Source organism: Thiobacillus thiophilus, assembly GCF_055378705.1.
The window spans coordinates 743170-799142 of the sequence record NZ_AP042404.1; the positions used below are offsets into that span (position 1 = coordinate 743170).

The window sequence follows — 55973 nt, forward strand, 5'->3', positions numbered from 1 at the left end:
GCAATGCAAACGATCCAGCAGGAAATTGACGAACGAACCAATCTGACCAGCTCCAACAAGCTGGAGTTGTTGCTGTTTCGCCTGGGCGAGGATGCCAATCTCGATCGTAACGAACTGTTCGGGATCAACGTGTTCAAGATACGCGAAATCATCCCGATGCCGACCATTACCGCCATGGCCGGATCGCATCCCCACATGATGGGCGTGGTCGACCTGCGCGGCCAGATCATCCCCGTCATCGATTTGCCGGCGGTCACAGGATGCACCCCGAAAACCGGGCTGAATATCCTGCTGATCACCGAATATGCCCGCAGCACCCAGGCCTTTGCCGTCGAGTCGGTGGAGGACATCGTGCGCCTCGACTGGCGTCAGGTGCTGTCGGCCGAGGGCAATGCCGCGGGCGGGATGGTGACCAGCCTCGCCCGCCTGGACGGAGACAATAGCGACCGTCTGGCGCAGGTGCTGGATGTGGAAACGATCCTGCGCAAGGTCATGCCGCCGATCGAACCGGACGTCGATTCCGCCACCATTGGACCTCAGGTCGAAATCAAGCCCGGCGCAGTCATCCTGGCAGCGGACGACTCGCTGATCGCACGCACCATGATCGAACAGGGGCTGGAAGCCATGGGCCTGCCCTTCATCATGTGCAAGACCGGCAAGGAAGCCTGGGACCACTTGCAGGCCATCTCCGACAAGGCGGAAGCCGAAGGCAAGACCGTGCACGACAGGATTGCCCTAGTGCTGACCGACCTGGAAATGCCCGAAATGGACGGCTTCACCCTGACCCGCAATATCAAGCAGGATCCGCGCTTCAGCGCCATTCCCGTGGTGATCCATTCCTCGCTGACCGGTTCGACCAACGAAGCGCATGTCAAAAAAGTGGGCGCGGATGCCTATGTGGCGAAGTTTGTCGCCGAGGATCTGGCGAATGCGTTACGCGAGGCGCTAGGGAGTGAGTGAGGGGTGAGGGGTGAAGCTACGGACTGCAGCCATCCTAACCCCTAACCCAGTACTTACACGCCCATCGCCATGATTTCCTGATAGGCGGACACCAGTTTGTTGCGCACCTGTACGGTCTGTTGCAGGGCGATACTGGATTTCTGCAATGAGATCATGGCGTCGGAGAGGCTGACCGTGCTGTCGCCCATCTCGAAGCGCTGGGCGAGTTGCTGCGACTGCAACTGGACCTGGTTGACCTGGTCCAGCGAGGTCTTGAGAACCGACTGAAAGCCGACCGAGCCTGCGGCCTGTTGGGTCTGAAGGGTGCTATCGCTTACAGGGTTGGCGTTCGCAGGGGACGTGCGTTCCGCCGCAGCTTTTAGCTGCGCCATCATCGCTTCTATCCTGCCGGTGTCGATCGCTCCTATGCTCATGGTGCCCTCCTCTGCTCATCCAGCCGCCGTTCCAGCCAGGCTGGTTTTTCACGTGCCCACCTTATCAGCCCGGTTGCAAGTCATAAGTTCGATAAACGCGGAAAACCGGCTTCTATTCCCCTGATTGAAAACCCTGGCAGTGCCGATAATTCGATCACATAGGGCGTACCTCATGGGGAAACACGACGTGAAAACGGCAATCGGAAACAAGGCGATCCATGACGCCGGCACGAAGGGGGCAGAATAATATGGCAGCAGGAAGCGAGATTGTGGTGCGGGGCAACGTCATGGACTTCACCCGGACGGCCGGCGGGCAAAAAATCATACTGGCACTGGGCGTGGCGATAGCCGTAGCGGTCATGGGCGCGGTCTGGATGTGGGGACAACAACCCGACTATCGCGTGCTGTTCTCGAATTTCAGCGATCGCGACGGCGGCGCAATTGTCGCCGAGCTGGAAAAAATGAACATCCCCTACAAATACGCGGAAGGCGGCGGCGCCGTGCTGGTGCCCGCCGACCGGGTGCACGATGCGCGCCTGAAGTTGGCCTCGCAAGGCCTGCCCAAGGGCGGCAATGTCGGCTTCGAGCTGATGGAAAACCAGAAACTCGGGTCTTCCCAGTTCGTCGAGCGGGTCAATTTCCAGCGCGCCATGGAAGGCGAGCTGGCACGCTCGATCGAATCGGTCTCCGCGGTGCAGGCCGCGCGCGTTCACCTGGCCATGCCCAAGGATTCGGTCTTCGTTTCCGAGCAGAAAGCGCCCACCGCGTCGGTGCTGCTCAACCTGCATCCCGGCCGCGTGCTGGATCTGCAGCAGATCAGCGCCATCGTGCACCTGGTGGCCAGCAGCGTGCCCGAGCTGCCGATCAAGAACGTGACCGTGGTCGACCAGAACGGCAACCTGCTCTCCGAAACCGGCAAGATGGCCAGCGCCAACGGCATGGACCCCAGCCAGATCAAGTATGTGCAGGAACTGCAGCAGAACGTGGTCAGGCGGATCGAATCGATCATCACCCCGATCGTCGGCCCCGACAACGTACGCGCCGAGGCGACAGCCGACGTCGACTTTTCGCGCAGCCAGCAGGCGGTTGAATCCTACAAGCCGAACCAGACGCCCGAGGCGATGGTCATTCGCAGCCAGCAGACCAGCGAATCGCTGAACGGCTCTGCCAACCCGGGCGGCGTGCCGGGCGCGCTCACCAACCAGCCGCCGGCGCCGGCCACGGCTCCTATTAATGCGGCGCCGATCAATGCACCGGGACAGAATGCTGCCGTGCCGGCCGGCGCGGTACCTGCCACCAATACGCGCAAGGATGCCACCGTCAACTACGAAGTCGACAAAACCATCCAGTATGTGCAACAGGGCGTTGGCGGCCTCAAGCGGCTGTCGGTCGCCGTGGTCGTCAATTACAAGCACACCACCGACAAGGACGGCAAGGCGGTGATGACGCCGCTGACCGAGGCCGAGACGACCCAGATCACCAATCTGGTCAAGGAGGCCATGGGCTTCAATGCAGAACGCGGCGACTCGGTCAACGTGGTGAACACGCCCTTCGCCCGCGCGGAACAGGAGGTAATCCCCGAACTGCCTCTTTGGAAACAGCCCGGCGTTATCCAGATGGCCAAGGCCGCAGGCAAGTATCTGTTGATGGCTCTGGCCCTGCTCATCCTGTATCTGCGCGTACTCAAGCCGATTCTGAAGAAGCTCTCCGACGCGATGGCGCAGCCTCTGGCAGGCCATCTCCAACTGCAGGCCGATGCCGAAGTGATGGCGCTTCCCGGCCAGCGCAACTACCAGGAAAACCTGTCGCGCGCGCAAAAGATGGCCAACGAAGATCCACGCGTCGTCGCCAACATTGTAAAAACCTGGGTGGGCAGCAATGAGTGAACCAAGCGGCGTCACCAAAGGCGCGATCCTGATGCTTGCGCTGGGCGAGAATGGCGCATCGGAAGTGATGAAGTTTCTCGGCCCGCGCGAAGTGCAGAAGCTGGGAGAAGCCATGACCAGCATGAAGTCCATTCCGCAGGAAGATGTGGAGCACGTGCTGGAGAACTTCAACACAGTGGTGGACCTGAATTCCTCGCTGGGCCTCGATTCCAACGACTACATCCGCACCGTCCTCAGAAATGCGCTGGGCGACGACAAGGCCTCGTCGCTGCTGAACCGGATTCTCGGCGGCGGCGGCGATGCCAGCGGCATCGAAAGCCTGAAATGGATGGACGCCGAATCGGTGGCCGACCTCATCCACAACGAACATCCGCAGACCATCTCGACCATCCTGGTGCATCTGGAGCGCGACCAGGCCTGCGAAGTGATGAGCTGTTTTACGGAACGTCTGCGCAATGACGTGTTGCTGCGCATTGCCACACTCTCCGGCGTGCAGCCGACTGCGCTGCGCGAACTCAATGACGTGCTGACCAAGCTGCTGTCCGGCAACGACGTGCTGAAGAAACAGCCGATGGGCGGCACCCGTGCCGCGGCGGAAATCCTCAACTTCATGAGCGGTGAAAACGAAAGCACCGCCATGGAGCACCTGAAAAGCTACGACCCCGAAATGGCGCAGAAGATCATGGACGAGATGTTCGTGTTCGAGAACATCATGGACATCGAGGACCGTGGCATCCAGCTGCTGCTGCGCGAAGTGCAGTCCGATTCGCTCATCATCGCGCTCAAGGGCGCATCGGAAGAGATGCGCGAAAAAATCTTCAAGAATATGTCGCAGCGTGCCGCTGAAATGATGCGGGACGACCTGGATTCCAAGGGGCCGGTTCGCCTGTCAGAGGTGGAGGCGCAGCAGAAGGAAATCCTGTTGATCGTCCGCCGCCTGGCCGATGAAGGCCAGATCTCGCTGGGTGCAAATGGGGAAGAACAGTATGTCTAGCGTCATATCCACCCTGGATCGGTCGGATTGCAAGCCCTGGGAAATGGCCAGCTTCGAGGGGGACCCTCACTCGATGAAAGAATCGCACCGTGCGGGCATCACCCTGCCAACGATCGAACAGATCAGCGGCATCCAGGAGCAGGCGCGGCAGGAGGGCTACAACGCCGGACATGCCGAGGGCCTTGCCAAGGGCTATGGCGAGGGGCAGAAAAAAGCCGCGCTCGAAGCCGCCCGCCTGGGCAGCTTGGCCGATGCTTTCACGACGGCAGTCGGCAATGCCGATGAAACCATCGCGCAACACATCCTTGACCTGGCGCTCGATTTTTCCCATGCGTTGCTGAAATCGGCGCTGACGATACGTCCCGAACTGGTCATCCCCATCGTCAAGGAAGCGGTTCGCTATCTGCCGATGCTGCACCAGCCGGCCCTGCTGTTCCTGAATCCGGACGATGTGGTGCTGGTCGGGGACAGAATCGGCGATGAACTGACAAAAATGGGCTGGCAGCTGACGGCCGATGCCGAGCTCGAACCCGGCAGCTGCCGTGTTGAAACCGCCAACAATCAGATCGACGCCTCCTTGCCTACCCGCTGGAAACGTCTCGCTGCCGCGCTCGGCAAGGATTCCGACTGGCTGGCCGCCTGAGATACACGAATGAACCCGAAAACCGCATTTGAACCACAGAGGCACAGAGGCATAGAGAAAAAAACAAAGACTTTCATCGTGATGCCCTGTCACCTGTCGGGTGAGCGGCCAAGTGCGTGTAGCCTGTTGACCTCTTGTCTTTCTCTGTGCCTCCGTGTCCCAAGGGATACCGTCCCTGCAGGACATATCTCTGTGGTGAGGAATTCAGGATGAACACCCAATCCCACAGCGCCCGCTGGAAGGCCTATCTGCAGGATTGCAGCGAGCTGCTGGCGATCGCCGAGCCGATGCGGGTATCGGGGCGTGTCACCCGCGTGGCCGGACTGGTGATGGAGGCGGTCGGCCTGAAACTGGCGGTCGGCAGCGCCTGCACCGTCCCGCTGCCCAATGGTTCGCAGCTGGATGCCGAAGTGGTGGGGTTTGACGGCAACCGGCTTTTCCTGATGCCGCAAAGCGACGTCGAAGGCATCGTGCCCGGCTCCAGGGTGTTCCCGGTGGAGGTGATTCCCACTCTGCCCCGCCTCGGTCTGGTCAATCATCCCCGCCGCCGGCCGAGCGACCGCACCCGCCACCTGCCGGTCGGCGACGCCCTGCTGGGCCGCGTGCTCGACAGCGCCGGGCGACCGCTCGACGGCCTCGGTCCGGTGCACACCACGGCCACCGCACCGCTCAACAACCGCGCCGCCAACCCGCTGTCGCGCGCGCCGATCACCGACACCCTCGACGTCGGCGTGCGTGCGATCAACAGCATGCTGACGGTGGGCCGCGGCCAGCGCATGGGCCTGTTCGCCGGCTCCGGCGTCGGCAAAAGCGTGCTGCTGGGGATGATGGCGCGCTACACCGGCGCGGACGTGATCGTGGTCGGCCTGATCGGCGAACGCGGCCGCGAGGTCAAGGAATTCATCGAACAGATTCTCGGCGAGGAAGGCCTGGCGCGCGCTGTCGTGGTGGCCGCACCGGCCGACACGCCGCCGCTGGTGCGGATGCAGGGCGCAGCCTACGCCACCTCGATCGCCGAGTATTTTCGCGACCAGGGCAAGAACGTGCTGCTGATCATGGATTCGCTCACCCGCTACGCCATGGCGCAGCGCGAGATCGCCCTGGCGATCGGCGAGCCGCCGGCCACCAAGGGCTATCCGCCTTCGGTATTCGCCAAGCTGCCGGCGCTGGTCGAACGCGCCGGCAACGGCAATCCGGGCGGCGGCTCGATCACCGCCTTCTATACCGTGCTGACCGAGGGCGACGACCAGCAGGACCCGATTGCCGATGCCGCGCGCGCCATTCTCGACGGCCACATCGTGCTGGATCGCGCGCTGGCCGAAAGCGGTCATTACCCCGCCATCAACATCGAGCAGTCGATCAGCCGTGTCATGCAAAACATCACCACCCCGGAACACCAGCAACACGCACGCCGCCTGAAAAAGCTGGTTTCGCGCTACGAGCGCAGCCGCGACCTGATCAACGTCGGCGCCTATGCGGCAGGCACCGACCCGCTGCTGGACGAAGCCATCCGCTTGCAGGCGGGGATCGAGGCCTTCCTGCAGCAAGATATTTCCGCGCACTCGAACGTCCAGCAAAGCCTGAGCGCCCTCGAAGCCTTGTTCCAATAACCCTCACCGAACGACAGGCACACTGAATGGCCAATCCCTCCGCACTCGATACGCTGATCGACCTCGCCAACAAGGAAACCGACGAGGCCGCGAAACTTCTGGGCGCCACGCTGCGCGCCGGCGAGGAGGCGGAGCAGAAACTCGACCTGCTGATGCAATACCGCGACGACTATGCCGCGCGTTGCCAATCCAATCTGGCCACCGGAATCAGCACGACGCATTTCAACAACTTCCAGGTGTTCATGCAAAAGCTCGACCACGCCATCGCCGGCCAGCAGAAGGTCGTCAGCGACGCCAAACAGCGAATTGCCCAGGCACGTGCCGCCTGGCAGGCCTGCGAGCAGAAAAAAATGTCGTTCGTCACGCTGGCCGACCGGGCAAGTAAGGAAAGCGTACGCCGCGAGCTCTGGCTCGACCAGAAGCAGAACGATGAGCACGCCTCCCGGAGCGCGCTGTACAAACGGAATCCTTCCTGAAACCTGACGGGACACAAGACCATGAACGCGATCTCCATCAATATCAATCCGGCCAATACCGTCCAGCCGCCACCCGCCGCCGGCAAACAGCCGGATTCTGCGGCGCAGGACGTGCCATTCAGCCAGGTCCTGTCGAGCGAGATGGCACAGAGCCGGCGTAACAGCAGCGAGGCCAAACAAGACGCCAACGCCGATGCCGGTCCAGACAAGGCGTCGCCGGCGGGCTCTTCGACGGAATCCGACACAAGCGCCACGGCCAGGGAAACAGAAGCCAAGGAATCCGCGGACGGCCCGCTTGCCCTGCCGCTAACCAAGGACACCGTAACCGATCCGGCGACCTTGCTTGGGTTGGGAATCATCCCGGATCAGCTGAAGCCGGCCCCGGCCAAGACGGACAGTGTTGCCGAGGACGCCGCGACCGATCCGGCGACCTTGCTTGGGTTGGGAATCACCCCGGGGCAGCTGAAGCCGGCACCGGCCAAGACGGACAATGTTGACGCAGAGCAACCAGCCGCCAGGGACGCAAACACCCTGTTCTTCGAGAAGCCCGGTAAAGGCCGGGCGCCACGAACAGCGCCGGTCGGACAGCCTGCCGACCCTGTGCGCGACACGCAGAAAATCGACCCCGCCGCATCCGGTAAAGCCAGCCTGCAGGCGACCACGACAACCGTCCTGTCCACCGCATTTTCGGGCCAGCTGGCAGCGGCCCGGCAGCCCGATACCATGAAGGGAGAATTCCTGTCGGACCTCGCGAGCAATCCATCCATGCGCCCCGCCTCGCAGGCAATGTTTGAAACCCTGCACGCGTCGAATGACGTTGCCTCTCCCAAATTGGCCCCCACGGTGGGCACAACGGCCTGGAACCAGGCCCTGGGCGAGAAAGTCGTGTGGATGGCGGCAGGCGCCCAGCAATCGGCCACACTCACGCTCAACCCTCCCAATATGGGCCCTCTGCAAATTGTGCTGAACCTGACGAACGACCAGGCCACGGCCAGTTTCTTCTCGGCCCAGCCTGAAGTTCGCCAGGCGCTGGAGACTGCCTTTCCAAGGTTGAAGGAAATGATGAGCGAGGCCGGCATCCAGCTTGAGCAGGCGATGGTCAGCGCGGATACACCGCGGCAGGACGACACGCCCGGCCGCCAGGCGCAACGGGTCATACCTCCGATTACCGGAAGGGATGATGCTGTCAGTGCCGGCCTGCAGTCCATTCACGCGCCTGGCCAGCAATCCGGGCGGGGACTGGTCGACACCTTCGCTTGACGGCTTGCCTTTTGTGGATGCTTCCACAAGGCGGAGATTGTGTGGGCCTCCCGCAGGGGCGAGACCCCTCCCACAGGGGAGAGCTGTTGGGGGAGGCCACCCCGGGACGAGCCCGCCGACCGCATGAACCTGAAAACCTCACCACAGAGATATGTCCCACAGGGACGGTATCCCTTGGGACACAGAGGCACGGAGAACGGCAGGAAATCAATGGGGTGCCGATCAACCGGCCTTCACCCATCGGGTGGACGCACTGACCCATGCAAGGTGTTGTTTTTCCTCTGTACGCTCTGTGCCTCTGTGGTTCAACTGCGGCTTCAAGAATTAAACGATATGCGTCCCTTTTCCCCCTCTTTTCCCGGCATCGAACGCGCTTGTTTGTTTCAATAATGACAAACATCTACACCGCATAGCCCCTACCGAGGAACTGTATCGATGGCCAGACCCGCCGCACCTGCCGAACACGACGAGGCTGCCGAAGTCGTCCCCGCCGGCAAGTCGAAGAAGAAGCTGTTTATCATCATCGGCGCCCTTGTGGTTCTGTTGGGCGGCGGCGGCGCGGCCGCCTGGTTCTTCAGCCAGCCAGACGATTCGCCCAGGGAAGCCGAAGAGAAACTGCAAAAAGCACCGGTCTATCTGGCGCTCGAAACCTTCACCGTCAATCTTCAGGATAGCGAGCAGTACATGCAGGTCGACATCACGCTGCAGGTGCCCGATCAGGCTCAGGTGGACGCGATCAAGCTGCACATGCCGCGCGTCCGCAGCCGCTTGCTGACCCTGCTCTCCAGCAGGCATGCCGATGAGCTGGTCTCCGCCGCGGACAAACTCAAGCTTGCGCAGGAAATCCAGGCGCAGGTGGTGCAGCCGTTTGACCCCAAAGGCAAGCCCCAGCAGGTTGACGACGTCCTGTTCACCTCGTTCGTGATCCAGTAATCAAGCCCATGGCCGACAACTTTCTTTCGCAGGATGAAGTCGACGCGCTGCTGAAAGGCGTAGCCGGCGAAGCCGACGATGTCCCGATCGAAGAAGATCATGGAGAGGTCCGTTCGTACAATCTGGCCACGCAGGAACGCATCGTGCGCGGCCGCATGCCGACACTCGAAATCATCAACGAGCGTTTTGCGCGCCTGCTCCGCATCGGTCTCTACAACTTTCTGCGGCGCGGGGTGGAAGTCTCGGTCGGCCCGGTACGCGTCTCGAAATACAGCGAATTCATCCGCAACCTGGTGGTGCCTACCAACCTGAACCTGGTGCAGTTCAAGCCGCTGCGCGGCTCGGCGTTGATGATCTTCAATCCCGACCTGGTTTTCCTTATGGTCGACAACCTGTTCGGCGGCGACGGTCGTTTCCATACGCGCGTCGAAGGCCGCGACTTCACGCAGACCGAACACCGCATCATCCAGCGCATTCTCAATATCGTTTTCGAGGCCTACTCGAAATCCTGGGAACCGATTTACCCGATCGAATTCGAGTTTGTCCGCTCGGAAATGAACACCCAGTTCGCCAACATCGCCACGCCCAACGAAGTGGTGGTGGCGGTCACCTTTGCCATCGAGCTCGGCCAGATCAGCGGTGAAATGCATTTTTGCATGCCATATTCGATGATCGAACCCATCAAGGATCTGCTGACCAGCAGCCTGCAGGCCGAAAACCTGGAAGTGGACAAGCGCTGGATCCGCCTGATGCGGCAACAGATCCAGCTGGCAGAGGTCGAGATCGTCGCCGACCTGGGCACAGCCGAGATCAGCCTGCGCGACATCGTCGACATGAAAGTGGGCGACATCATTCCGCTTGACATCCCGCAAACCATCGAGGCCAAGGTCGATGGCGTGCCGGTGATGGAATGCGCCTACGGAAAATTCAACGGCCAATACACCTTGCGTGTCGAGAAATTGCTGTCAACCAGCTCGACCGAGCCGAAAACAGGAGAAAAACATGTCTGAAGAAGACTCTACCCAAGCCATCGCAGAAGACGACTGGGCGGCGGCCATGGCCGAGCAGGCCCCGCAGGCGGCTACCGCCCCGGCGGCCAGTCCGGAAATATTCAAGGAGCTGTCCGGGGCCACCGCATCCGGCGGAGTTGGCCAGGATATCGATTTCATTCTCGACATTCCGGTGCTGCTGACGGTGGAACTGGGCCGCACCAAGATCACCATCAAGAACCTGCTGCAGCTGGCACAGGGATCGGTGGTCGAGCTCGACGGTCTGGCGGGTGAGCCGATGGACGTGCTGGTCAACGGCTGCCTGATCGCGCAGGGCGAAGTGGTGGTGGTGAACGACAAATTCGGCGTGCGCCTGACCGACATCATCACCCCCGCCGAGCGGATCCGGAAACTCAACAAATGAAGCTGAAAACCGCATCTGAACCACAGAGGCACAGAGACACAGAGGGAAAAACAAAGTCTTATATCGCGATGTCCTCTTGCTTATCGGGTGAGTTGACAAGTACGGGTAGCCTTGTGGTGTCTTGCCTCTCTCTGTGTCTCTGTGCCTCTGTGGTGAGGAATTTAGGATGAAACCTGTTCTTCTTGCCGTCTGCTTGCTGAGCCTGCCGGCGCTGGCGCTGGCAACCGGCGCTCCGGCGGAACCCGCCATCTCCGCCGCAGGCAGCCTGCTGCAGGTCTTCATCGGCCTGGTGGCCGTGCTGCTGCTGATCGCCGGGACCGCCTGGGCGGCCAAACGCCTGGGCGTCACCCACGGCGGCTCGCCCGGCCTGCTGCATGTAGTCGGCAGCACGTCCGTCGGCACCCGCGAGCGGGTCGTGGTGGTCGAAGTGGGGGATTCCTGGCTGGTGGTGGGCGTGACCCCCGGCAGCGTCAATGCGCTGATGACCCTGCCGAAGGGCGAGCTCCAGTCAGCGGCCACGCCCGGCCTCAACGCCAGTTTTGCTGTGCGCCTGCAACAGATGATCGAGAAGCGCCGTGTCAAATAAGCGGTATCCGAACCTGGCGCAACTCTTCTTTATGGTGGTCGCGCTGACGCTGCCCTCGCTGGCGCTGGCTCAGGGCGCGGGTCTGCCTGCGTTCACCAGCACCCCGGTGAGCGGCGGCGGACAGTCCTACACCCTCAGTCTGCAAACCCTGCTGCTGCTGACCTCACTGTCGTTCCTGCCAGCCGCGCTGCTGATGATGACCAGCTTCACCCGCATTATCATCGTGCTGTCGCTGCTGCGGATGGCGCTCGGCACCCAATCGACTCCACCCAACCAGGTATTGGTCGGCCTGGCGCTGTTTCTGACGTTCTTTGTGATGGGGCCCACCTTCGACAAGATCTACGTCGAGGCCTACCAGCCGCTGTCTGAAAACCGCATCCAGATGCAGGAAGCGCTCGAAAAGGGCGTGATGCCCCTGCGTGCGTTCATGCTGAAACAGACGCGTGAGTCCGACCTTGCCCTGTTCGCAAAAATGTCCGGCAACGGCCCCATGAATTCAGCTGAAGATGTCCCGATACGCGTTCTGATTCCGGCCTACATCACCAGCGAACTCAAGACCGCCTTCCAGATCGGTTTTGCCGTGTTCATCCCCTTTCTTATCATCGACATGGTCGTCGCCAGTATCCTGATGGCGATGGGCATGATGATGGTATCGCCCGCCATCGTCGCGCTGCCCTTCAAGATCATCCTGTTCGTGCTGGTCGATGGCTGGAATCTGCTGCTGGGTTCGCTTGCTCAAAGCTTTTACTAGGGCGTGTTAATGCTAATTTCACGCCCGCGACGAGGCCGATTCGGGATGCAGGCCACGAAGCGAGATGCGCCGCAGTGTCGCTCACTGCAAGCAGCTCGCGACAAAGACATGCGCCCGAATCGGCCCGTCCCTCCGGGTTGCCGCGAGAAAGCGCGTCTGCGGCGTTGCGCCGCTTGGCAAGGAATGACCCTTGCCTGCGCGGCGCGCCTTGCATCCATCGCTTTCTCGCGGCAACGTGGACGCGAAATTAGCATTAACACGCCCTAGGGGATCACCATGACGCCGGAAAGTGTAATGACCATAGGCCGCACCGCACTGGAAATCACCATCCTGGTGGCCTCCCCTGTCCTGCTGGTCACGTTGATCGTCGGCCTCACCGTCAGCGTCTTCCAGGCCGCCACCCAGATCAACGATCCCAGCCTCTCCTTCATCCCCAAGGTGCTCGCGGTGCTCGTCACCTTTGCCCTCGCCGGGCCGTGGATGCTGACGGTGATGACCGATTACATGCGACGGGTGCTGACCGGCCTGCCGGGCATCATCGGGTAATCGCGCTGCGGGCACGCCACGATGCTTGAAAAGGCTAATCATTCACCACAGAGGCACAGAGACACAGAGAAAACGATGCAAGAACGATTTTTGCCAGCTCATCCAATACGGTTTGGGCTCGCAATGTTTCACTTCGCTGTTTTTCCTCTGTGTCTCTGTGCCTCTGTGGTTCAAAAGGTTTCCCCACCATGATCAGCCTCACCGACGCCCAACTCAATACGTGGCTGATCAATTTCATCTGGCCGCTCACCCGCATTCTCGGACTGATCATGGTGGCGCCGATATTCGGACACCGCTCCGTTCCCGGGCGCGTCAAGATCGGACTCGGTATTTTCATCACCCTGATCATTGCCCCCACCCTGCCGCCGATGCCCGATGTGGGACTGGGGTCATGGCATGGCCTGTTCATCCTGGTTCAGCAGTTGCTCATTGGCGTGGCGATTGGTTTCATCATGCGCATTGTTTTTGCTGCGGTCGATGCCGCGGGAGAAATCGTCGGATTGCAGATGGGCTTGGGGTTTGCGTCATTTTTCGACCCGCAAAGCGCCGGCCAGACGCTGGTCCTCGCACGATTTTTCAATCTGCTGGCACTGCTGGTTTTCCTGGCGGTGAACGCCCACCTGCTGCTGCTCGGCGTTCTGGTCGAAAGTTTTCAAAGCCTGCCCATCAGCCCGCAGCCGCTGTCAGCCGCCGGGTTCTACAACGTGGCCGCCTTCGGCTCCACCGTGTTTGCCGTCGGCCTGCAACTGGCGCTGCCGGTGATCGCCATCATGCTGATGACCAATCTGTCGCTCGGCATCCTCACCCGCTCCGCACCCCAGCTCAACATCTTTGCCATCGGTTTTCCCATTACCCTGGGCGTTGGACTGATTGTGCTGGACATGACCCTGCCCTACTTCGCCCCCCAGTTTGAACAGTCGGTCCAGAATGGACTCAAGGCCACGGTGATGGTGATCCAGACGTTGCGTCCGGAATGAGATTCAAATTACAAGGTTTTTCTTGTGGCTTGCAACTTGTAACTTTTCAGAAGCCGAGGCTATCGAGCAGATCGTCCACCTGGCCCTGGTCGGCTACCACGTCGCTCTTGTTCGCCGGGTTGATCTGCGGGCCGTTGAGCAGGCTGCTGCCGGCTTCGCGCCGCACTTCGACCGGCGAATAATCGATCAGCAACTGAACCAGCTGCTGCTCCATGCCATGCGCGAGTTCGGTCACCTTGCGGATCACCTGGCCGGTGAGATCCTGAAAATCCTGCGCCATCATGATATCCAGTAACTGCTGTTTGGTTGCACTGGTGTCATTGCGCATATCGGCCAGGCATTGCATGGTCATCGTGGCCATGTCGCGGTAATTGGCTTCCGAAAAGGGTGCTTTGAAAGCGGCCTGCCAACCATTCAGAATTTCGTCGGCACCTGCATCGATGCGTTCCTGCATGGGAATGGCGGCATCGGTGGCGTTGAGCACGCGCTGTGCCGCCTGTTCGGTCATGCGTGCGACATAGTTGAGACGTTCGCGGACATCGGGAATGTCATGCGTCGCTTTTTCCAGCACTTTGTCGAAACCCAGCTCACGCAGGCTGTCGTGCAGGGTACGGGTAATCTGGCCAACCCGCGCCAGCATCTCGTCGTGTTCATTTCTTTCGGCGCACACGACATCGCGTCCGGCATCGTGCCCGGTAGCAGCCACGGCGGAGCTGGCGAATTGCGTATCCACGTCAGGCTCCTGCTTTTTCAAGTTTTTCGAATATCTTCGCGAGTTTCTCGTCGAGCGTGGCGGCGGTAAAAGGCTTGACCACGTAGCCGCTGGCGCCGGCCTGCGCCGCGGCGATGATGTTTTCCTTCTTGGCTTCGGCCGTCACCATCAGCACCGGCAGCTTGGACAGCGCAGCATCGGCACGAATATTCTTCAGCATGTCGAGGCCATCCATGTTCGGCATGTTCCAGTCGGACACGACGAAGTCGAAGTTCCCCGCGCGCAGCTTGGCCAAACCGTCGACGCCGTCTTCCGCTTCTTCAACATTGGCATAACCCAGTTCTTTGAGCAGATTGCGCACGATGCGACGCATCGTGGAAAAGTCGTCAACAACCAGAAATTTCGTATTCGGATCGGCCATGCAGGACTCCATTGAAACGGTTCATTTTGTCAGGAAACCGCTGATTAATTTGTCATTGCGAGGAGCGTAGCAACGCGATAATCCAGAAATACCCGCTTGATCGATACGCTGGATTGCTTCGCTGCGCTCCCCATGACAGCCATATCGAATTAATCAGCGCTCCCTCAGGGGAAGAATCGGCAAAACGGCGTCAAACTTAAGCCGGCAAACCGTCAGAAAAATCGGTTCACGCGTAAGTTCAACCTGAATTCAAACCCGCATCGCACGGTTGCCGTGCGTCGCAAAGAATTGCATCACCCGCCCCGGCAATTCGTACAGGGGGCCGACATCGTGGGTGGCGCCGATGGCGATGGCTTCCTTGGGCATGCCGAATACCACGCACGAGGCTTCGTCCTGCGCCACGTTGTAGGCGCCGGCCTTTTTCATTTCCAGCATCCCGGCTGCGCCGTCGCGGCCCATGCCGGTGAGGATGACGCCGACCGCGTTCTTGCCTGCATTGGCCGCGGCCGAGTTGAACAGGACATCGACGGATGGGCGGTGACGATTGACCGGCGGCCCCTGGTCGAGTTTGGTCATGTAGTTGGCGCCGCTGCGCACCAGCAACAGGTGGGAGTGACCCGGTGCCAGATAGGCATGGCCCGGCAGCACGCGTTCCCCGCCTTCGGATTCCTTGACGGAAATCTTGCACAGCTTGTCGAGCCGGTCGGCGAACGAGCGGGTGAAGCCTTCCGGCATGTGCTGGGTGATCAGGATGCCGGGGCAATCCGACGGCAGCTGGATCAGGAAATCCTTGATTGCTTCGGTGCCGCCGGTGGAAGCGCCGATGATGATCAGCTTTTCGCTGCTGGTGAGCGGGTTGCGCACCGGCGCCAGTTCGAGTCTGGCCGCCTGCCCCGCCGCGCTGGAGGGATGCGGACGCGGCTTGATTCTGGCCCGCGCGGCAATGCGGATTTTTTCCACAATCAGGTCCGTGTATTCGAGCATGCCGCTCTGGATCGAAATTTTCGGCTTGGTGACGAAATCCACGGCGCCCAATTCCAGCGCGCGCATGGTGATTTCCGACCCCCGCTCGGTCAGCGACGACACCATCACCACCGGCATCGGGCGCAGCCGCATCAGCTTCTCGAGAAACTCCAGGCCATCCATTTTCGGCATTTCCACGTCCAGCGTGAGCACGTCGGGATTGGTTTGCTTGATCAGATCGCGCGCCGCCAGCGGGTCGGGCGCCACGCCCACCACCTCCATATCCGGCTGGCTATTAACGATCTCCTTCATCACGCCGCGAATCAGCGCCGAGTCATCCACGATCAGAACCTTGATTTTTGTCATGCTTGTTTTCTTTCGATCAGAATAGGTCGACGTCTCCGCTCACCGGATTGGCCTTCAGTCGGCTCGCATAATCCTGCTCGCGCTTCACCAGCGTGTAGTTGTTGAGCTGCTTGAGTTTTTTCACCAGGACCTTGCCGGTGGCCGGGAAAAAATACACCTTGCGCGGATGGACATCGTTCAGATCCTCGGCGACGATTCGGATATTCTCGGCGTGCAAATAATCGCGCACGAACCGGGCGTTGCGTTCGCCCACATTGATGCTGGTAAAGCCGCGCAGCACATTGCCGCCACCGAACACCTTGGCTTCCAGGTTCTCGCGCCGCGCGCCCGCCTTGAGAACCTGATTGATCAGCACTTCCATGGCGTAGGCGCCATAACGCATCGACGCCGAGGCCGGGCTGCCGGCATCGCCCCCGCCGTCCGGCAGCATGAAATGGTTCATGCCGCCGATGCCCGAGACGCGGTCGCGTATGCACGCCGCCACGCAGGAGCCGAGTACCGTGACGATGAGCATCGGCTTGCCGGTGAAGTAGTACTCGCCGGGCAATATCTTGGCGGTTTCACAGTCGAAGGTGCGGTCGTAATACAGGTTGGTCGCAAGCTGCTCTTCAATGGCAGGGTTCATGCAGGCTTCCTTGCACCCCCATGACGAGGATCCAGTTCGTAAACCGTCTTGCCGCGCAGCCTGAATGCATCGGATGCGTACATGAAATTTTCGGAATGACCGGCGAACAGCAGGCCGTCCGGCTTCATCAGCGGCACAAACCGCGCAAGAATCTGACCCTGCGTAGGTTTGTCGAAATAGATCATCACATTGCGGCAAAAGATCACATCGAACGCGCCGCTCAGCGCCCAGTTGCCGGCCAGCAGATTGAGCGGCTTGAATGTCACCAACTGGCGCAGTTCCGGGCGCACCCGCACCAGCCCGGAGCGCTCGCCACGACCCCGCTGGAAGAAGCGTTTGACGCGGTCCTGCGCCATCTTGTCGATCCGCTCGATCGGATACACCCCGTTGGCCGCTATTTCGAGCACATTGGTATCGATATCCGTGGCGATGATGCTGACCGGCGGCATGGGGCTGTCGAACGCCTCGCATGCCGCCATGGCGATCGAATAGGGCTCCTCCCCGGTTGAACTGGCCGAGCACCAGATCGACAGCGGCGCTTTCATTTTTCGCATGTGCTCGGCCAGGATCGGGAAATGGTGCGCCTCGCGAAAGAACGAAGTCAGGTTGGTGGTCAGGGCATTGGTGAACGCCACCCACTCATCGTCATCCCGTCCGCTTTCCAGCCCGTCGAGGTATTCCTGGAAGGAATTGATGCCCTTTGCCCGCAAACGACGCGCCAGACGGCTATAAACCATCTCCTGCTTGCTTTCGCCGAGCGATATGCCGGCTTGCCTGTAGATCAGGGCACGCACGCGCGCAAAATCACGCGGTGTAAATTCAAAAATCTTGGTATTGTCGGACTGCGTTTTCGGTGCGGGTTTCATTTCAGGATGCTTTATTTATGCCTTATTTAAAGGCCATGTCACTGTTGGCTGTTGAAGTCATGTCTTGCCCCCTCTGATGAAGCCCTATCCTACGGCGCTGGCCACTACCACTCAACGCCACGTTCACAAGATACCTGTGTACTGTGTACTGTATAGATCAAGCCCCTTTAAATCTGGAAGAGACTTGATCTGGTTGGGCCCGTCATAAAACCAGACCTACCTCAAAAGCGAAAACCAGCCACCCCGAACCATCGACAAACCCATTGTCTGGTCGACCCGCCTGGGTACGCTCAGGCCGCCGCCCGGACCGGCACCGCCGCCGGCAAGGACTTCACGCTACGGCCAGCAGGCTGCGCCGTCGGTCCACTCCGCACCAGCGTAAAGTAACCCACCAACTCCGAAAGCTTCGCCGCCTGCTCCTGCAGGCTTTCGGCCGCCGCCGAGGCCTGTTCAACCAGTGCGGCGTTCTGCTGGGTGATTTCGTCCATCTGCCCCACCGCCTGGTTGACCTGCTCGATGCCGGCGCTCTGTTCCTGGCTGGCGGCGGCAGTGCCGCTGATGATATCCGCCACCAGTTGCACCGACGTCACGATGTCGTCCATCGCCTCGCCTGCCTCGTCCACCAGCTTTCTGCCCACCTCGACCTGTTCCACCGAATCGCCGATCAGGGTCTTGATTTCCTTGGCCGCACTCGCGCTGCGCTGCGCCAGGTTGCGTACTTCGGAGGCGACGACGGCAAAGCCGCGGCCCTGCTCGCCGGCCCGCGCGGCTTCGACCGCTGCGTTCAGCGCGAGGATGTTGGTCTGGAAGGCGATGCCGTCGATGACGCCGATGATGTCGGCAATCTTGCGCGAGCTGTCCTTGATCGAGCCCATGGTGTCGATCACTTTTCCCACCACTTCGCCGCCATTGACTGCAATCTCCGCGGTAGACAGCACCAGCTTGCTGGCATGGTGGGTCTGCACGGCGTTCTCCTTGACGGTGCTGGTCAGTTCCTCCATCGAACTGGCGGTCTCCTCCAGCGAGGAGGCCTGCGATTCGGTGCGACCGGACAGGTCGGCGTTGCCGGAGGCAATCTCGCTGGCGCCCATACTCACAACCTCGGTGCTCTGCTTGATCTGCCCGACCAGCAGCTTGACGTTGATTTGCAGAACACGCAGCGACTGCATCAGATCGACCAGCTCATTCGCGCCTTCGGCCACGATCCGCCCGGTAAGATCGCCTGTGCCCATGCGCTGGATATCCTGCTTGGTGCGTTCAAGGGGCATGACGATCGTGCGGAACAGGAAAATGGCAAACACGCCGGCCAGAGGCACCCCCAGTGCGGCGATCGCCATCAGCCAACCGGTGAGCAGCTGATTGGCTTCGGTGGTGGCCAACCAGGCCAGAACGCCCATCGCCACGAACAGGGCGGCCATCGAAGCAGCGGCCATTCCCAGCATGGCTTTCAGCGAATAGGCCTTCAGAAAATTGCGTAGCTGATATGGGGGACATCTAACCGCATTGCCTTCTTCGACCTTGAGCCCCTTGTCGCCGGCCTTGATGGCGCGGTAAGCGCTGTCCGCGGACTGGACCTGCGCACGGCTGGGCTTGGTCCGAATCGACGCATAGCCAGCGACTTGCCCGTTTTCAATGATGGGCGCGGCATTGGCCTCAACCCAGTAGTAATCGCCGTTCTTGCAGCGGTTTTTCACCAGACCGGTCCAGGCCTTGCCGCTCTTGAGGGTGCGCCACAGATCGGCAAAGGCCTCGACCGGCATGTCGGGGTGGCGCACGATGTTATGCGGCTGCCCGATCAGTTCATCCTCGCTGAACCCGCTAATATTGACGAAGTCCTGATTGGCATAGGTGATTTTTCCGCGCAGGTCGGTCTTCGATACCACAACCTCGGTGTCCTTCAGGACATATTCGACGTTGGTCACCGGCATGTTGGAGCGCATTGTGTATCCCCGGACAAACTAATACGTCTTATATCGGCCCGTAACCAGAAATCTGGATAGTCAGCCTGTACATATCTACCGAAAGGCACATCTTGAGACGCTTTCCACTCGTCATTGCCAGCCGCCGGCCGCAGCCAGTTTCTTCGGCCGGATGGCCGGTGCCGGGATTGTCCTGAGCCCGGCCTTGCTCGATGAGGCCACGGCGGGCGCGGGAGTGCATGCCCCGCTCGCCAGCCTGAACACGCTCACCGCCTCGGCAAGCTTGTCAGCCTGATCCTGCAGGCTCTCGGCCGCAGCCGCCGCTTCTTCCACCAGGGCGGCGTTCTGCTGGGTCACTTGATCCATCTGGGCGATGGCCCGGTTGACCTGCTCGATCCCTGAACTTTGTTCCTGGCTGGCGGCGGCTGTACCGCTGATGATGTCCGCCACCAGTTGCACCGACGTCACGATGTCGTCCATCGCCTCGCCTGCCTCGTCCACCAGCTTTCGACCCGCCTCGACCTGTTCCACCGAATCGCCGATCAGGGTCTTGATTTCCTTGGCCGCACTCGCGCTGCGCTGCGCCAGGTTGCGAACCTCGGAGGCGACGACGGCAAAGCCGCGTCCCTGCTCGCCGGCACGCGCGGCTTCGACCGCTGCGTTCAGCGCGAGGATGTTGGTCTGGAAGGCGATGCCGTCGATGACGCCGATGATGTCGGCAATCTTGCGCGAGCTGTCCTTGATCGACGCCATGGTGTCGATCACCTTCCCCACCACTTCGCCGCCATTGACCGCAATCTCGGCAGTCGACAGCACCAGCTTGCTGGCATGATGGGTCTGCTCGGCGTTTTCCTTGACGGTGCTGGTCAGTTCTTCCGTCGTGCTGGCGGTTTCTTCCAGGCTCGCCGCCTGCTGTTCGGTACGCGACGACAGGTCGAGATTGCCGGCGGCAATCTGGGCGCTGCCAGCGGCAATCGAATCGCTGCTCTGGCGCACGTTGCTGACGATGCTCACCAGGCTCTCGTTCATATCCTTCAGCGCGGCGAGCAGATGACCGGCTTCGTCGGTGCTGGTGACTTCGATCTTCGAGGTCAGGTCGCCTGCAGCCACGTGTTGGGCCAGTTGTACCGCCTGCCCGATTGAGCGTGTCGTGGTACGCGCGGTCAGCACGATGATCCACAGCGCGATGGCACCCGGCAAAGCACCGCCCATCACCAGCCACAACGCGCGCTGTTCGGCTACGACGCGATCGGATAGGGCGCTATCCAGCACCTTGAACGCGGCGGCCGTCAGGTCGAACTGGGTGTCGATGGCCCGGGTCATCGTCGCGAAGTAGTCTGCACCCGGCAGGCCAAGCATCTCGGCGCGAACGATCTGCTCGTCGGTAAGCTTGAGCACCGCTTCGGCCGCAGCCACCGCGCTCGCCACGGGCTGGTCTAGCGTCCGCCGCAGCGAGGGCTCGGCATCCATGGCTTTATCGAAGGCACCACGCGCATTGCGAAGATGCTGCTGCGCCGTGGCGCCGATCACCGAGATGCGCACATGGTCTTCCGGCATGGCCTCGCCCCGGGTCAGCAGCACGGCGCCGACCGCGCGCATCTGGCCCAGGCTTTCTGTCAGCCGGGGCAAGTGGCCGAGCACCGACGAGACCATGTGGTGGGTGGCGGCATCGGAGTCGAAGGCTAGCGTCGAGCTGTCGACGATGTCATCGAGCAACGCGAGCTGCTCGGCGATCAGAGCAGTGTGCCGCGCAAAACTCTGCGGCCCGGCGATCGATTTCCCACTGATCGCGCCGGCCACGGCCTGCCATTCGCGCTGAATCGCGGCCAGGCGCTCGTCGAGCCCGTGCTCTGCCAGACCCGCCACCGACTGCTGCGCCCTGGACATGGCCAGCTCCACCTCGGCCTGTTTGGCCTGACGCGCTGCCCGGATACTGTCGTTGCCGGCCAGCACCATGGCCGACTGGCCACGGTGCTGCTGCGTGAGCTTGATCAGCGTAAGCATGTCGCCCGATGGCTCGATGCCGGCGACCTCGGCGCGGGCCACGGACAGCGTCGTGACTGCGGTCTTGATGACCAGCCATACGGGCATGGCCACCATCGCCAGGACGAGGACGCCGATCAGGGTAAATTTACGACTCAATTTCAGGTTGCTAATGAACTGTTTCACGATTTTTCCTTATATCGAATGCTGTGGCTTGTTGCGTTAATGTGAATTTTTTCTTGGTTCGGGACAAAACTTGTCGATGTTTGTCGATGCTTATTTCAAATCGAATGCCTCGTGCGATCAGCCCTCAGAATTCTTCCCACTCTTCGCCGCCGCCACCGGCTGCGGCCAGTTTCTTCGGGCTTGCCATGATCCTGGCCGGCGTGCCCTGCCGAGCCGGAGATACTGGCTGCACGCTGTACGCCCCACTCTCCAGCTTGAACACGCTCACCGCCTCGGCCAGCTTGCCGGCCTGATCCTGCAGACTCTCGGCCGCCGCAGCCGCTTCTTCGACCAGGGCGGCGTTCTGCTGGGTCACTTGATCCATCTGGGTGATGGCCTGGTTGACCTGTTCGATGCCGGAACTTTGTTCCTGGCTCGCGGCCGCGATCTCGCTCATGATGTCGGTGACGCGCTTGACCGAGCTGACGATCTCGCCCATGGTCTTGCCGGCTTCGTCGACCAGCTTGCCGCCGGCGTCGACCTTGCCGACGGAGTCCTCGATCAGGGTCTTGATCTCCTTGGCGGCGCTCGCGCTGCGCTGCGCCAGGTTGCGTACTTCGGAGGCGACGACGGCAAAGCCGCGACCCTGTTCGCCGGCCCGCGCGGCTTCGACCGCGGCGTTCAGCGCGAGGATGTTGGTCTGGAAGGCGATGCCGTCGATGACGCCGATGATGTCGGCAATCTTGCGCGAGCTGTCCTTGATCGACGCCATGGTGTCGACGACCTGGCCGACGACCGCCCCACCCTTGACCGCAATGTCGGCGGTGGACCCCACCAGCTGGTTGGCCTGGCGGGCGTTCTCGGCGTTCTGCTTGACGGTGCTGGTCAGTTCTTCCATCGAGCTGGCGGTCTCTTCCAGGCTGGACGCCTGCTGCTCGGTACGCGACGACAGGTCGAGGTTGCCGGCGGCAATCTGGCTCGACGCGGTGGCGACGGTGTCGGTGCCGGTGCGCACCTGGCCGACCACCCGCACCAGGCTGTCGTTCATGTCTTTCAGCGCCTGCATCAACTGGCCGATTTCGTCCGTCGAGTGGACGTCGATATTCTGCGTCAGATCGCCTTCGGCAACGCCGCGCACAAGCTTCACCGCAGCGTCCAGCGGACGGGTGATGGAACGCACAATCCATATTCCAGCAAGTGCCGCCAGCAACCCCACCGCCAGACTGCCCACAATCATTCCGGACAGCGTGGTATTTGCGGCTTTCCCGGCGCTGGCCGATATGCGTCCAGCCTCTTCCACCTGATGCTTGCGAAAGGCCTCCAGATGGCCCAACAGGGTTTCGCTGGCCTGATCAAAACCGGGGGCCGTATCAGTGCCTTTCATCAGCGCATTGCCGGCCTCCATTCCCTCATTGACATAGGCCTTCGCCATGACTTTTCCAAGGGCATACATTTCATTGAAGTTTGATTCGATGACCTCAATGTCTTTGACGGCCTCCGCGTTTCCTTCCTGTTGGTATGTGTGCCTGAATTTCTCGACACCCTTCAGAAATCGCTGGGCGGCCTCTTCGGCCGCATCGAATCCCTCGACATCGTGAGTGGCCGCTACGTCGGTCAGGAATTGTTGAACATCCGAACGGCTGAGGTTCATTTCAGCCGCCAGCAGCGCGTTGGGCATGGTTTTCTCATTGATGGTCTGCACATCCTGCGCCAATCCGGATATCCCCACCCCGGAAACCAGAAGAATCGACAAGAACAGCCCTGACACCACGGCGAATCCAAGTTGGAGTCGGGTTTTCACACTTAAATTTTTGAACATTTGATTATTTCTCTCCGGACATTTCAAAACGAACACCCAGCACTGTCGAATTCTTGATCTGTGCGTCGGCCCCCGGATTGATCACATACTGGATGTTCGGCTGCACGCTCAGCCATGGCGCCACGTGCGCACGGTAGGTCGCTTCCCAAACCGACTCATGAGACGTCGCCTCCGCGCCGGCAATGGACGCGGCCCGGCGGTGCTTGTCTCCGGTGCGGGCAGTACCGTAGGACACGGCAAACTGGTCTTCGCTGCGGCCGGCAACCATTCCGCTGAAGACCAGCCCAGTCTGAAAGTAGCTGGAAAACTGGTTGAAATCGGCATTGGCCCGGCCATAGCGGATGAAGCCATCGGCATGGCTGTCGGGATTGCGCGTTCCGCGATAAAGCGTCCGCTCGGCCAGCACATAAAAACCCTTATTGCCCTTTCGCATCAGCGGGTCGCCCACTTCGTCGACGTCCACCAAATCTGCAAACCGGCTGGTATAGGACCAGGCACCCACGGCATATTTGTCAACCTGGCCGGGACTGGCCGATTCCCCTCCTTGGACTTTTCCCGGGCTATAGCCCACCTCGACGACACGCAATGCGCCATCGCCATCGTTAAACTGAATGTGGGTGCCACGCGGGTTGTCGGGGTCGCCCGGAACGCCATCCAGAACGACCGCCTGCACATAGGTTTCGGGAGTGGGGAGATAGCCCACGCGCAAACCCACGGAGCTGGTGGGAAAGACCGAAGGTCCGTTCAGCCCGGTTTGAGCAAATTCGGAGCCGATGCCGGGAGACGGGTGGAGAAAAATCCCCGCGCTGTGGCTGACGTAAAACTCGGAATTGAGGTCGTACAGGCCGAACAGCGCAGACAGCTTCTCATTTAGGAACTGCTTCTGGATCCATGCCTGGAAAAGCTTCGCGGCATTGGTATCGACCTCGATGTTGTCGACGCCCTGGCTGCTCCCGACAAGGTTGGCGTTGGGTTTTCCGCCATGGCTCGCGATGCCGTGCAAACCCACCGAAACCCCATCCCAGCCAATCAGTTTGTCGAGGTCGAAACCGAGCTTGACGTCAAGGTTTCCCAACGCGGTCGTTCCCTGCTTCAAGCCGCCAGAGACGTTGGAAAGAACATCGGCCCTGTACAGAAATCCGAAAGCGATGCCGTTGTCGACAGCAGGCGTTTGCTGTGCCTCGATTGCGGCTTCGGCGCCCATCGCGCAAGCGGGAACCACGAGTAGTGTGCCGGCTATCAGCGTCGCAATACTTTTCCCCATCCCATGTTTCATCACAAGCGATCCCGAAGCAATGGTGCCGGCTATTTATTGAATCGGATGTTTATACCGAAAACGAATGGGGGCTTTGTACCTTGGACAAAGCTTGTTTCAAGCGGTCGCTCAAAACTCTTCCCACTCCTCATTGCTGCCGCCGGCAGCCGCCAGCTTCTTCGGGCTCGCGATCATTCTGGCCGGCGCGCCCTTTGGCTTCGGCAAGGCTGTCGTGGCGCCCTGCCGGACCGGAGACGCCGGCTGCACGCTGTACGCCCCACTCTCCAGCTTGAACACGCTCACCATCTCGGTGAGCTTGGCCGCCTGATCCTGCATGCTCTCGGCTGCCGCAGCCGCCTCTTCCACCAGGGCGGCGTTCTGCTGGGTCACGTCGTCCATCTGGGTAATGGCCTGGTTAACCTGCTCGATGCCGGAACTCTGTTCCTGGCTCGCCGCAGCAATCTCGCTCATGATGTCGGTGACGCGCTTGACCGAGCTGACGATCTCGCCCATGGTCTTGCCGGCTTCGTCGACCAGCTTGCCGCCGGCGTCGACCTTGCCGACGGAGTCCTCGATCAGGGTCTTGATCTCCTTGGCGGCGCTCGCGCTGCGCTGCGCCAGGTTGCGTACTTCGGAGGCGACGACGGCAAAGCCGCGACCCTGTTCGCCGGCCCGCGCGGCTTCGACCGCGGCGTTCAGCGCGAGGATGTTGGTCTGGAAGGCGATGCCGTCGATGACGCCGATGATGTCGGCAATCTTGCGCGAGCTACCCTTGATCGACGCCATGGTGTCGATCACCTGGCCGACGACCGCCCCTCCCTTGACCGCGATGTCGGCGGTGGACCCCACCAGCTGGTTGGCCTGACGGGCATTCTCGGCGTTCTGCTTGACGGTGCTGGTCAGTTCTTCCATTGAGCTGGCGGTCTCTTCCAGGCTCGACGCCTGCTGCTCGGTACGCGACGACAGGTCGAGGTTGCCGGCGGCAATCTGGCTCGATGCGTGGGCGACGATGTCGACACCGTTGCGCACCTGACCGACCACGCCGACCAGGCTGTCATTCATGTCTTTCAGTGCCTGCAACAGCTGACCGACCTCATTCGTCGAGCTGACCTCGATGCATTGCGTCAAATCGCCCGCGGCCACGCCGCGTGCCAGCTTCACCGCAGCGTTCAGCGGGCCGGTGATGGCGCGGATCAGCAAGAAGCCAATCAGGGTGGCCAGCAGCACGCCGAACACAATGATCGCCATGGAGATATTGCGCACCATGATATAACGGCTTTGCGCCGCCTCGAACTCGCTTTTGGCAACCGCGAGCTGCAATGCAATCAGCGCTTCCGCGCTTTCGCGTACTTTCGGGTAGGCCGTTTTCATCTCTCCCTGCAGGACTTCGCTGGCTTGCTGGAAATCATGACCAGACAAGGCGGCCAGCGCCGGGTTCAAGCCCGACAGGCCATAAGCAATGCGATTGGCATTGAAGACTTCGGCGAGTTTGGTTTCTTCGGCAGTCAGCCGGTTGGCCATGTAGGCCTTCCAGATGGTATTGATTTCCTCGATCACCGCCCGAGCCTTGATCACCTGCTCGTCGACCACCGCTACGTCTTCAGGGAACGCCGATAGCTGACCGACAACCGCTTCGCCAACGACGATCTGGTTTTCATTGATCATCGAAGTGATGCGTTCCAGCTGCCCCACCGCGACCACTCTGTCCTCGTAGACGCTCTTGAGCGCGCTGTTGGTGGAGCTCAGGCTGGCCAGACCCATGATCCCGATGCCTACCAGCAGCATGGAGAGAAAGCCGATCACAAAGACCAACCGCGATTTGATAGTCAGATTCGCCAACATTTTGTGTCCCTTGCATCTTGTTCAAACAATTGAACCGTCGGCGCCTCTACAGCTTCGGCCCGAGGGCGGGCCTCCTACAGGAAGCGCCTGACTGCGATTAGCACTACTCAGAACGCTTCCCACTCTTCGCTGCTGCCGCCGGCAACCGCCAGCTTCTTCGGGCTCGCGATCATTCTGGCCGGCGCGCCCTTTGGCTTCGGCAAGCCTGTCGTGGCGCCCTGCCGAACCGGAGATACTGGCTGCACGCTGTACGCCCCACTCTCCAGCTTGAACACGCTCACCGCCTCGGTGAGCTTGCCGGCCTGATCCTGCAGACTCTCGGCCGCCGCAGCCGCTTCTTCGACCAGGGCGGCGTTCTGCTGGGTCACTTGATCCATCTGGGTGATGGCCTGGTTGACCTGTTCGATGCCGGAACTCTGTTCCTGGCTCGCCGCAGCAATCTCGCTCATGATGTCGGTGACGCGCTTGACCGAGCTGACGATCTCGCCCATGGTCTTGCCGGCTTCGTCGACCAGCTTGCCGCCGGCGTCGACCTTGCCGACGGAGTCCTCGATCAGGGTCTTGATCTCCTTGGCGGCGCTCGCGCTGCGCTGCGCCAGGTTGCGTACTTCGGAGGCGACGACGGCAAAGCCGCGACCCTGTTCGCCGGCCCGCGCGGCTTCGACCGCGGCGTTCAGCGCGAGGATGTTGGTCTGGAAGGCGATGCCGTCGATGACGCCGATGATGTCGGCAATCTTGCGCGAGCTGTCCTTGATCGACGCCATGGTGTCGACGACCTGGCCGACGACCGCCCCACCCTTGACCGCAATGTCGGCGGTGGACCCCACCAGCTGGTTGGCCTGGCGGGCGTTCTCGGCGTTCTGCTTGACGGTGCTGGTCAGTTCTTCCATCGAGCTGGCGGTCTCTTCCAGGCTCGACGCCTGCTGCTCGGTACGCGACGACAGATCGAGGTTGCCGGCGGCAATCTGGCTCGACGCGGTGGCGACGGTGTCGGTGCCGGTGCGCACCTGGCCGACCACCCGCACCAGGCTGTCGTTCATGTCTTTCAGCGCCTGCATCAACTGGCCGATTTCGTCATTGGAATGCACGTCGATATGAGTAGTCAGATCGCCCTGCGCCACGTTGCTCGCCACTACCACCAGTTTTTCCAATGGCCGCGTGACAAGACGACTCACAAAAATGCTGAACATGACAGCGACAAGGAAGGAAGCAGCGATCAGGATCAAACTGATGGCCGTGGCGCGGCTGCCATCTTTTTCTGCTTGAATCGCCGCCGCCGCCGCATCAGCCGCGATTGCCTCACTGGCCTTCTCCAACAGTTGGGTGGGCTGGCGATCCATCCCTTTTACTGCGTCATCCCCCGCACTGGAATCAAAGCCTGCCGCCTTGAATGTTTCAACACCGCTGCGATAGCCAGTGGCCATCTGGGAGTGGGCCTCTATAAACTGCTTTATCAGTGATTTACTCTCCCCTTCGGGCAGGGTTTCATGCAGTTTCATTGCCCCTTCAACAACTTCGCGCTCCTGTTTGACGAATGCCGACCAGTATTTGTCGAGTTGTCCAGGATCCTGCCCACGCAACAGCGTGTTCTTCCATTCCTGTACCTGGATTTTGAACCCATTCAATATCACGTTGGCAGCACGCTCGTTAGCGTAGCTTCCTTGTACCGTTGTGCTGTAGGTGTTCAATGACTGATTGAGTTGATAAATCCCGAACAGTGCGGGTGCCGCAGTCAGGAGCATCACACTGATAAACGCCAATGGCAATTTGACGACCAGTTTCATGTTTTTAAACATTTTGAGCTCTCGGATTATGTTAAGTATTTAAGCAGATTTTCAGGCTGCGATTTTTTCGATCAGACCCATTTCGCTGCTGGACATGAGCTTGTCGATGTCCACCAGAATCAGCATGCGCTCACTGCGCGTACCAAGGCCGATGAGGTAATCGCTGTCGAAGATCGTCCCCATTTCCGGAGCGGGCTTTACCTGGCCGGGGGACAGCGTGGTGACGTCGGAGACGCTGTCCACCACCATGCCCATCACGCGGCCGGCAATGTTCAGAATGATCACCACGGTGAACTGGTCGTAGGTGGGGGTGCCCAGACTGAACTTGATGCGCATGTCGACGACCGGCACGATGATGCCGCGCAGATTGACCACGCCCTTGATGAAGTCGGGCGCGTTGGCAATCCGCGTGACCGGCTCGTAACCGCGAATCTCCTGCACCCGCAGGATGTCGATGCCGTATTCTTCCTGCCCCAGGGTGAAGGCCAGAAACTCTTTTCCGGCGACCTCTCCGGGTCCCTGCATGCTGTTCGATGTAGGTATGTTGCCTGACATGCTTTTTATATTCTTGATCGCCCCGAATTTCGGTGCCTCAGAACTCTTCCCACTCCTCGTCACCACCACCGCCGGCGACCGCCAGCTTCTTCGGGCTCGCGATCATTCTGGCCGGCGCGCCCTTTGGCTTCGGCAAGGCTGTCGTGGCGCCCTGCCGAACCGGAGACGCCGGCTGCACGCTGTACGCCCCACTCTCCAGCTTGAACACGCTCACCGCCTCGGTGAGCTTGCCGGCCTGATCCTGCAGACTCTCGGCCGCCGCAGCCGCTTCTTCGACCAGGGCGGCGTTCTGCTGGGTCACTTGATCCATCTGGGTGATGGCCTGGTTGACCTGTTCGATGCCGGAACTCTGTTCCTGGCTCGCCGCAGCAATCTCGCTCATGATGTCGGTGACGCGCTTGACCGAGCTGACGATCTCGCCCATGGTCTTGCCGGCTTCGTCGACCAGCTTGCCGCCGGCGTCGACCTTGCCGACGGAGTCCTCGATCAGGGTCTTGATCTCCTTGGCGGCGCTCGCGCTGCGCTGCGCCAGGTTGCGTACTTCGGAGGCGACGACGGCAAAGCCGCGACCCTGTTCGCCGGCCCGCGCGGCTTCGACCGCGGCGTTCAGCGCGAGGATGTTGGTCTGGAAGGCGATGCCGTCGATGACGCCGATGATGTCGGCAATCTTGCGCGAGCTGTCCTTGATCGACGCCATGGTGTCGACGACCTGGCCGACGACCGCCCCACCCTTGACCGCAATGTCGGCGGTGGACCCCACCAGCTGGTTGGCCTGGCGGGCGTTCTCGGCGTTCTGCTTGACGGTGCTGGTCAGTTCTTCCATCGAGCTGGCGGTCTCTTCCAGGCTCGACGCCTGCTGCTCGGTACGCGACGACAGGTCGAGGTTGCCGGCGGCAATCTGGCTCGACGCGGTGGCGACGGTGTCGGTGCCGGTGCGCACCTGGCCGACCACTCGCACCAGGCTGTCGTTCATGTCTTTCAGCGCCTGCATCAACTGGCCGATTTCGTCCGTCGAATGGACGTCGATATTCTGCGTCAGATCGCCTTCGGCAACGCCGCGCGCCAGTTTCACGGCGGCATCCAGCGGACGGGTGATGGCACGAATCAGGGAAAAACTCAGCCATGCCGCCAGGGCCAGGCCAACGGTGACCGCAACGATGGCAAAGTTGCGAATGCTTACGCTGCGGTCATGTGCCTGATTGAATTCCCGCTTGGCGACCGCGCCCTGCAACTCGATCAGCTTGAATAGGGTTTCACGCGCAGCGGCAAATTTCGGGCCGGCATCGCTGGCGGCGTTTTCCTGGGCTGCGGCAAGGTCTCCATCTTCCATTACCAGCTTCAGGGTGACGTTGCGCGATGTCTGATAGGATTTCCACTGGGGCGCGAACGCATCCGTCAGTTGCTTTTCCTCCGGGGTCAGCGTGGCGCTCATGTATTTTGCCCAGAGCTTGTCGATCTCCCCGTCCAGCATCAACGTTTCCGCATTAGCGGCTTCGGCCACGCCCGGCATGCCCGCATTGGCCGTAATTATTGTATTGGCGCGGGTACGGTTGACCATATCGATGATGCGCCCCAGATCCATCAGCGGAACCGTGCGGTCCTCGTAAATGGTTTTGATCCCCTTCCCGTTTTCACTGATCCCATACAAGCCGATGGCTGCGCCCCCCAGCAACATGACGGACATAAAGGACATGATGAAGATCAAACGTGCCTTGATACTCAGGTTTTTAAACATTTACAAAGCTCCCTGGTTATGGTGTGCGTATTGGTTTGAACGGATTTTCAGGCTGCGATTTTTTCGATCAGACCCATTTCGCTGCTGGACATGAGCTTGTCGATGTCCACCAGAATCAGCATGCGCTCACTGAGCGTACCAAGGCCGATGAGGTAATCGCTGTCGAAGGTCGTCCCCATTTCCGGAGCGGGCTTTACCTGGCCGGGGGACAGCGTGGTGACGTCGGAGACGCTGTCCACCACCATGCCCATCACGCGGCCGGCAATGTTCAGAATGATCACCACGGTGAACTGGTCGTAGGTGGGGGTGCCCAGACTGAACTTGATGCGCATGTCGACGACCGGCACGATGATGCCGCGCAGATTGACCACGCCCTTGATGAAGTCGGGCGCGTTGGCAATCCGCGTGACCGGCTCGTAACCGCGAATCTCCTGCACCCGCAGGATGTCGATGCCGTATTCTTCCTGCCCCAGGGTGAAGGCCAGAAACTCTTTTCCGGCAGCCTCCCCGGCTTCGGCTTTTGCTTGTGTCTGCGTGCTATACGACATGGCTTTGATCCTTATCTGGCCTCAGAAAAAAACGGGGTCGGCGTTGAGCTGGCGGCTGGAGCGCAAGAGTGCGGAAACATCGAGAATCAGGGAAACACCGCCATCCCCCAGAATGGTGGCGCCAGAAATGCCGGCCACCTTGCGGAAATTCGACTCGAGGTTTTTGACAACGACCTGCTGCTGCCCGACCAGGCTGTCGACCAGCAGGGCTGCCTTTTTGCCGTCGGCTTCGAGAATGACGACGATCCCTTGGGTCGGGTCGGTAAAGCCCGGCTCGATGTCAAAAATCCGGTACAGCGGAATCAGTGGTAAATACTCTTCGCGGATCTTGACCACCTTGCCCTGGCCGGCGATTTCCTTGACGTCTGCAGCTGCCGGCTGCAACGATTCGATGACGTAGCCGAGTGGCAGGATGTACACCTCTTCTCCCACCTTTACCGACATGCCGTCGAGAATCGCCAGGGTCAGCGGCAGCGAGATGGCAATGGTAGTGCCGGCGCCGGGGACGGAACGGATATCGACGGTGCCGCCCATTGCCGCGATGTTGCGCTTGACCACGTCCATGCCGACGCCACGGCCGGACACGTCGGTGACGACTTCCGCGGTGGAAAAACCGGGGGCAAAAATGAGCTGCCAGACATCGGCATTGGGCATCGTGTCCGATACATCCAGACCTTGCTGCTTCGCCTTGGCAAGAATCCGGTCGCGATTCAGGCCGCCGCCATCATCGCTTACCTCGATCACGATATTGCCGCCCTGATGCGCGGCCGACAGGGTCAGCCTGCCGGTTTCGCTCTTGCCACCGGCACGGCGCTTCTCGGGCATTTCGATGCCATGGTCGACGCTGTTGCGCACCAGGTGGGTGAGCGGATCGACAATGCGCTCGATCAATCCCTTATCGAGTTCGGTGGCGGCACCGCGCGTGACAAAATCGACCTTCTTGCCCAGCTTGCCGGCGAGGTCGCGCACCATGCGCGGAAAACGCGAGAACACGTAATCCATCGGCATCATGCGGATCGACATGACCGCTTCCTGCAGGTCGCGCGTATTCCGGGTAAGCTGGCCGACGCTGTTGAGAAGGCGTTCGTGATGGATGGGGTCGAGCACGCCGATACGCTGCTCGATCATGGCCTGGGTGATGACCAGTTCGCCGACCAGGTTGATCAGCTGGTCGACCTTTTCAATGCCGACCCGGATCGACGAGGATTCCTGGCTGGTGCCTTCCTTGTCTGAAGCCCGACGGCCAAAGTTCTTGGCCTCGGCCGCAGGCTCGGCTTTGGCCGCCTCGGCCGTAACGGCGGGCGCGCTGGCGGCGCCGGTATTCTCCGGCTCGAAAATCCCATAGCCGGGATCTTCGGCCGATGGTTTGGCATCGGCATGCTCCGGTTCGGCGCTGGTTTCCGCCGCTGCCTGCGGCGATCCTTCCGCACCGCCATGCGTAATCTTGAGGTCGTCCGGGTCGAGTACGAACGAGCAGATCGCCACGATGCTGTCCTGGCCCTCGCTGGTGATCAGGGTGAACACCACGCGCTTGTCGGCCAGACTCTCCTGGCTGATCGTTCCCAGCAAACCCAGTTCCGTCGCCAGCGCATCCACATCCCGCTGCGGCACTTCGGGCAGTTCGATACGGAAGTGAAAGTTGCCGTCCGCATCCGCAATCGGTGCGGCCTCGGCCCTGGCGGGTTCAGGTACGGATTCAGGTGCAGGCGCCGGACTCGCCACGGCATCCGTTGTCTCCGGAAGCATGCCCTGCGACAGCGCCTTCAGCCGCTGGCATACGCTGCCCACCGCATCCTGGTCGACGCTCGAACCATGATGATGACCATCCATTTGCATGACCAGGATATCCTTCGACACCAGGAAGGCTTCCACATGCTCGGACGTCAACGCCATCTCGCCCTTGCGGATGCGGTCGAGCAGCGACTCCAGCATGTGGGTGACTTCGGTGATGTCGTTGAAAGCGAACGTGGCGGCGCCGCCCTTGATGGAATGGGCGGCGCGGAAGATCGCATTGAGATCCTCGCTATCGGGTGTGGATACATCGAGAGCCAGCAACAGCTTCTCCATTTCGGCGAGCAGTTCATCCGCTTCGTCGAAAAAAACCTGGTAGAACTGGCTCATATCAATCGTCATGCTGAAACTCCGTTTTTGTTGTGCGGATTGTTACGTGTCGTCTGGCTGCGACTCAGCCAATCAGCTTTTTCACCACCTCGGTCAGCCGCGCCGGATCAAATGGCTTGACCAGCCAGCCATTGGCCCCCGCGGCACGACCCATGGCCTTCATGTCGTCGCCGGACTCCGTGGTCAGCATCAATATCGGCACATTCTGGTAATTCCTCATGGCGCGCAGCGCCCTGATCAGGCTCAAGCCGTCCATGCCCGGCATGTTCTGGTCGGTCAGCACCAGGTCGACTTTCTGCTGCTTCGCCTTGTCGAGGCCATCCTGGCCGTCCACCGCTTCGATCACGCCATAGCCCGCGGCTTTAAGACTGAAGGACAGCATCTGGCGCAATGAGCCCGAGTCGTCCACTGCAAGTATTGTTTTCATCTTTGTCGCTCCCGCTCTTTCCATGTTCGGACCGCTGCCCGCATATTCCATCATTTCAAAAAAGTTCGATGTCGCCACTGTTCATGTGGCGCTGGTTCACCGTGCTGCGCACGCCGCCTGCCCGTTCGGTGCAGCACGTCCCCACCCGGTTGCCGATCTGGCTCAGCATCGCCAGCAGGGCTTCATTGTTGCTTTCCGGCAGAACCGGGCCGCTCGCGTCGAGTGCGCCAAACACGCCGCGCAGCCCGGCCAGATGCTGCACCATGCGGCCGATCAGCTGGCTGGTCATGTCTTGAAACTGCAGGCCGGTCACCGCTGCGGCGACATGCCGGTTGATCTCGCCGCGCAGCATCTCGAAGCGCGCCGCATGCACGGGCGCCAGCCTGCCTTCGGCCAGCAGGCCGTCCAGGGCCTCCTGCTGCAGGTCGACAGCGCGATGGATCGCCATGAAGCTTGCACACAGTTTTTTGATGGCCTCGTCCAGCAACACGTCCATCTGTACCAGGTCGCGCTCCACCTCGGCCAGATGCTGGTCGCCGTGTTCCGACACCCCCGACAGCAGGTGCATCACCTGCGCGCGCAGGTGCTCGCTGGCCGAGATGTCGTTGGCAATCATGGCCGGGCTTACAGGAAGTTGAATAGCGACAGGCCGGAGGCTGTCACGAAGGAGCGCTGCGCGGCTTCGAGCGTGAACTGCTGCTGCGAGAGCCGTGTCAGCGCCTCGTTGTAATCGAGGTCCTGCAGGTCGGACAGGGTCTGGCTGTACTGGATATGGCGGTCCTCGCCCGCATAGTCGAGGGCATCGAGCTCCTGCAGGCGCGACCCGGCCGAGGTGCGAACCGTGAGCACGTTATCCAGCGCCTGGTCCATATTGGTATTGGCGGTTGCCAGCCCATTTGTTAGCGCTGTGGCGGCTGCGGCATCGACTACAGGTGTCTGTAGCAAGGCGATGAGATCGCTCAGGGTGGCGAATACGTCCTGCCCTCCGCCCTGGAACACGGTCGACCCGGGGGCAGTGGCCGACATCTGGCGCGTGGTATCGACCTGAATCAGACGTTGTCCCGCGTCGCCGTCATATGTCACCACACCGAGCGCGTCTTTGGAAAACGCGGGCGTTGCGGTCTGGAATCCGGAGAACATATAGTTGCCCATTCCATCGCGGCTGTTGGCCAGCCCCAGCAACTGATCCCGGCGCGCGCTCAATTCAGTCGCCAGGAAGCCACGTTCCGTATCGCTCAATGTGCCATTGCCGGCCGTGATGATGGTGGTTTTTACGTCCTGCATCAGCTCGGTCACGCCCGACAGCGTACCTTCCATTTCGCTTAACGCGCTTTTGGCATACTGGCGGTTGACACCGTACTGGGTATTGCGCGACTGCGACTGCGAAACTTCCAGCGCACGCGCGGCAGCGACCGGATCGTCCGCCGGGGTGAGGATGCGACGGCCGGAGGCGATCTGCTGGTCCGTCCTGACCAGGCTGGACTGCAGTTCACCGAGTTGAGCTGCGCCGGATTCAAACAGGGTTTGGGTGCTGATACGCATGATGTTCGTTTCCCTTCTTGTCAGCCGAGCGAAAGCAGTACGTCGAACATCTCGCTGGCAGCCTGCATGACCTTGCCGGCCGCCTGATAGGCCTGCTGGTAACGCAGCAGATTGGCCGCCTCTTCGTCGAGGTTGACGCCCGATTCGGACTGCAGCGAGAGGTTCGCCTCGGACAAGAGATTGCCTGCTGCACTGCTGGTCACCTCGAGTTCGCGGGTCTTGTTGCCGATCTGGCTAACGATCTGCGAATAGGCGCCCTGGTAAGTGGTGGTGCCCCCATTCATGGTATTGGCGGTTTGCAGCGCACCCAGCAGCAGGGCGTTGCGGTTGTCGCCCACGCCGCCGGTGTTGGGGCCCACGGTGAAGGTGTCGGTGTCGGCCGGTGCGCCGCTGATCGTGACGCTCCAGCCGTTATAGGTAATCGTTTCACCGGGCGTATACGAAACCCCGATCGGATCTCCCGTCCCGATTCCCGTCACGTTGTAGCTCGTGGGAGAGGTGAATGTGATCGTGACGGGTTCCTGCAAATTGGCATCGGGAGGCGATGGCGTGTTTACGCTGCCCGGGCTGATGGCCCCCGTCCCGCTATTGGTGCTTGCGGCCTCGGCAAGAATCGGCGCGGCTGCCGCGATCTGCCTGGGATCGGTGATCGCCACAGAAAAGTCGGATGCGCTCGTTGCAGAAAAGAAATTGCCGCCGAGGTTGCCGTCGATATCCTGCCCCAGGCGATGCTGGGCGTTGAACGTGGTGGCGAGGCCAATGGCGAGGTCGTCGAGTGACTGCTGCGCCGGTTCAAGCGTCTGGCTGCGGAATTCGAGCACGCCGCCAAGCTTGCCGCCGCCAAGGCTGGACTCGCCGATAATGACGGGGCCATTGGCGGTCTGGTAGGCTACCTCGATTCTTTCAGGGTCGGTGGGCGAGGCGACAGTGGTGAGCGAGAGGGTGCTCACCCCGACCACCAGCGGTTGACCATTGCCGATGAAAACGTTGTAGCCGCCGTCGCCCTGCTTGACGACCGTCGCCCTGGTTTCCTTGTTGAGGTCGAGAATCAGCTGGTCACGCTGGTCGAGAAGATCGTTGGCGGGCTGGCCGGTCGCGCCCTGGGCGCGGCCGATGGCATCGTTCAGTTGCGCGATCTGCTTCGCGTAGCCGTTGATGACGCTGACGCTCGACGTGATCTGGCTATTGACGCCCTGCTCGATCTCGTCGAGCCGTCCGGCCATGCTCTGAAAACCCGAGGCCAGCGATTCGGCCGATGACAGCGCCGCCTGGCGCGCCGGAATCGACGAGGGATTGGAGGACATCTCCTGCGTGCCGCTAAAAAAATCCTGCAAGGCGGGCGACAGACCGGAAGCGGGGTCGGCCAGCATGTTGTCGATCTGCTTGATCTGGGTGTAATAGCTGTCGAGTCCGCTTTTCGTGGTCTGCGCGGTGCGTACCTGGCTGCCGAGAAACTCGCTGTAAACACGCTTGACCGTGGAAACCTCGGTGCCCTGCCCCATGAAGCCAAAACCGTAACTCTGCGGCTGGGCTGCGCTCTGCACCACGACCTGGCGATTGAAGCCCGGCGTTGCGGCATTCGCGATGTTGTGGCCAGTCGTGTTGATGCCTGCCTGCGCGGCTGCAAGTGCGCTCTGACCGATGCTGAGTATGCTGGTTGCCATGTTTTGTCGATGCGCGCGAGTCGGGATTGGAGGGAACGAGTGCGATTGCTGGAGGAATCGGCAGGTTCGCCGGTTTCTTGAATCAGGTGGTTTCGACCAGGCGAATAACGCTCATCAGCTTCTGGGCGTATTTGGGGTCGGTAGCATAGCCGGCCTGCTGCAGGCCCTGGGCAAAGCCGGCGGCATCCTGTCCCTGCACGATCACGTTCTGGTAGCGTGCGTTGCCGCGCAGCAGGTTGGCGTAGTCGCGGAAGGAGTCGGCGTAGGAATCGTAGGCGCGGAAGGATTCCACCTGCTTCTGCGGCTGGCCGTTGACGTATTCCGTGGTAACGATATCGACCGTCTGGCCTTTCCAGTTGGCGCCAGCCTTGATGCCGAACAGGTTGTGACTGTTGTGGCCGTCGGCCCCGCGGATTTCAGCCTTGCCCCAGCCGGTTTCGAGTGCCGCCTGGCCCAGCATGAAGCGGGCGGGAATGCCGGTGCTGGCGCTCGCCGCCTGGGCGTGCGGCAGCAGCTGCTGCACAAAGGCCTCGACGTGCGCCGGTGTGTCCCCGCTGCTGCGAGCCGGCGTTGCCGGCAGCCCCGGCACATACGACTCCATCCCGCCTTGCGGGACTTTAGCGCGTAGTGGATCGGAGTTCCCTTGCGAGGCGTTCAAAGGAAAGCCCTGCGCAGCATCCTCGCCCGGCGGCACATCCAGCGCGCCGGAGAGCTGGCGCACCATCACCTCAGCCAGGCCGATACCGCGGCTGGCCATGCGCTGCGTCAGCTGCTGGTCGAGCATGGAGGTGTACATGCGGGTCTGTTCGCTATCGAACATGCCGTCCTGCGGGGTTGCCTCGCGCATGCTTTTCATCAGCATGTTCATGAACACCGCCTCGAACTGCTGCGCTGCCTGCTTCAGCGACTCGGGTGACGCGTTTTTAGCATCGAGCCGGAGCTGGTTGACGCCCTGGACATCGAGGGCAAATTTCGAGGAGAGGTCGGCGCCGCCGACGCCCATCAAATGACCTCCAGCTCGGCGCGCAGTGCGCCGGACGCTTTCAGCGCCTGCAGGATCGCCAGCAGGTCCTGCGGGGTGGCGCCGATGGAATTGAGCGCCTTCACCACATCGGAGAGCGCAGCGCTGCCCTTCAGCAGCATGATTTCACCCGGCTGCTGGCGGATTTCGATCTGCGACTGCGCGGCGACCACGGTTTGGCCCTTGGAGAACGGCGCGGGCTGGCTGATGACCGGTTCGGTGCTGATGACCACCGACAGGTTGCCGTGCGACACCGCGCTGGGGTCGAGCATGACGGCCCGGTTCATCACCACCGAACCGGTACGCGCATTAATGATGACCTTCGCCATGGCTTGCGCGGGGCTGACGTCGAGGCTTTCGATCGCGCCCAGGAAGGCCACCCGCGCGTCGTCGCCGAGCGGCGTCTTCACCTGGATCACGCGGCCGTTGAGGGCGCGCGCGGTGTCCTGGCCAAAATGCGCATTCACCGCTTCGACCACGCGGCTGGCGGTGGTGAAATCGCTTTGTCGTAATTCAAGATTGATGCTGCCCGCTTCGCCCAGTGTGCTGGCGATGCTGCGCTCGACCGTTGCGCCGGCGGGGATGCGGCCGACGCTCAGATGGTTGATCTGCACCTGGCTGCCGTTGGCCGAGGCGCCGGCGCCACCGACCACCAGGTTGCCCTGCGCCATCGCGTAGACCTGGCCGTCGGCGCCTTTCAGAGGGGCCATCACCAGGGTGCCGCCGCGCAGGCTCTTGGCATTGCCGATCGACGACACCGTGATGTCGATAGCCTGGCCGGCCTGAGCAAATGGCGGCAGCTCGGCCGTCACCATCACCGCGGCGACGTTCTTCAGCTGCATGCTCACGCCTGTCGGCAGGTTGACGCCCATTTGCGTCAGCATGTTGGTGACGCTCTGAACGGTGAAAGGCGTCTGCGTGGTCTGGTCGCCGCTGCCGTCCAGGCCCACCACCAGACCGTAGCCCACCAGCTGGTTGATGCGCACACCCTGGATGGCGGCGATGTCCTTGATGCGCTCGGCATGCGCCATGCCGGAGAGCAACAGCACGGCCAGCATGAGCAGACGTGGAATGGTCATGGTATCCACCATTTATCCTGAAAAATTGAACCACAGAGGCACAGGGGCACAGAGAAGAACAAATGGATTGCTTCGCCTGCCTGCGTCACCCATCGGGCGATTGCACGCGCGACACCCCATCGTTTCTTCAATCATCTCTGTGCCTCCGTGTCTCTGTGGTGAAGGGTTCGGTTTTATAAAGGGATGAAACTCAGGAAAAAGCGTCCCAGCCAGCCCATCACTTCGGCCGTGTCGAATTTGGCGCTGGTGCGGTATTCGAGGCGCGCGTCTGCCACCCTGGTCGACGACACGGTGTTGTCTGCCTGGATGGTGTCGGGCTGTACCACGCCCGACAGGCGGATGTATTCGGTTCCTTTGTCGAGCGCGATCTGCTTTTCGCCGGCGATGAGCAGGTTGCCGTTGGGCAGCACTTCGATCACGGTGACAGTGACGCTGCCGCTGAAGGTATTGCTGGAATTGAGTGCCGACTTGTCGTCATAGGTATTCGATGCTTCGGCGTTCACCCCCAGCCCCTGAAACATCTTCAGCGGCAAACCCGCGACTGCGCTGATCGACGAGTCGACCTCACTGGTTTTCGATGCATTGGACGACGCCTGCTTGCCCGCCTGGGTCTTTTCGTTGATGACGATGGTCAGCACGTCGCCGACCTGGCCCGCCCGCCGGTCCTCGAACAGCGGGCGATAGACCGCCGCCCGGTAGATGGCACCATTGTTGGACACCGGTACGGGCTGCGCCTGCGATCGTGCGGTGGTCGGCTTCTCGACGATGGACGTCGGCGTGGTGCCGCAACCCGCCAGCCCCAACAGCAAACCGAACACGCCAAGTGAACGCAAGATAGTCATCGCCAGTCTCACGTCTGGGTCAGACGCTGCAGCATCTGGTCGGATGTCTGGATGGCCTTGCTGTTGATCTCGTACGCGCGCTGGGCCTGGATCATGTTGACCAGCTCTTCCACAACGTTGACATTGGAGGTTTCGACGTAGCCCTGATTGAGCAGGCCGGCACCGTTGCTGCCTGGTGCATTGGAGCTTGGGGCGCCGGACGAGGCGGTTTCGCTGTAGAGGTTCTCGCCCAGGCTCTGCAGACCGGCCGGGTTGATGAACATCGCCAGCTGCAGAGTGCCGACCGTGACAGGCGTGACCGATCCTGCCTGCTGCACCGACACTGTGCCGTCGCGCGCGATGGTCAGACTTTGCGTGTCGGCCGGAATGGTGATGGCAGGCTGCACCGCGTAGCCGCTGGAGGTGACCAGCTGGCCGTCGGCGTCGGCCTGGAACGAACCGTCCCGGCTGTAGGCGGTAGTGCCGTCCGGCATCAGCACCTGGAAGAAGCCGTTGCCCTGGATTGCCACATCCTTGGCGTTGTCGGTCTGCTGCAGGTTGCCCTGGGTAAAGATGCGCTCGGTCGCCACCGGCTTGACCCCCGTACCGATCTGCAGGCCAGACGGCAGTTGTGTCTGTTCGGACGACTGCGCGCCGGGCTGACGAATGGTCTGGTAAAGCAGATCCTCGAACACCGCGCGCGCACGTTTGAAGCCGCTGGTGCTGACGTTGGCGAGGTTATTGGAAATCACGTCCATCTGCGCCTGCTGCGCATCCAGGCCGGTCTTGGCAATCCATAGTGAGCGAATCATATCGGCTCCTTAATTAAACGTTTTAACCACTAACCACAGAGACACAGAGACACGGAGAAAACCCGTCAATATCCTGAATAACTCCGCCTCGTTTTCTGCCTGCTTCAAATGCTTTTCCTCTGTGCCTCTGTGGTGAATAGGTTTTCAACTCATGCTCAGTAGCTGCGCTGCCTTGCTGTCGTTGTTTTCGGCGTGCTGCAGCAGTTTCATCTGCATGTCGAACTGGCGCGCCAGAGAAATCATGTTGACCATGCCGTCGACGACATTGACGTTGGATGACTCCAGCGCGCCGCTGATTACAGTCACGTCTGGATCGGCAGCCGCCAGGCTGCCGTCTTGCAGACGAAACAGGCCGTCGTCGCCGCGCCTCAGATCGGCTTCCGGCGGATTCACCAGCTTCATGCGCCCGGCCGTGGTCAGGCCGGTGGCGTCAGAGCCATCGGGCACCAGCGAAATCGTGCCGTCCTTGGCCACCGCGATGTTGCGGCCGGGCGGGATCGACAGCGGGCCGCCGTCGCCCATCACGGTGAGCCCTCTGCCCGTTTGCAGCACGCCGTTCTCGTCCAGCTTCAGGCTGCCGTTGCGGGTGTAGGCCTCGCTGCCGTCCGCGGCCTGCACCGCAATCCAGCCGTCACCCTGCACCGCCACATCGAGCTCGCGCCCGGTGTGCTGGATCGCTCCACCGCGGAAATCGCTGCCGGTGGTGGAGTCGACCACGAAGGCGCGGGTGTCCACGATCGCGCCCTGTACCGGCACCGCGCGGAACTGGTCGATCTGCGCGCGAAAGCCGGTGGTGGTCGCGTTCGCCAGGTTGTGCGAAGCGGTCGCCTGCTGTTCCAGGATGTGCTTCGCGCCGGACATGGCGGTGTAGATGAGACGGTCCATACAACCTCCCTATTGAATCGGCGCTTAACGCAGGTTGACCAGGGTTTGCATCACCGCATCCTGGGTCTTGATGGTTTGCGCGTTGGCCTGATACGCCCGCTGGGCGGTGATCAGATTGACCAGCTCGGCGGTGAGGTCGACGTTGGAATCTTCGACCGCCAACGATTGCAGCACGCCGAGGTTGCCGGAATCCGGCGTGCCCACCAACGCCGATCCCGACGTCGAGGTCTCGGCCCACATGTTGTTGCCCAGCGGCTGCAGGCCGTTGGGGTTGGCGAAATTGGCCAGCACTACCTGGCCCAGCACCGCCGACTGGCCGTTGGTATAGCGCCCCAGAACCATGCCGTCGGCGCCGATGTTGAAGCTGGCCAGCCGCCCCGAGGCATAGCCGTCCTGGTTCAGTGTGTTGACGCTGAAGACGGAGCCGAACTGGGTCGAGCCGGTGAAGTCGAGGTCGAAACTGAGATCGGCCGCGCCCGTGTCTAGCGTCAAGGGACCGACCGAAAACGGCATGGTGGTCGCCGTCGTGTCAATCAAGCCGTTCGTGTCGAAGCTGAGGGTGCCAATAGATGAAGCTGCGTCACCATCCAAAGACGCATGCACCTCCCAGGTTCCCGGTGCCGATTTGACGTAGAAGGTTTGCAGGGTGTGCGCATTGCCCAGGCTGTCATAGACCGAAACCGCCGTGGAATTATTGAAGGCGGTCGGATTGTTCATGTCGAACGGAATCGTCACTGGTTCTACACTGCCGGAATCCAGATTGACCACGGCATTCACTTCGCTCGTGATCTGCGGCGACAGGTCGGCAGCATTGATGTTCAACGGCGCCGGCGCGCCGGTCGACAGCGCGCCGCTGGCATTCGCCGTGTAGCCGGTCAGCTTGGCACCGGTCGGATTGACGATAAAGCCCATGCGGTCGAGCTGGAACTGGCCGTTGCGCTGGTAGGTGACCTCGCCGTTGTTGTCCATGCGAAAGAAGCCGCCGCCGTTGATCGCCATATCGAGCGGGTTGTTGGTGGCCGTGATGTTGCCCTGGGTGAACTGCTGGGACACCTGCGCCACCTTGGTGCCGATGCCGATATTGGCGCCGCCGGCGCCGGTCAGCGAGTTGGCATAGACGTCGGCGAACTGCGCCTGCGACTGTTTGAACCCGACTGTGCCAGTGTTGGCGACGTTGTTGCCGATGACATCCAGATTCTTTGCGGCGGCATTGAGGCCGCTCAAGCCTTGCTGAAAACTCATGTTCTGCTCCTTGTGTTGATTGCGCCCGGTTTACCCGTCAGGTTCACGTTGTCGTACTCAAAAAATCTGCCGGATATCGGCATACGTCACACTCTCGCTGTTCGCCAGGTTGATCTGCACACCCTGGCTGTTCTGCGAGACGCTGTTGACCAGCCCCAGGTGCAGGGCAGTGCTGTCGACCTGCTCGCCGCCCTGGGTGGCATTGATCCTGAAGGTATACGCACCATCCGGCGCGGCTGTCCCGCTGCTGGTCAGTCCATCCCACGCCATCAGGTTGACGCCGTCTTCACGCGGCCCCAGATCGAGGCTGCGCACCGCGCCGCCGGTGGCATCGAAAATATCGACCGTCACCTTGTCGGCCGGGCGCGATAGATCGAAGCCCATCACGTTTTCCAGTTCGGCCGGGCTGATGCTGTCGCCCGGCACCAGCACGGCGCTTCCGATCAGGTTGGCCGCCTGCGCCATCTGGTTGACGCCCATGCTTGCGGCAAGTGCATCCAGGGTGGCGTTCATGTCCTCGATGCCCTGCACCGTGGAAAGCTGAGCCATCTGGCTGGTCACCTCGGCGTTGTCGAGCGGATCCAGCGGATCCTGGTTTTTCATCTGCGCGACCAGCAGGGTCAGAAAGCGGTCTTCCGTTTCCTTGGCGGTGCTGGTCGTGCCAGCGCTGGACAGGCTGCTGACACTGCTTGCGTCTTGTACCGTACTCATGGCGTATCCTTTTTTACGTTTTCAGGTTTGATTATTCAGGCTGATCACTGGCCCAGGTTCAGGGTCTTGAGCAGCAGGGTTTTGGTGGTGTTCGTCATTTCAACGTTGGACTGGTACGAACGCGAGGCGGAAATCATGTTGACCATCTCCTCGACGACATTGACGTTGGGCATGGTGACGTAGCCTTTTTCGTCGGCGAGCGGATTCTTCGGATCGAACACCATCTTCATCGGCGACGGATCGTCGATCACGGCAGCGACGTTGACGCCGGTTGCACCATTTACACCCACCGGAGTGGCGGCAAACACCACCTGTTTGGCCTTGTAGGCTTCGCCGTTGGCACTGACGGCGCTGTCGGCGTTGGCAAGATTGCTGGCGACGGCATTGAGCCGCTGCGACTGGGCATTCATGGCCGAGCCGGCCACACTGAAAATATCGAACAGAGACATGCGCTAGACTCCTTATCCCTGAATGACCGCCAGCATGCCTTTGATCTGCTGGCTGATCCGGGTCAGGTTGAATTCATAATGAATAGTGTTGTCGGCGAAGGCGGCGCGCTCGGCGTCCATGTCGACCGTGTTGCCGTCGACGCTGCCCTGCGCCGGGGTGCGGTAGAGCAAACCCGCGTCGGCGGCCTGGCCGGGATTACCCGCCAGATGCCCCGGCGTCGTGGTGGTCAGCGCAGTACCGCCGGAGCTGCCTGCGCCGTTGAGCGCGTCCTGCAGGGAGGACTTGAAATCCAGGTCGCGCGCCTTGTAATTGGGCGTGTCGGCGTTGGCGATGTTCGACGCCAGCACCTGCTGGCGCTGGTCGCGAACGCGCAGCGCCTGGGTGTGAAAGCTCAGCATGTCATCCAGCCGGTTCAGCATGGTCGTCACCTCGTTACTTTGCCGCGTGTGCCGCAAAGCCTTTTTGCGATGACTGCATCCTAGACACGCGCCTGTCCATCCAATCGCACGATAAGCGGCAGAAAGCCGGTCCATTTCGCCGTTTAAGATGACGCGCCGCTTCCTACAATGGCGCAATGTGAGAAACCGAGTCGAGGAGCCGCAGATGGCAGCAGGATCGATCCAGGCAGGCAAACGAGTCCACCGGGGGTGGCTGGCCGCCGCATGCCTGTGCGTGTCGGCCGTCGCCCATGCGGCGGACCGGCAGGATCCGGCCGCGCTGCAGGCGCATGTCGAACGCTTCCTTAAAACGCAGACCGGCGGCCTGCCGGGCAAGCTAAGCATCCAGGTCAAGCCGCCGCGCGGTTCGCTGCCGGCCTGTGCGGCGCTCGACACCTTCCAGCCTGCGGGCAGCCGCAGCATCGGCAAGATCACCGTGGGGGTGCGCTGCCTGGCGCCGATCCAGTGGACGGTCTACCTGTCCGCCCAGGTGCGGCTGATCGGAAGTTATGCCGTCACCCGTCAGCCGCTACCCGCCAACCACGTGCTGACTGCGGCCGACATCGCCCTGCGCGAGGGCGACCTCGGCAGCCTGCCCGCCGACGTCGTCACCGATGCCGATGCGATGCTGGGCTATCGCGCGGTTTCCGGACTGGCCGCGGGCGCGCCGCTGCGCGGTGCATTGTTGCGTCCGCCACTGGCAGTGCAGCAGGGACAGACCACCCGCCTGGTGATGAACGGCCCGGGCTTTTCCGTCCAGAGCCAGGGGCAGGCGCTGGCCAATGCCAGCCGCGGCGACCGGGTACGGGTGAAAACCCGCTCCGGCCAGGTGGTCAGCGGTGTGGCGCAGGACGGCCAGCGGGTAGTGGTTACCTTTTGAGGTCCGGCTTCAGTAAATTCGCAAAACGACGTTACTGATGTAGTTTGAAAAAACATTTCCCCGCTCTGCCCGACCCGATACAGGAATCCATCATGAAAATCGATCCCGGACCGAAGCCACTTACGCTGCCGGCTTCCGTCGAAAACCAACCCGCCCAGCCGCAGGCGAACAAGCATGCCGACATCGAACAGACCGATGTCAGCCTGAGCCAGCGTGCGGTCGAACTCAAGCAACTGGAAACCCGGCTTGCAGCGATTCCGGTCGTTGACCGTGCGCGCGTGGACAGCATCAAGGAAGCCATTACCAGCGGCCAGTACACCATCAATACCGGGAATATCGCCGAAAGCCTGATCGACTCGGTGAAGGAAATGCTCCATGTCGCCAGCTAAGCCGTCGCACGGCAACACGGCCCTGCTTGCCAGGCTGAAGATGGAAAATGCCGCGTGGCAGGCATTGCTGGATGTGCTGCAGGAGGAGGAGAAAGCATTGATCGAGGGTGACGCCGATCGCCTGGCGCTGCTGAACACCGCCAAGCTGACCCAGTTGCAGACCATGAGCGACCATGCGCGGAGCCGTCTTGCCGATCTGCAGGCGGCCGGCCACCCGCCCGATCACGCCGGCATGGACGCCTGGCTGGCGCAGCTTGGCCAGCCCGAAGCGCGCGCCTGCTGGCAGCAACTGCACCAAATGGAGCAGGACGCCCAGGCGGCGAACCAGCGCATCGGCACGCTGATCGAGCTGCGCCTGACCACCACCCGCCAGGCGCTCAATGTACTGGTCCACAGCGCAACCAGCCAGGGCGGTCTGTACGACCAGGCGGGCCTGGCGGTCGCCGCCCACAAAGGCAAACCGCTCGCCGCCGCCTGATTATTAAAGGCTATGTCACTGTTGGCTGTTGAAGTTATGCCTTGCTCCCTCCGATGAAGCCCCTACCCTGCGGCATCTCGCAGGCGGCCCCGTGGAAGCGGCTTCAGCCGCGATGCGCCGCAAGGCGCAAAGAGCAAATGCTCGCCAGGATCTTGCCGCGCCACCTTTGCGGGCTACCGCCCGCATCGCGGCTGAAGCCGCTCCCACGGGGCTGGCTAACACCAACAAAAACGGTGAAAGAGCCTTATTAAACGACCTGAACGGGTTTGCCGTAGCAGCGGGCTTGCCCGCGAAATCATTTCGCCCTGCCTGTGGGAGCACCCGCACGGGGTAGGCCGTTGTTGTAAGGCCGATAAATCGGTAACAACCACGCACCGGCGCCTTCGCCAGCTTCGGGCTGGGGCGGCCATCCTCCCACTCCCTGCAGGCTTCAAATTTCATGTGGCCGGATCGGGGCGCGTAAAACGCTGCGGGCTCATCGCCCGCATCAGTTCGGCCTCCAGCGGCAAGGGCTGCTGCGTCAGCAGATCGGCCAACGCCTCGCCCAGCAAGCCAGCCCACACCACGCCACGCGAGGCATAGCCTGCCGCCACGAATAATCCCGGTTGCCCGCTGACCGCCCCCATGATCGGCAGCCGGTCCGGCAGGGTCGCGCGCAGCGAGGCGCGCCCCTTCACTTCAGCTGCTGCCAGATGCTCGCCCGCCCCCGGCAGGATCGCCTCCAGCCGCGCCAGGTTGGCCATGTCGCTCGCCGTGCGCGGCGCGGTATCGTCGTCATCGTTCTCGTAGGTTGCACCGACCAGGAGTTGGCCCCCACCCGGCGCCACATAGCCTTCGCGCGCGATCACCCGCCGAATTGCCGGCAGGTAGCCTGGCGGCAACTGCGTGATCTGCCCGCGCACGGTACTGAGCGGCCAGGGTTGATCCGGGACCAGATTGAGCGCGTCACGCGCGTTCGCCAGCACCACGACATCGGCCTCGGCCAGCACCGCGCCGTCATCGCCCAGGACCTGCCAGCCCGCTGTGACGGCCTCCACGCATGCGACGGCGCTGCCGGTCTTCAGCTGGATCGCCGGATGATCGAGCCAGGCGCGGCACAGGCCCGTCGGCACCACCCAGCCTGCCGTCGGATAAAACGTGCCGGGTGCTGCGACTGGCCAGTTGGCCAGTTCGCGTGCCGCGCCCAGTTCCACCCAGCGTGCGTAATCGGCAGGCGGCGCCGTAGCGGCCAGCGCCTGTTGCTGCTTCATTGCTGCATCCGCATCGTTCGCCAGATGCAGTACGCCGCAACGCGACCATTTAACTCCATCCAGCGCCGCCCAGGTGCGCAGGTCATGCAGAAACGCCGCGCGCGTCAGGCGCACGGCGCAGTTGTCGTCGCGCGAGATCAGCGGCCGGAAAATCGCCACCGGGTTGCCCGAGGCGGCCTGCGCCGGCGAATCGGCACGCTCGAATACCGTAATGGACAGGCCCCTCGCCGCCAGTGCATGCGCCACTGCAGCACCCGCCACCCCGGCACCGATGACAGCGACACGCCTCGGCACCGCAGATTCAACGCGCCGGGATCGGCCCGCATGGCGCGCGCTCAGACAATGCCGCTTGCGGCCAAAGCCCGCGCGTTTTTCGCAGGCAAAGCCCGCCTGCGTCAGGCCCTGCCGCACCGCTGCCGCCACCGTGTAGCTCGCAGCGACCGCACCGGACCGGGCCAGCTTCGCCAGCGCATCGAACAGACGGGGCTGCCACAAATCGGCGTTGCGGTCGGGCGCAAAGCCGTCCAGATAGAAAGCGTCCACCCCGGCGTGCACCTGCGGCAGACAGTCGTGCGCATCACCCAGCATCAGGGTCAGCTGCACTCGCCCGCCATCGAGCGCGATACGATGGAAGCCCGGTGTCAGCGTCGGCCAGTTCGCCAGAAGTTCATCGGAGAGCGCACTGAACTCCGGCCACAGCGCATGCAGACGCGCAAGGTCGTCGGCGTTGAACGGATGCTTCTCGACCGACAGGAAATGCAGCCGCGCCGGGCGTTGCGGGTCGTCGCGCCAGGCCGCCCAGGTCGTCAGGAAATTCAGTCCGGTGCCGAAACCGGTTTCCAGCACCACAAAGCTGTCGCGCCCGGCCCATCTGCGCGGCAGGTCGCAGCCGTGCAGGAAAACATGGCGCGCCTGCCCTGCGCCGCCGTCGGCGGAATGGTAGATGTCGCCGTAAGCGGCGGAATACGGCACGCCGTCCTTGAATTCTAGGGGAGCGGGAGCGATAGTTTTGAGCATGGCCGGATATTACATTGAGCCGGTTTACTTCAAGGCTCGATCCCGTGCGGGCGTTGATCTGGCGCCGGCGGCGTGCCGGCAATGCGGGTGGCGCGCCTGAGTCCGGTGGATGCGTTGCGGATCGAGCAAAAAATCGTCCGATACGCATCCGCAAGCAAAAACCCGGCAATGCTCCGCCCACGCTTGACGCCTTCCATTGGCGTTTGTCCTACAAGAAGCCGATTTTTTCGCCTATACCAATAAAGTAGCGGTCCATCTAAATTCTCATCTGCGTCACTCATACGCACGGTGGCCTCGCTGAGTGTATGGCCGACACGCAAGCCCGTGCCAGTTTTTAGCCTTTCATCACCACGTTCGTAAGGAGAACCTCATGAAAAACGTATCCAGTATCGCAGCGATCACCCTGACCGCAAGCCTTGCCCTGCTCGCAACCGGTTGCGACCGCAAGCCTGCCGATCAGACTGCCGGTGAAACGATTGACAATACTGTCGCAGAGACGAAACAGAACGCCCGTGAACTGGGTAATACGCTCGAGCAGCAGACCGACCAGGCCGGGCAGGCGCTCGACGACACGGCCATCACCACCTCGATCAAAACCAGATATTTCGCCGACGACACACTCAAAGGTCTGGATATTTCGGTTGAAACCGTGGACGGTGTCGTTACGCTGACGGGGACAGTGCAGAACGACGACGCCAGGTCGCTCGCCACGACGATTGCGCAGGGCGTTGACGGGGTAACGAGCGTCAACAACCAGCTCACGATCAAATAAGCCCGCCGGACGTTTAAAACAGGTCAGCCTCAGGGCTGGCTTCGGCACGTCAGGACGTATCAGCGCCAGGAATGCCGAGGTGGTCGGGCAGCAATTCGTCACTGCCGTCCATATCCCCTACCTCGTCGTAGCGCAACGGCCTGGGGTGGCTGTGCGTGGCGTGGCTGCGCAAAAAATTACCGCCCGTTATCTCGGCGAGAATCATGACGTGGTCACCCGCCGGATGTTTCGACACGACCCTGCAGTCAAGATAGGCGAGACCTTCCTCAAGTATCGGGGCACCCGAGCGGGCCACGGTCCAGGACACGGCGCCCAGCTTGTTTTCGTCGCGGGCGCTCCGGTTGCCGAAGAAATCTGCGAGGGCGCACTGGTCGTGCCGCAATACAGTCACTGCAAAAACACCGCTTTCCACGAGCAAGGGATAGGAAGCGTTGCCGGGATTGACGGCAAGCGCCAGCATGGGTGGCTGTATGGACACCTGCATGACGGAGGAAGCTGTAAAAGCATTGCGCAGGCCGTCTTTCCCCACGCCCACCACATAGACGCCCTGGGTCACAGTCATCAGCAGGTGCTTGACGGGATTTTCTATGCTCATGTTCATTCTGGCGGCAAGCGCCCATTCTCAGGATCGAGCACGTACTATGCCCAGAGATTCTGACTGCGGCGAGTCGGCATGCCCCGAAACAGGCGCCAGACAATTCCGGCCACGCAACGGGGCGAAGATCCGGATTACTGGCATGGAACCCGATTCAGCCTGGCCTTCAGATGCGGATAAATCGGTCCAGCGTGATGGGCCGTCATGACGGCTCGTACCCTTCTCGATGGGTCGCATTGATGGCGCGCAGCAGTTCGCGAAACGGGATGTTGCGCTCGTGTTTCTTGAACAGCGGCATGAAGGCCAGATCTTCGCCTTTCCCTACGCCCTCGTATTTTCCGGACGTCATCGATTCGTAGAGGCCGCGCAACATCGTGTCGAGGTCATCCAGGAACGGCATGTAGATCGATGCTTCTTCGTCGTCATGCTCGAGGCAGGCGCGTAATTCATCGACCTCGTACACCGCTTCGTGCACCAGGTCGATCAGTTGGTTGAGATCTTGAGCCTTTTTCATGTTCGTGTGCTTTTTGACAAAGCATAAGGATACCGCACCGTCGCCTGGCGGGTAGCGCGACCGGAACAGGATTTGAGCGCAAGATCCGGATTGCAGGCTGCTTTAAACCGGTTGACACTGTCATTCCCGAATCCCGGATGAACATCCATCATGGATACCAAATCCCTTGCCCCAACACTGAACGCCGACCCGCTTGCCGAACGGCGCTGGCAGGCGGTCGTCCGCCGCGACGCGCAGGCGGATGGTGAATTCGTCTACGCCGTCAGGACCACCGGCGTGTACTGCCGGCCGTCCTGCCCGTCGCGCGCTGCCAGACGGCAGAACATGGCATTCTTCGAGTCGGGCGAACTCGCCGCGGCGGCGGGCTACCGCCCCTGTAAGCGTTGCAAGCCGGATTGGGCTTCGCGGCAGCATACGCGCAACATGCTGGTGCGCCAGATCTGTAAGGCCATCGAATGCAGCGACTCGACACCAACGCTGGCGCAGCTTGCGCGGCAAGCCGGCATGAGCCCCTGTCATTTCCACCGCATATTCAAGGCTGCTACCGGCCTCACGCCCAAGGCCTTCCATCAGGCTGTCCTGGCCAGGCGCCTGACCGATTCGCTGCAGTCCGCGTCGTCGGTGACGGCAGCGCTTTACGACGCCGGCTTCAACTCGTCCGGGCGCTTTTATGCGGCCGCCCCCGCGCTGCTCGGCATGTCGCCGAGCAGCTATCGTAAGGGGGGCGCGGGCGAGCATATCCGTTACGCCGTCGAACCCTGTTCGCTTGGCTGGGTCATTGTCGCGGCCACCCGCAAGGGGATATGCGCCATCGCGCTCGGGGATGCGCCACAGACGCTGGTAAATGACTTGCGGGTCCGTTTTCCGCAAGCGCAGTTCGAGCCGGCCGATGACGAATTCCGGTGCTGGATCGCACGGGTCCTTGCCTATATCGAGCAGCCACGCGGCATGCTGGATCTGCCGCTGGACATACAGGGCACGGTCTTCCAACACCGTGTCTGGCAGGCACTGCAGGCGATCCCCGCCGGCGAGACCGCCAGCTACGGCGAGATTGCCGAGCGCCTTGGACAACCGAATGCCTACCGTGCCGTAGCCCATGCCTGTGCCAGCAATTCCGTGGCGGTGGCGGTTCCCTGCCATCGCGCTGTGCGCGCCGATGGGGCGTTATCAGGCTACCGCTGGGGAATCGCAAGGAAGGCAGAACTGCTGCGGCGCGAACACGAGGAATGATGGGCTGACGGTTGATCCTCACTGAAGTCCGACAACCGCCTGTCCAGTTTCACGAAATCGCAGATTAAACCGGCCACACCATCAAACAGAAAGTTTCCACCCTCGCGCGCGAAGCATTGATTCCGGCCGCTCTTTCAGTCAGGCCAGCCACGGATTCTCCGCTTTTCTGCGCGACGCCATTCGCCGGGCCCGCATCGAAAGCGCCGCTACGGTCATCGGGGTGAAAGCAGGCGGCCTGAGCGTTGCGTTGTCATTTTCACCTGGTACACATTCGACAGACGAAAAAAAAGCAGGAGCACACAGCCCCTGCTTGCCTATGTGAACCCGCTCAGCGCTTGACCGGCTTGGCGGCGATTTCCTCCAGCCTGCGGGCCTTGATGACCTGGCCATTCAGCGCGGCTTCCTTGGCGCTGCCGCCGTAGGCGACGACCATGAGCTGGCTGTAATACAGCACCGGAATGTCGAACTTGGTACCGTATTTCTTGTTGATCTGGCCCTGGTAGATCTCGACGTTGGCCTGACACAGCGGGCACGGCGTCACGATCATTTCGGCGCCATGGTCGTAGGCCGACTCGACGATGTCCTTGATCTGCGCCTGCGCCTTTTCGGGCTCGGAGAACGCCAGCGCGCCACCGCAGCAGGTCACCTTCTGCTCGTATTCCGGGATCGATTCGGCGCCAACCATTTCGACCATCTTGTCGAGATAGACCGGGTTTTCGAACGATTCACCCGCCACACCGAAGGGCCGGTTGGTCTGGCAGCCGACGTAGCCGGCGATTTTGACGCCTTCGAGCGGCCGCACGACGTGCTTCGCCATTTCCTCGAAGCCGAGGTCCTCGATCAGCACTTCAACCATGTGGCGGATGTTGGGCATTTCGTTGATCGTGAGGCCAGCTTCCTTCAACGCTTCGCGGGTGTCCGCCATCAGCGTATCGGAGTGCGTCAGCCGCTCGCGGGTCTCGCGTGCGCCCAGCCAGCAAGCAGCGCAGGTCGCGACCATCTCCTGTCCGGGCAGGTTCTTTTCGGACAGCGCAAAGTTGCGCGCATTCAGCACGTGACGCGGCAATTCGCCGGCTTCGGCGTAACCGATCGAGGCACCGCAGCAGTTCCAGTCGGGGATCTCGGTGAGCTTGACGTCGAGCGTCTTGCACATCGACTCGACCGAGGTCAGGTAGTTGGAGGCGGAAGCGCCTTTCTGCGACGAACAACCGGGGTAAAACGCATATTCATGTTTGGCCATATATCTCTCCTCAGCCCGCCATTTTGGCGGCCTTGCGGCTGCGCTCGATTTCGTAGGCTTTTGCCAGCATGGCATGGATTTTCTTTTGATCCTTGCACTTGTGGCCGCCGAACAGTTCCATCACATTCAGGCGCCCGGCCTTGACCAGGCCCAGCGCAACCGATTGCATCGCCATGCCGTTCTTGATGCCCTGCACGAAGCCGTCCTTGAAATAGAGGCCCATCGACAGCTTGAGCTCGTTGACACGTCCGGTATGGGTGCAGTTTTTCCAGAACAGGCCGGAAAAAAAGCGCGTCGGCTGCATCTTCGGCGCCATACCCAGCCGATGCGCGTATTCGGCGATGCCGTGCATGATGTGGGTGATCGGCAGCTTGCGCGGGCAGCGTACGATGCAGTTGTAGCAGGACGTGCAGTTCCACATCGAACTGCTGGTCAGCACTTCTTCGCGCTTGCCGGCGCGGATCATCATGAAGAGTTCCTGCGGCGGATGTTCCCACGCGCCCTGGAAGTTGGTCGGGCAGGAACCGGAGCAGACGCCGCATTGCATGCACATCTTGACCCAGTCGCCCATCTCGACCTGTTCTTCGATTTCCTTCAGGAAATTGTTGCGGTATTTATCCGCCACTGCGGTGTTTGCGCTCATGTCGTGTCCTTGCCTGCTAAATGATGCATCGTCAAAAATGGCCGATGCACGACTAGAAGCCTTTGAACGGGCTGGGGCCAACGGCGACCAGCTCGGCGGCATACTTGTTGATCATTTCCGGAACCCGCTCGATGTCGGCAATCGCGACCTCGAGATCGCGTACGCGCTCCGATTCCAGATTCAGCGTCTTCAGCGTGTCGTCGATCTTGGACATGCGCACGCGGCCCAGCTCTGAGCCCTTGACGAAGTGGCACTGGTATTCGTCGCCGGATTTGCAGCCCATCAGCATCACGCCGTCGTAGCCGGCGTTCAGCGCATCGGTGATCCAGATGGTGTTGACCGAACCCAGGCAGCGGATCGGGATGATGCGCACAAACGCCGAATACTCGTTGCGGCTCATCCCCGCCATGTCGAGCGCCGGGTAGGCGTCGTTCTCGCACGCCAGAATCAGGATGCGCGGCTTTTCCGAGAACTCGTCGGGAATGTCGACTGCCTTGATCTGTGCGCCGACCGTGTTGACCGAGTAGTTTTCGAACGAGATCACGCGCACCGGACAGGCACCCATGCAGGTGCCGCAACGACGGCAGCGCGATTCATTGAATACCGGGAAACGCTTTTCGTCTTCATCGATGGCGCCGAACGGGCATTCCACCGTGCAGCGTTTGCACTGGGTGCAGCCTTCCAAACGTACTTTCGGGAAAGACAAGTCACCCGAACGCGGATGCGCGGCGCGGCCGAGTTCGGCATTCTCCAATGCCTGGATCGCCTTCAGGGCAGCGCCGGTCGCGTCTTCACGCGCCTGCGCGATGTCCATCGGACGGCGTACCGGGCCGGCCGTGTAGATACCGGTGCGGCGTGTTTCATACGGGAAGCAGATGAAGTGTGAATCGGTAAAACCCTGTTTCAGCTGCGGCACGTCCTTGCCCTGACGATAGGTCAGGTTGAGGATGGAAATCGGCTTGACCTCAACCTTCGGCTCGGCGCCTTCTTCGGCACCTTCTGCCGTCGCTGCTGCGACAGGAGCGTCAATGTTTATACCCGAATTCGACACCTGGCCAGTGGCCAGCACCACCAGGTCGACGTCGACCATGGCGGCATTGCTGTCATCCAGAATCAGGTCATGGAATTTAACCGTACTGGTGGCACCATTGGGCACCACTTCGGCCACCTTGCCCTTGGTGAAGATGACGCCTTTTTCCTGTGCGCTGCGATAAAAGTCCTCGCCGTTACCGGGCGTGCGCAGATCCGTGTAGATGATGGTGGTATCGACCGCCGGATTCGTATCCTTGAAATACATCGCCTGCTTGATGCTGGCGTTACAGCAGAAACCCGAGCAATACGACAGATGCTTGCCGGTCGTGTCACGCTGGCCGGCACACTGGACGAACACAACCGACTTGACTGGTTGACCGTCGGACGGACGACGGATCACGCCATCCTTGCCGGCGGCTTCAATCGCCAGCACTTCGAGGCCGGCCTGATCCACCACGTTGGGCGACTTGCCAGCGCCGAGTTCCGGCAGTTTGTTCATGTCGTACAGGGTGAAACCGGACGCCTGAACGATGGCACCGATGTCTTCCGTGTGGGTCGCGCCCGATTCGGTAGCGATATCCACCACAAAGCGCCCCGGTGCACCATCAGTCTTGGCGAGCGTCGCGTTCAGATACAGTTTGATGTTGCTGTCGGCCAGCACCTGCGAGACCAGATCGGCCACGCCGGTATCGGCCGGAGATTTGTAGGGCTCATGCACCGGCGTGCGCTTGTAGAGCTTGCCGGCCCAGCCGCCGAGCACACCGGTTTTTTCCACCAGCACGACCGGATAGCCGGTCTTCGACGCTTCGATCGCGGTCGTCATGCCGGTGATGCCACCCCCCACCACCAGCAGAGTCTTGCTGCTGCCGGTGTTAGGGTTGCCGCTCGGGGCGGTCATCGCCTTCACTTCGGCGCAGCCCATGCGGATGTAGTCTTCCGCCATTTCCTGGGTGGTTTCGCGCGCCTCGTCGGTGTCGGGGCGAATCCAGACTACGCCTTCGCGCAGGTTGGCGCGTGCCACCGCATTTTCGGGAAAGAAGAACGCTTCGGTCTTGGCACGGCGCGAGCAGGCGCCGATCATGATATGGGTAACGCCTTCGTTGGCGATGTCGTTCTTGATCATCGCCACGCCGTCGGCGTTGCACAGGAAATCGTGCGATTTCGCCAGCGGCACCTTGCCGTCCTTCTGTGCGGTCTTGACCAATGCGTCCGTATCCAGACGCTCGCCGAGTCCGCAGCCCTTGCAGATATACGCTGCGACTTTGATGTCAGCCATGGTTTAAGCCTCCGCCTTTGCTACTTTGTTGACCACCTGAATGGCACGCAATGCCGCCGCGGTAGCCGATTGCACGGCACGGTTCACGTCCAGCGCATTGGTTGCACAGCCCGCGCCGAACACGGCGCCATTGGCTGGATCGGCCTCGATGAAGCCGCTCGAATCCGCCACGATGTGGCCGGGAATGTTGATGCCCTTGACCGAGGGCTCCATGCCGACGGCCAGTACCACCAGATCATGCGGCGTGGTGTAACGCTTGTAGCCTTCGGTGTTGACACCCCAGCACACCGGATTGCCGTGCTCGTCTTCGGTGACCTTCGCCACCTTGGACTTGATGAAAGTCACCGACGAATCGGCCTGCACTTTCTGGTAGAAGTCCTCGAAGCGGTCGATGGCGCGAATGTCGATGTAATAGATGGTCGACGTACCGTCTTCCGGA

At 61.4% G+C, this 55973-nt stretch carries 56 protein-coding genes (1 of these 56 running past the window's edge); 19 read left to right on the forward strand and 37 right to left on the reverse strand.

What is annotated here, in order from left to right:
* The first annotated feature begins 3 nt into the window (after positions 1-3).
* A complete protein-coding gene (locus tag ACZ41T_RS03555; protein ID WP_464923102.1) occupies positions 4-960 on the forward strand; it encodes a chemotaxis protein in 957 nt (318 codons plus the stop codon).
* A gap of 53 nt (positions 961-1013) precedes the next feature.
* Here the strand turns inward: ACZ41T_RS03555 and fliE are convergent, their stop codons facing one another.
* Positions 1014-1373 (reverse strand): flagellar hook-basal body complex protein FliE, encoded by a 360-nt coding sequence (gene fliE / locus ACZ41T_RS03560; protein WP_464923103.1) that lies wholly within the window; start codon positions 1371-1373, stop codon positions 1014-1016.
* Between the two features lie 248 nt (positions 1374-1621).
* Between fliE and fliF the strand changes: the two genes are divergently transcribed.
* From fliF to fliR, 13 genes are all read left to right on the forward strand, one after another.
* On the forward strand, positions 1622-3259 hold the full coding sequence (gene fliF, locus ACZ41T_RS03565) for a flagellar basal-body MS-ring/collar protein FliF (RefSeq protein ID WP_464923104.1): 1638 nt from the start codon (positions 1622-1624) through the stop codon (positions 3257-3259).
* Positions 3252-4253: a flagellar motor switch protein FliG gene (gene fliG / locus ACZ41T_RS03570; RefSeq protein ID WP_464923105.1), complete on the forward strand. Its 1002-nt coding sequence runs from the start codon at positions 3252-3254 to the stop codon at positions 4251-4253. The genes fliF and fliG overlap by 8 nt, the downstream gene beginning before the upstream one ends.
* A gap of 73 nt (positions 4254-4326) precedes the next feature.
* Positions 4327-4896, forward strand: a complete 570-nt coding sequence (locus ACZ41T_RS03575) for a flagellar assembly protein FliH (RefSeq protein ID WP_464923106.1) — start codon at positions 4327-4329, stop codon at positions 4894-4896.
* A gap of 209 nt (positions 4897-5105) precedes the next feature.
* On the forward strand, positions 5106-6506 hold the full coding sequence (gene fliI / locus ACZ41T_RS03580) for a flagellar protein export ATPase FliI (RefSeq protein ID WP_464923107.1): 1401 nt from the start codon (positions 5106-5108) through the stop codon (positions 6504-6506).
* Between the two features lie 26 nt (positions 6507-6532).
* The gene (fliJ, locus tag ACZ41T_RS03585; protein ID WP_464923108.1) at positions 6533-6982 is read left to right on the forward strand and encodes a flagellar export protein FliJ; all 450 of its coding nucleotides are present in this window, start codon (positions 6533-6535) and stop codon (positions 6980-6982) included.
* A gap of 21 nt (positions 6983-7003) precedes the next feature.
* Positions 7004-8242, forward strand: a complete 1239-nt coding sequence (locus ACZ41T_RS03590; RefSeq protein WP_464923109.1) for a flagellar hook-length control protein FliK — start codon at positions 7004-7006, stop codon at positions 8240-8242.
* 435 nt (positions 8243-8677) lie between these two features.
* Positions 8678-9175, forward strand: a complete 498-nt coding sequence (gene fliL, locus ACZ41T_RS03595; RefSeq protein ID WP_464923110.1) for a flagellar basal body-associated protein FliL — start codon at positions 8678-8680, stop codon at positions 9173-9175.
* Positions 9176-9183: 8 nt separating this feature from the next.
* Positions 9184-10185, forward strand: coding sequence for a flagellar motor switch protein FliM (gene fliM, locus ACZ41T_RS03600; RefSeq protein ID WP_464923111.1), 1002 nt, complete (start codon positions 9184-9186; stop codon positions 10183-10185).
* Positions 10178-10588 (forward strand): flagellar motor switch protein FliN, encoded by a 411-nt coding sequence (gene fliN, locus ACZ41T_RS03605; RefSeq protein WP_464923112.1) that lies wholly within the window; start codon positions 10178-10180, stop codon positions 10586-10588. The genes fliM and fliN overlap by 8 nt, the downstream gene beginning before the upstream one ends.
* Positions 10589-10754: 166 nt before the next feature.
* Positions 10755-11174, forward strand: coding sequence for a flagellar biosynthetic protein FliO (fliO, locus tag ACZ41T_RS03610; RefSeq protein WP_464923113.1), 420 nt, complete (start codon positions 10755-10757; stop codon positions 11172-11174).
* Between the two features lie 31 nt (positions 11175-11205).
* The gene (gene fliP / locus ACZ41T_RS03615) at positions 11206-11925 is read left to right on the forward strand and encodes a flagellar type III secretion system pore protein FliP (RefSeq protein WP_464924018.1); all 720 of its coding nucleotides are present in this window, start codon (positions 11206-11208) and stop codon (positions 11923-11925) included.
* Positions 11926-12201: 276 nt separating this feature from the next.
* Positions 12202-12471, forward strand: coding sequence for a flagellar biosynthesis protein FliQ (gene fliQ, locus ACZ41T_RS03620; RefSeq protein WP_464923114.1), 270 nt, complete (start codon positions 12202-12204; stop codon positions 12469-12471).
* A 188-nt stretch (positions 12472-12659) separates the two neighbouring features.
* Entirely contained in the window at positions 12660-13448 is a 789-nt protein-coding gene (fliR, locus tag ACZ41T_RS03625) for a flagellar biosynthetic protein FliR (RefSeq protein ID WP_464923115.1), read from the forward strand.
* A 46-nt stretch (positions 13449-13494) separates the two neighbouring features.
* Here the strand turns inward: fliR and cheZ are convergent, their stop codons facing one another.
* The 28 genes from cheZ to flgB all read right to left on the reverse strand — a co-directional run bounded on the left by cheZ (position 13495) and on the right by flgB (position 44200).
* On the reverse strand, positions 13495-14154 hold the full coding sequence (gene cheZ / locus ACZ41T_RS03630) for a protein phosphatase CheZ (RefSeq protein WP_464924019.1): 660 nt from the start codon (positions 14152-14154) through the stop codon (positions 13495-13497).
* A gap of 28 nt (positions 14155-14182) precedes the next feature.
* Positions 14183-14581, reverse strand: coding sequence for a chemotaxis response regulator CheY (gene cheY / locus ACZ41T_RS03635; protein WP_464923116.1), 399 nt, complete (start codon positions 14579-14581; stop codon positions 14183-14185).
* A 249-nt stretch (positions 14582-14830) separates the two neighbouring features.
* Positions 14831-15910, reverse strand: a complete 1080-nt coding sequence (locus ACZ41T_RS03640; protein WP_464923117.1) for a protein-glutamate methylesterase/protein-glutamine glutaminase — start codon at positions 15908-15910, stop codon at positions 14831-14833.
* A gap of 16 nt (positions 15911-15926) precedes the next feature.
* A complete protein-coding gene (gene cheD / locus ACZ41T_RS03645) occupies positions 15927-16535 on the reverse strand; it encodes a chemoreceptor glutamine deamidase CheD (protein WP_464923118.1) in 609 nt (202 codons plus the stop codon).
* Positions 16532-17401 (reverse strand): CheR family methyltransferase, encoded by an 870-nt coding sequence (locus tag ACZ41T_RS03650; protein ID WP_464923119.1) that lies wholly within the window; start codon positions 17399-17401, stop codon positions 16532-16534. The genes cheD and ACZ41T_RS03650 overlap by 4 nt, the downstream gene beginning before the upstream one ends.
* Positions 17402-17691: 290 nt before the next feature.
* Entirely contained in the window at positions 17692-19341 is a 1650-nt protein-coding gene (locus tag ACZ41T_RS03655; protein ID WP_464923120.1) for a methyl-accepting chemotaxis protein, read from the reverse strand.
* Between the two features lie 111 nt (positions 19342-19452).
* Complete coding sequence (locus tag ACZ41T_RS03660; RefSeq protein WP_464923121.1) at positions 19453-21489, reverse strand: methyl-accepting chemotaxis protein; 2037 nt, start codon at positions 21487-21489, stop codon at positions 19453-19455.
* A gap of 124 nt (positions 21490-21613) precedes the next feature.
* Entirely contained in the window at positions 21614-23269 is a 1656-nt protein-coding gene (locus ACZ41T_RS03665; protein WP_464923122.1) for a methyl-accepting chemotaxis protein, read from the reverse strand.
* Positions 23270-23291: 22 nt separating this feature from the next.
* Positions 23292-24563 carry a carbohydrate porin gene (locus tag ACZ41T_RS03670; protein ID WP_464923123.1) on the reverse strand — a complete coding sequence of 424 codons (1272 nt, stop codon included), beginning with the start codon at positions 24561-24563 and terminating at the stop codon, positions 23292-23294.
* A 108-nt stretch (positions 24564-24671) separates the two neighbouring features.
* The gene (locus tag ACZ41T_RS03675; RefSeq protein ID WP_464923124.1) at positions 24672-26384 is read right to left on the reverse strand and encodes a methyl-accepting chemotaxis protein; all 1713 of its coding nucleotides are present in this window, start codon (positions 26382-26384) and stop codon (positions 24672-24674) included.
* Positions 26385-26491: 107 nt separating this feature from the next.
* Positions 26492-28168: a methyl-accepting chemotaxis protein gene (locus ACZ41T_RS03680; protein ID WP_464923125.1), complete on the reverse strand. Its 1677-nt coding sequence runs from the start codon at positions 28166-28168 to the stop codon at positions 26492-26494.
* Between the two features lie 51 nt (positions 28169-28219).
* Positions 28220-28723, reverse strand: a complete 504-nt coding sequence (locus tag ACZ41T_RS03685) for a chemotaxis protein CheW (RefSeq protein WP_464923126.1) — start codon at positions 28721-28723, stop codon at positions 28220-28222.
* A gap of 37 nt (positions 28724-28760) precedes the next feature.
* Positions 28761-30458, reverse strand: coding sequence for a methyl-accepting chemotaxis protein (locus ACZ41T_RS03690; RefSeq protein ID WP_464923127.1), 1698 nt, complete (start codon positions 30456-30458; stop codon positions 28761-28763).
* A 47-nt stretch (positions 30459-30505) separates the two neighbouring features.
* Positions 30506-31006, reverse strand: a complete 501-nt coding sequence (locus ACZ41T_RS03695) for a chemotaxis protein CheW (RefSeq protein WP_464923128.1) — start codon at positions 31004-31006, stop codon at positions 30506-30508.
* Between the two features lie 21 nt (positions 31007-31027).
* Positions 31028-33139 (reverse strand): chemotaxis protein CheA, encoded by a 2112-nt coding sequence (cheA, locus tag ACZ41T_RS03700; protein ID WP_464923129.1) that lies wholly within the window; start codon positions 33137-33139, stop codon positions 31028-31030.
* Between the two features lie 52 nt (positions 33140-33191).
* Positions 33192-33554, reverse strand: coding sequence for a response regulator (locus ACZ41T_RS03705; protein ID WP_464923130.1), 363 nt, complete (start codon positions 33552-33554; stop codon positions 33192-33194).
* 55 nt (positions 33555-33609) lie between these two features.
* Complete coding sequence (locus ACZ41T_RS03710; RefSeq protein WP_464923131.1) at positions 33610-34170, reverse strand: chemotaxis protein; 561 nt, start codon at positions 34168-34170, stop codon at positions 33610-33612.
* An 8-nt stretch (positions 34171-34178) separates the two neighbouring features.
* Entirely contained in the window at positions 34179-35096 is a 918-nt protein-coding gene (gene flgL, locus ACZ41T_RS03715; protein WP_464923132.1) for a flagellar hook-associated protein FlgL, read from the reverse strand.
* A gap of 20 nt (positions 35097-35116) precedes the next feature.
* Entirely contained in the window at positions 35117-36760 is a 1644-nt protein-coding gene (gene flgK, locus ACZ41T_RS03720; RefSeq protein WP_464923133.1) for a flagellar hook-associated protein FlgK, read from the reverse strand.
* Between the two features lie 82 nt (positions 36761-36842).
* Positions 36843-37763, reverse strand: a complete 921-nt coding sequence (flgJ, locus tag ACZ41T_RS03725) for a flagellar assembly peptidoglycan hydrolase FlgJ (protein ID WP_464923134.1) — start codon at positions 37761-37763, stop codon at positions 36843-36845.
* Positions 37763-38860, reverse strand: a complete 1098-nt coding sequence (locus tag ACZ41T_RS03730) for a flagellar basal body P-ring protein FlgI (protein WP_464923135.1) — start codon at positions 38858-38860, stop codon at positions 37763-37765. Before ACZ41T_RS03730 ends, flgJ begins: the two co-directional genes overlap by 1 nt.
* Before the next feature lie 173 nt (positions 38861-39033).
* Positions 39034-39702 carry a flagellar basal body L-ring protein FlgH gene (locus tag ACZ41T_RS03735; protein ID WP_464923136.1) on the reverse strand — a complete coding sequence of 223 codons (669 nt, stop codon included), beginning with the start codon at positions 39700-39702 and terminating at the stop codon, positions 39034-39036.
* Between the two features lie 8 nt (positions 39703-39710).
* A complete protein-coding gene (flgG, locus tag ACZ41T_RS03740; protein WP_464923137.1) occupies positions 39711-40493 on the reverse strand; it encodes a flagellar basal-body rod protein FlgG in 783 nt (260 codons plus the stop codon).
* Positions 40494-40637: 144 nt separating this feature from the next.
* The gene (flgF, locus tag ACZ41T_RS03745) at positions 40638-41378 is read right to left on the reverse strand and encodes a flagellar basal-body rod protein FlgF (RefSeq protein WP_464923138.1); all 741 of its coding nucleotides are present in this window, start codon (positions 41376-41378) and stop codon (positions 40638-40640) included.
* A 24-nt stretch (positions 41379-41402) separates the two neighbouring features.
* Positions 41403-42620 (reverse strand): flagellar hook protein FlgE, encoded by a 1218-nt coding sequence (gene flgE, locus ACZ41T_RS03750; RefSeq protein WP_464923139.1) that lies wholly within the window; start codon positions 42618-42620, stop codon positions 41403-41405.
* Between the two features lie 57 nt (positions 42621-42677).
* Positions 42678-43331, reverse strand: a complete 654-nt coding sequence (locus tag ACZ41T_RS03755; RefSeq protein ID WP_464923140.1) for a flagellar hook assembly protein FlgD — start codon at positions 43329-43331, stop codon at positions 42678-42680.
* Positions 43332-43375: 44 nt separating this feature from the next.
* Complete coding sequence (flgC, locus tag ACZ41T_RS03760; RefSeq protein WP_464923141.1) at positions 43376-43780, reverse strand: flagellar basal body rod protein FlgC; 405 nt, start codon at positions 43778-43780, stop codon at positions 43376-43378.
* A gap of 12 nt (positions 43781-43792) precedes the next feature.
* A complete protein-coding gene (gene flgB / locus ACZ41T_RS03765; RefSeq protein WP_464923142.1) occupies positions 43793-44200 on the reverse strand; it encodes a flagellar basal body rod protein FlgB in 408 nt (135 codons plus the stop codon).
* Between the two features lie 184 nt (positions 44201-44384).
* Between flgB and flgA the strand changes: the two genes are divergently transcribed.
* From flgA to ACZ41T_RS03780, 3 genes are all read left to right on the forward strand, one after another.
* Positions 44385-45098: a flagellar basal body P-ring formation chaperone FlgA gene (gene flgA, locus ACZ41T_RS03770; RefSeq protein WP_464923143.1), complete on the forward strand. Its 714-nt coding sequence runs from the start codon at positions 44385-44387 to the stop codon at positions 45096-45098.
* A 92-nt stretch (positions 45099-45190) separates the two neighbouring features.
* On the forward strand, positions 45191-45487 hold the full coding sequence (gene flgM, locus ACZ41T_RS03775; RefSeq protein ID WP_464923144.1) for a flagellar biosynthesis anti-sigma factor FlgM: 297 nt from the start codon (positions 45191-45193) through the stop codon (positions 45485-45487).
* Complete coding sequence (locus ACZ41T_RS03780; RefSeq protein ID WP_464923145.1) at positions 45474-45965, forward strand: flagella synthesis protein FlgN; 492 nt, start codon at positions 45474-45476, stop codon at positions 45963-45965. The genes flgM and ACZ41T_RS03780 overlap by 14 nt, the downstream gene beginning before the upstream one ends.
* A 437-nt stretch (positions 45966-46402) precedes the next feature.
* Here ACZ41T_RS03780 and mnmC read toward each other — a convergent pair whose 3' ends face one another.
* Positions 46403-48232 (reverse strand): bifunctional tRNA (5-methylaminomethyl-2-thiouridine)(34)-methyltransferase MnmC2/FAD-dependent 5-carboxymethylaminomethyl-2-thiouridine(34) oxidoreductase MnmC1, encoded by a 1830-nt coding sequence (gene mnmC / locus ACZ41T_RS03785; RefSeq protein WP_464923146.1) that lies wholly within the window; start codon positions 48230-48232, stop codon positions 46403-46405.
* A 29-nt stretch (positions 48233-48261) separates the two neighbouring features.
* Entirely contained in the window at positions 48262-48429 is a 168-nt protein-coding gene (locus tag ACZ41T_RS03790) for a hypothetical protein (RefSeq protein ID WP_464923147.1), read from the reverse strand.
* Between the two features lie 173 nt (positions 48430-48602).
* Between ACZ41T_RS03790 and ACZ41T_RS03795 the strand changes: the two genes are divergently transcribed.
* Positions 48603-49004, forward strand: coding sequence for a BON domain-containing protein (locus tag ACZ41T_RS03795; RefSeq protein ID WP_464923148.1), 402 nt, complete (start codon positions 48603-48605; stop codon positions 49002-49004).
* A 49-nt stretch (positions 49005-49053) separates the two neighbouring features.
* On the opposite strand, the gene ACZ41T_RS03800 is transcribed toward ACZ41T_RS03795, so the two are convergent.
* Positions 49054-49599 carry a flavin reductase family protein gene (locus tag ACZ41T_RS03800; protein ID WP_464923149.1) on the reverse strand — a complete coding sequence of 182 codons (546 nt, stop codon included), beginning with the start codon at positions 49597-49599 and terminating at the stop codon, positions 49054-49056.
* A gap of 202 nt (positions 49600-49801) precedes the next feature.
* The gene (locus tag ACZ41T_RS03805; protein ID WP_464923150.1) at positions 49802-50113 is read right to left on the reverse strand and encodes a hypothetical protein; all 312 of its coding nucleotides are present in this window, start codon (positions 50111-50113) and stop codon (positions 49802-49804) included.
* A 150-nt stretch (positions 50114-50263) separates the two neighbouring features.
* Between ACZ41T_RS03805 and ada the strand changes: the two genes are divergently transcribed.
* Positions 50264-51343 carry a bifunctional DNA-binding transcriptional regulator/O6-methylguanine-DNA methyltransferase Ada gene (gene ada, locus ACZ41T_RS03810; RefSeq protein ID WP_464923151.1) on the forward strand — a complete coding sequence of 360 codons (1080 nt, stop codon included), beginning with the start codon at positions 50264-50266 and terminating at the stop codon, positions 51341-51343.
* Between the two features lie 328 nt (positions 51344-51671).
* Here the strand turns inward: ada and ACZ41T_RS03815 are convergent, their stop codons facing one another.
* The 4 genes in view from ACZ41T_RS03815 to ACZ41T_RS03830 are tightly spaced (at most 52 nt apart) and all read right to left on the reverse strand, a layout consistent with a single transcriptional unit that may run on beyond the window.
* Positions 51672-52583 carry a CoB--CoM heterodisulfide reductase iron-sulfur subunit B family protein gene (locus tag ACZ41T_RS03815; protein WP_464923152.1) on the reverse strand — a complete coding sequence of 304 codons (912 nt, stop codon included), beginning with the start codon at positions 52581-52583 and terminating at the stop codon, positions 51672-51674.
* Between the two features lie 10 nt (positions 52584-52593).
* Complete coding sequence (locus ACZ41T_RS03820) at positions 52594-53226, reverse strand: 4Fe-4S dicluster domain-containing protein (protein ID WP_464923153.1); 633 nt, start codon at positions 53224-53226, stop codon at positions 52594-52596.
* 52 nt (positions 53227-53278) lie between these two features.
* Positions 53279-55534: a hydrogenase iron-sulfur subunit gene (locus ACZ41T_RS03825; RefSeq protein WP_464923154.1), complete on the reverse strand. Its 2256-nt coding sequence runs from the start codon at positions 55532-55534 to the stop codon at positions 53279-53281.
* Between the two features lie 3 nt (positions 55535-55537).
* Positions 55538-55973 carry the 3' end of a CoB--CoM heterodisulfide reductase iron-sulfur subunit A family protein gene (locus ACZ41T_RS03830; RefSeq protein ID WP_464923155.1) on the reverse strand. 848 nt of this gene lie beyond the right edge of the window, so 436 of the gene's 1284 nt are visible here — the last part of the coding sequence; its start codon lies off the right edge, out of view; the stop codon is at positions 55538-55540.

Excerpts from the sequence above, each read along its gene's own strand:
- ACZ41T_RS03555 (WP_464923102.1), top strand. The coding sequence starts at position 4 with ATGCAAACGATCCAGCAGGAAATTGACGAACGAACCAATCTGACCAGC.
- fliE (WP_464923103.1), bottom strand. The coding sequence starts at position 1,373 with ATGAGCATAGGAGCGATCGACACCGGCAGGATAGAAGCGATGATGGCG.
- fliF (WP_464923104.1), top strand. The coding sequence starts at position 1,622 with ATGGCAGCAGGAAGCGAGATTGTGGTGCGGGGCAACGTCATGGACTTC.
- fliG (WP_464923105.1), top strand. The coding sequence starts at position 3,252 with ATGAGTGAACCAAGCGGCGTCACCAAAGGCGCGATCCTGATGCTTGCG.
- ACZ41T_RS03575 (WP_464923106.1), top strand. The coding sequence starts at position 4,327 with ATGAAAGAATCGCACCGTGCGGGCATCACCCTGCCAACGATCGAACAG.
- fliI (WP_464923107.1), top strand. The coding sequence starts at position 5,106 with ATGAACACCCAATCCCACAGCGCCCGCTGGAAGGCCTATCTGCAGGAT.
- fliJ (WP_464923108.1), top strand. The coding sequence starts at position 6,533 with ATGGCCAATCCCTCCGCACTCGATACGCTGATCGACCTCGCCAACAAG.
- ACZ41T_RS03590 (WP_464923109.1), top strand. The coding sequence starts at position 7,004 with ATGAACGCGATCTCCATCAATATCAATCCGGCCAATACCGTCCAGCCG.
- fliL (WP_464923110.1), top strand. The coding sequence starts at position 8,678 with ATGGCCAGACCCGCCGCACCTGCCGAACACGACGAGGCTGCCGAAGTC.
- fliM (WP_464923111.1), top strand. The coding sequence starts at position 9,184 with ATGGCCGACAACTTTCTTTCGCAGGATGAAGTCGACGCGCTGCTGAAA.
- fliN (WP_464923112.1), top strand. The coding sequence starts at position 10,178 with ATGTCTGAAGAAGACTCTACCCAAGCCATCGCAGAAGACGACTGGGCG.
- fliO (WP_464923113.1), top strand. The coding sequence starts at position 10,755 with ATGAAACCTGTTCTTCTTGCCGTCTGCTTGCTGAGCCTGCCGGCGCTG.
- fliP (WP_464924018.1), top strand. The coding sequence starts at position 11,206 with ATGGTGGTCGCGCTGACGCTGCCCTCGCTGGCGCTGGCTCAGGGCGCG.
- fliQ (WP_464923114.1), top strand. The coding sequence starts at position 12,202 with ATGACGCCGGAAAGTGTAATGACCATAGGCCGCACCGCACTGGAAATC.
- fliR (WP_464923115.1), top strand. The coding sequence starts at position 12,660 with ATGATCAGCCTCACCGACGCCCAACTCAATACGTGGCTGATCAATTTC.
- cheY (WP_464923116.1), bottom strand. The coding sequence starts at position 14,581 with ATGGCCGATCCGAATACGAAATTTCTGGTTGTTGACGACTTTTCCACG.
- ACZ41T_RS03640 (WP_464923117.1), bottom strand. The coding sequence starts at position 15,910 with ATGACAAAAATCAAGGTTCTGATCGTGGATGACTCGGCGCTGATTCGC.
- cheD (WP_464923118.1), bottom strand. The coding sequence starts at position 16,535 with ATGAACCCTGCCATTGAAGAGCAGCTTGCGACCAACCTGTATTACGAC.
- ACZ41T_RS03650 (WP_464923119.1), bottom strand. The coding sequence starts at position 17,401 with ATGAAACCCGCACCGAAAACGCAGTCCGACAATACCAAGATTTTTGAA.
- ACZ41T_RS03655 (WP_464923120.1), bottom strand. The coding sequence starts at position 19,341 with ATGCGCTCCAACATGCCGGTGACCAACGTCGAATATGTCCTGAAGGAC.
- ACZ41T_RS03670 (WP_464923123.1), bottom strand. The coding sequence starts at position 24,563 with ATGAAACATGGGATGGGGAAAAGTATTGCGACGCTGATAGCCGGCACA.
- ACZ41T_RS03675 (WP_464923124.1), bottom strand. The coding sequence starts at position 26,384 with ATGTTGGCGAATCTGACTATCAAATCGCGGTTGGTCTTTGTGATCGGC.
- ACZ41T_RS03680 (WP_464923125.1), bottom strand. The coding sequence starts at position 28,168 with ATGAAACTGGTCGTCAAATTGCCATTGGCGTTTATCAGTGTGATGCTC.
- ACZ41T_RS03685 (WP_464923126.1), bottom strand. The coding sequence starts at position 28,723 with ATGTCAGGCAACATACCTACATCGAACAGCATGCAGGGACCCGGAGAG.
- ACZ41T_RS03690 (WP_464923127.1), bottom strand. The coding sequence starts at position 30,458 with ATGTTTAAAAACCTGAGTATCAAGGCACGTTTGATCTTCATCATGTCC.
- ACZ41T_RS03695 (WP_464923128.1), bottom strand. The coding sequence starts at position 31,006 with ATGTCGTATAGCACGCAGACACAAGCAAAAGCCGAAGCCGGGGAGGCT.
- cheA (WP_464923129.1), bottom strand. The coding sequence starts at position 33,139 with ATGACGATTGATATGAGCCAGTTCTACCAGGTTTTTTTCGACGAAGCG.
- ACZ41T_RS03705 (WP_464923130.1), bottom strand. The coding sequence starts at position 33,554 with ATGAAAACAATACTTGCAGTGGACGACTCGGGCTCATTGCGCCAGATG.
- ACZ41T_RS03710 (WP_464923131.1), bottom strand. The coding sequence starts at position 34,170 with ATGATTGCCAACGACATCTCGGCCAGCGAGCACCTGCGCGCGCAGGTG.
- flgL (WP_464923132.1), bottom strand. The coding sequence starts at position 35,096 with ATGCGTATCAGCACCCAAACCCTGTTTGAATCCGGCGCAGCTCAACTC.
- flgK (WP_464923133.1), bottom strand. The coding sequence starts at position 36,760 with ATGGCAACCAGCATACTCAGCATCGGTCAGAGCGCACTTGCAGCCGCG.
- flgJ (WP_464923134.1), bottom strand. The coding sequence starts at position 37,763 with ATGGGCGTCGGCGGCGCCGACCTCTCCTCGAAATTTGCCCTCGATGTC.
- ACZ41T_RS03730 (WP_464923135.1), bottom strand. The coding sequence starts at position 38,860 with ATGACCATTCCACGTCTGCTCATGCTGGCCGTGCTGTTGCTCTCCGGC.
- ACZ41T_RS03735 (WP_464923136.1), bottom strand. The coding sequence starts at position 39,702 with ATGACTATCTTGCGTTCACTTGGCGTGTTCGGTTTGCTGTTGGGGCTG.
- flgG (WP_464923137.1), bottom strand. The coding sequence starts at position 40,493 with ATGATTCGCTCACTATGGATTGCCAAGACCGGCCTGGATGCGCAGCAG.
- flgF (WP_464923138.1), bottom strand. The coding sequence starts at position 41,378 with ATGGACCGTCTCATCTACACCGCCATGTCCGGCGCGAAGCACATCCTG.
- flgE (WP_464923139.1), bottom strand. The coding sequence starts at position 42,620 with ATGAGTTTTCAGCAAGGCTTGAGCGGCCTCAATGCCGCCGCAAAGAAT.
- ACZ41T_RS03755 (WP_464923140.1), bottom strand. The coding sequence starts at position 43,331 with ATGAGTACGGTACAAGACGCAAGCAGTGTCAGCAGCCTGTCCAGCGCT.
- flgC (WP_464923141.1), bottom strand. The coding sequence starts at position 43,780 with ATGTCTCTGTTCGATATTTTCAGTGTGGCCGGCTCGGCCATGAATGCC.
- flgB (WP_464923142.1), bottom strand. The coding sequence starts at position 44,200 with ATGCTGAACCGGCTGGATGACATGCTGAGCTTTCACACCCAGGCGCTG.
- flgA (WP_464923143.1), top strand. The coding sequence starts at position 44,385 with ATGGCAGCAGGATCGATCCAGGCAGGCAAACGAGTCCACCGGGGGTGG.
- flgM (WP_464923144.1), top strand. The coding sequence starts at position 45,191 with ATGAAAATCGATCCCGGACCGAAGCCACTTACGCTGCCGGCTTCCGTC.
- ACZ41T_RS03780 (WP_464923145.1), top strand. The coding sequence starts at position 45,474 with ATGTCGCCAGCTAAGCCGTCGCACGGCAACACGGCCCTGCTTGCCAGG.
- mnmC (WP_464923146.1), bottom strand. The coding sequence starts at position 48,232 with ATGCTCAAAACTATCGCTCCCGCTCCCCTAGAATTCAAGGACGGCGTG.
- ACZ41T_RS03790 (WP_464923147.1), bottom strand. The coding sequence starts at position 48,429 with ATGGAAGGCGTCAAGCGTGGGCGGAGCATTGCCGGGTTTTTGCTTGCG.
- ACZ41T_RS03795 (WP_464923148.1), top strand. The coding sequence starts at position 48,603 with ATGAAAAACGTATCCAGTATCGCAGCGATCACCCTGACCGCAAGCCTT.
- ACZ41T_RS03800 (WP_464923149.1), bottom strand. The coding sequence starts at position 49,599 with ATGAGCATAGAAAATCCCGTCAAGCACCTGCTGATGACTGTGACCCAG.
- ACZ41T_RS03805 (WP_464923150.1), bottom strand. The coding sequence starts at position 50,113 with ATGAAAAAGGCTCAAGATCTCAACCAACTGATCGACCTGGTGCACGAA.
- ada (WP_464923151.1), top strand. The coding sequence starts at position 50,264 with ATGGATACCAAATCCCTTGCCCCAACACTGAACGCCGACCCGCTTGCC.
- ACZ41T_RS03815 (WP_464923152.1), bottom strand. The coding sequence starts at position 52,583 with ATGGCCAAACATGAATATGCGTTTTACCCCGGTTGTTCGTCGCAGAAA.
- ACZ41T_RS03820 (WP_464923153.1), bottom strand. The coding sequence starts at position 53,226 with ATGAGCGCAAACACCGCAGTGGCGGATAAATACCGCAACAATTTCCTG.
- ACZ41T_RS03825 (WP_464923154.1), bottom strand. The coding sequence starts at position 55,534 with ATGGCTGACATCAAAGTCGCAGCGTATATCTGCAAGGGCTGCGGACTC.